Here is a 54,807-nt window from a genome sequence, read left to right as displayed (position 1 = left end):
CGGTTACGAACATGCTGGAGCGGCTGAACCAGGAGATCAAGCGGCGCACCCTGGTCGTTCGCATCTTCCCCAACCCGCGGAGCTGTCTGCGGCTGGTTCGGGCATTGGCGGTGGAGATCCACGAGAACTGGCTCGAGGCGACCCGCTACCTCAACATGGATCATCTGCGCGAGCACAAGAAGGAGAGCCTGAGGGCCTTGGCCGCCTGAGCACCGTCATGTGTCCGCCGCTCCGCTAAACACGGGGGCTGCGCGGCGGACACGCCGACGTCACCGCAATGCCACGCCATTTTGCAGAACTTGACGCACACAACTCGAAGCATTCGAAGAGGGCGGTGGATCGCAGCTGCCAGTTGGACACAAAGGTCGCCGAATGCAGGGCGGCTCCTGGCATAGGGACTTCAGTCTGTAGGCCTATCGACCAAGGACCCGCACGGCCAAACTTTGGTCCGAGGCTGCTATCGCAAAAGCCCGAAATGCGAGAGTTTCAGGAACTGAGTTCCGAGGAGCCCCGTTGCGATGCCGACTGTTACAGGAGGCCGCCATGGACCCGAGCATTCACCAGGCACGTTGGCTGCTTTTTCCGTTATTTGGCCTGTGCTTCGGGGTCGCGGCCATTGGATTTATTGTTGGCTGACGGTGGAAGTCGGCGCTACCGCGGAGAGACGCAACCACGGGAAGGCAAAAGACTTGCGCAGTAAATAGTCCCTTCCTGCGCTAGCGAGACCCACCAGTTACCATCGTGGGACTGGTGGGTCTTGACGTTCCGGACGCAAACCATTGTTTTAAGCATCACACGAATTCGAACAGGAGGCAGTACGACAGAGCCGTATGATTAAGGGGAGTTCCGACATGCGACTGGCAAGTTCATTGATGACGACCCGGAAACGAAGGACCGGATCTTCACGAGGACGTCATGTCGGCATTTCTGTAGTCGTCTTGACCTTCATTCTCGTCGTGAGCCCCTATCGCGTCGTGGTCGATGGATCATCGCAGCCGCTCGGCCCGCAGGCTGCCTGGGCCAAAGATGGCGGGAACGGCAATGGCGGGAACGGGAACGGGAATGGGAACGGCAATTCGGGCAATTCGGGTGGAAACTCCGGCAATTCGAACTCGAACGCTGGTGCCGGCACGGGCAAAGCAAAGTCGCAGGACGACAATCTCCCTGATCCCGCCCCTGCGGTAAACCCCGATAGCAAGCCAAAACTCTTTGTCAACGCATCCACAGGAGACCGGGTCGAGGTGAGCGGCCCGAGCATTGGCGTGGTGCATTCGAACGGACTCAGTGAGCGCATCGACAGCGACCAATATGAAATGCGGGATGCCGAGGGCCGCATCATCATTCGGCGCCTGGCGACGCGTTCCGATCGGGACAGGTTGCTTGGAATGATCAACTGAGGGCCAGTTCACATGGCCGCGCAGTGCGGCAATTTCGGCTCAAGCATGATCGCGAACAGGCGGATGGCGGCGCTCAGTCGCGTCGCGCAAGGTCATGGCGGCTTCGGTCCTGTTGCTGACGTTGAGCTTGGCCAGGATTCGCGTCATGTGGTGCTTTATCGTCTTTTCATGCAGGTTCAGCCGAAGCCCGATCCGCTTGTTGCTCAGTCCCGCGGCAACCAGCGTCAGGATCTCCCTTTCGCGGCTGGTGAGGTCGGCAAGTCCGTCAGCTTTCGCCGGCTCTTTTGATTGAGCCGAGAGATCGGCCAACAGGCGCGCCGACAATTGTGGACAGACATATCGTTCGCCCGACGCTACCGTGCGCAGGATCGCAGCCAACGTCCTCGACCCGACCCCCTTCAGAACATAGCCCCTTGCCCCGCTCTGCAACGCGGTCATCACGTGCTGGTTTTCTTCCGAAACGGTCAGCATCACAATTTTCAGTGCCGGATGCCGCTCAAGGGCCGGTCCGATCACGCCAAGGCCACCTCCAGGAACCGAGATGTCCATCAGCAGAATGTCGGGCCGCTGGTCTTCGATTATCCGCAGGGCATCGTCTCTGCTGCTTCCTTCACCGACGATCTCGAACCCGCCGATCTGATCGAGCGTGCGCACAACGCCTTCCCTGAACAGCGGGTGGTCGTCGACGATGGCGAGCTTGATGGCTACTGTCATGTCTGCCCCATTTCAACGATGTTGAGGGCCATTCTTACGACTGTGCCACTCTGTGAGGAAGTCACGGTAAACTGGCCCCCGAGGCTTTCCACCCGCTCGCGCAGCCCAACGAGTCCCAGCCTCTCGGGACGCACGATTTGCGGGTCAAAGCCAGCGCCGGCGTCGGCCACTTCGATACAAACGCGCTCGCCGTCGAAATGTTTCTCGACCGACTGACCTTCACCTCCGGCATGACGGAATCCATTGTTCAGCGCCTCCTGGACGAAGCGGAAGATGCAAATCTTGGCCGCCGGCGACAACGGCGCATGGCCGCCGGTCATCGATAATCTCACTTTGACGCCGGTTCGTTCTTCGTGCGCCTGTACGGCTAGCTGGAGAATTTCACCCAGTTCGGCATGCTCGATATGCGGCAGGACAAGGCCCTTGCTGATGCTCCTGATCTCGCGCATGGCATCGTCCAGATGTGCTTTGATGGCCAGCAATTCCTGTGCGCGCTTCGATTGCGGCGTAGCGGGATCGGCAATGACGGGGCTGTCGATCCCCAGCGCCGCGAGAGCAACCAATTGCGCGGGGCCATCGTGCAAGTCCGCACCGATGCGCCTGAGATAGCGTTCGTTAAGTGCGGTGGCACGCTGCGAGGCACGCTGCACCCGCAGCCTCAACAGTCTGTTTTGCGCAAGCAGATCGGAAAGCTCGGCAATGCGCTGCTTCAACGAGCGGCTCTGCGAACTGATCATGCGGCTGCCACGGAACACGATTGCCGACAGCCCGAGAAAGAAGGCCGCTGTGACGGCGGCAACGTCCAGCCAGGTTCGAATGAGCGCCTGATGCAGGTTTCTTTCAAAATCAGTGGCGACCTCGTAGAATTCCGAAACGGCCACCACTTCCCCCGACCATGGCTGCAGCACCGGATTGTAGATCTCGAGGAGATGCAAGCCGCTGGCTCTTTCGGCCTCGCTGTCCGGATCGTCGAGCTTGTCGAACTCCGAGACCATTTGGCCTGCGAATGCCGCCCGGAGATTGTCGCTGGGTTCGAAGCGCTTGCCGATCAATGTCTTGTCGGTCGAATACAGGATGGTTCCGTCGCGACGCCAGAGCTTGAAGGATTCGAGCCTTGTGCCGAGTGCCCCTTGTCCCAGCGTTTCATCGAGCGCATGGGCGACGCTCTCGTCGAGCACTTCGCTCTTGCGCATATCCGGAAGCAGCGGCGCGATAACGCTGTCCACGTAAAGAGCCGTCGCGGAAGCCGAATTCTGCGTGACCACGGTTTCTATATGGTTCGTGACGGAAATCCCCACCACCACCATGGCTGACAGGGAAAATAGACCGCCCGCGAGCAGGAACTGCGTTGCCAGCGACAGCGCATTCCAACGGTCAACAAGGCTTGTCAGCCTGTGTGGCTTGGTGTTCCGAATGGCCCGCTCGGCAGCACGCCGCACCAGTGGCGCGATTCTGGAGAGCCGGCTAATCCGTTGTCGAACGTCGCTGAAAGACGCCATCCTAGGTGTGTAACCGATCAATCGCGATGGAACTAGGGCCTGATGAGAGGGCGAACAGCGTATCCGGCGCTTTTTTGGGCAAACCGTCTCATTGCGTCGTTCGGTAAAGCTCGGACGCGGCCTGCTTCAGTGCCGCCCGTCCATCCGGCCTCAGATACATCATGTGCCCGCCCTCCAGCACCTCGGTGCGAATGGGCTTTGCGTCGGCAAGCAAAGGAATTTGACCAAGCAGGTAGCGCGAGCCCATGTACGGCGTTACCAGGTCGCTGTAGCCGTTGACGATCAGCACGCCGAGGCTGGGGTTTAGCACGCGCGCCTGTTGAAGGTCGTCCATGACACCCGCATAGCCCTGACGCGTCGCGCTCGTCCCATAGTCCCAATTGCCGCTGACTTCACGGTTGAGAAGCCGATAGCTGATATCCGTGCGGAAGTTCAATTCATCACGCACATAGCCGACGAAAGCGGAGGTGAGCGCCGGCACGCTTCGGTCGAGCACCGGATCGGGACCCTCGACTCCCAGGCTCTCTGGCGCCACGTCCGCTGTCGCGATGTTGCCGTCATAGGCGCTGAGAACATTGCCCTTTGCCCGTGCAAACTCCTTGGCGAACAGCCCTATGGGAATGCGTGCAAAGTGCCGCTGGACGAGATCGAGCGGCAGACCGGTGATTGCGGCGACACGCTGGCTCGCCAGGCGTCCACCCTGCTCCAGCCCACCGGCCAGCGCGGCCAGATAATCGCCGAGCGCATAGCGTTCGACTTCCGCCAGCCGCTCCTGCAGGGCCGGGCCGGAAACGCCTTCGCTGTGTAGGCGCACTGCCGCCAGCGACGGCAGTTCCAGCGCCCAGTGGAGCGGCTGGAACTCGTCCGGGCGCACCAGCGTGAATTCGAGCGCCGGCGAAATCAGCACGACGCCACTCGGGCTGATGCCGATGTCTTCCTGAAGCTTCCTGGCGAGCAATGCTGCTCGAAAGCCGCCATAGCTTTCGCCAGCCAGGAAGACAGGCGATGCCGTACGGTTCGTCTGCGCCAGATAGAGCCGGATAAACGCGCCTATCGACGCGGCGTCCTGGCTGACGCCCCAGAAGCTGTGTGCTTCCGTGCCGGGCGCTTCACGGCTGTAACCGGTTCCAACAGGGTCCACAAAGACCAAGTCGGTCATGTCGAGCCAAGTGTCGGGGTTGTCGAACAGCCTCTGCGGCGGCGGCAGGAAACTTCCATCGGCCGCCGTCGCCAGGACCCGCGGACCGAGCGCGCCGAGATGAAGATAAGCGGAAGCTGCTCCCGGACCGCCATTGAACACGAAGGTGATCGGGCGCCGCGGATCCGGTCCCGTTTCTTTCCCGGAATGCAGTGCATAGGCGACGTAGAAAATCTCGGCGGTGATATCGCCTTTGCCGGACGGCAATGACAGCGTGCCGGCCTTGGCCTCGTAATCGAGCGTGCGTCCGGCAATGACGATCGAATGATCGGAAGTCTGCGGCGGTGGCAAGAGCGAGAGAACCCCGCCTGTAGGCGGCGGCCGCTGGGCCGTCTCCGCGTGACCCACCCCAACTCCGGCAACCAACAGCAGAAGAGCGAGGGCGATTTCTTGCAGCTTGATAGGCATGACGTCTCCGGAGCAATTGGCTGGAAACTAGCACACCGTCGGCCGAACCAAAGTCACAGCACCGTGCGCCAGTACATCTGACAAGAAGGGGTCGGATTTGGAAATCCGATGCCCAGGCGGAAGATAGGGCGCGAGGGTCACGGCGGCAGCCTCAACCTCTTGCAGCAGATGCATGCGGCGGAATGACGTACCAAACGACTTCGTGAATTTTCTGCCGGTTGACTCGATTGGCCCACTTCCTAGGTTGGCATTCGGGCTCCCGTGCAATCCGAAGTTGGCATGACATCTTTCCACACCCGAAAGCTTGCCCTTCTCCTTCTATCGGCAAGCGCCGCCATCCTGTCTTCCTGCGTCATGCCCGACGACACGTCGAGCACTGCAAAGGAGGACGCCACGGCGGCGGCAGCCCGCAGGGAGATGGTCGGCCTTAGCGAGGCGGACGTTCGAATGTGCGCCGGCTTTCCGACCGCCACTGCCGATGTCGGCAAATCCGGCCAGATCTGGACCTATCAGCGCGTCGTTCAACGCGGCAATCTCAACATTGTCGTTCCGACCGTGGCCATTGGCCCCGTCCCGGCGCTGGGAGGTTCCGTCAACGTCGCCCCCGGCGGCTATTGCAACACGCAAATTCGAATGGTTGACGGTCATGTTGCCGAGGTTGCCTACGCCGGCGACAACAACCTGCCGAACAACCGCGATGCGCTCTGTGTCAGCACGGTAGACGCCTGTGTCGCCTACGCCCGTCAGTATCATCCAGGCAGGACAATGGGCAGATAGCGGGATGAGTGGCATTGCCGCTGGTCTGAACGCCTGAGATTTCTGGTTTGCCGGCTAGTGACTATCCTCGATCCCGATCGAGCATCACCGATTTGACCTGACATTCCCCGCTCTCAACCGCGGACCCGACCCCATCGCGAATAGTGGAGAAATAGCGGTCGGTTCCGACCTGCCCGCCCTTGAGGGCAATTTCCAGCCCATCGATCGCCTTAATGCTTGAATGCGCCACACAAAGTGGCGAGCCCGGCGATGCCGGCAGCGGCATTCGCACCGTCAGCGCGTCGACGCCCATCTGGCCAAGTGCATGGCTCGACGTGTCGCCGCCGGCGATGACCACGCGCAGTAGCTTCTCTTGAAGCGTCAGTTCGCGGAGAACCTCGCCAAGGCCGCGGCCGAGCTTATGGCGGGCGCCTTCCCGGAGATCGATTTCTGCACCGCGGTCGGCCGCAGGTCCGAGCGCGGTGTAGAGGATGACGCTGCGCCCGGCCCGTAGGCTGGAGCGGCCGGTTGCCACCGCGCGCGCAATCGCGTCGTTCGAAGCCTCAGAAACCAGTTCGACCGGGTCGAGCTCGATCCCGTCGAAGCCGTCGGCCAGAGCATGACGGATCTGTCGTTCCGTCGTCGGCGAGCAACTCCCCGAGACCACGGCGATCCTGTCGGCAGCGCCCGGCGGCGAAAAGGCGGATTTGGTATCCACGATCCGGTTCGATGCCCATTCGACCAGCAAGGCATATTCGATGCCTGAAGAGCCGACGACGAAATAACCGCCCGGCTTGCGAGCGCGCCAAATCTCCTTGCCGGCAAGTGCTTGGGTTTCCAGGCTATCGACATCGACAAGCACGATACCTGAGCCATTCTCCACAAGCCGGTCGAATGCTTTCGACCGCGACGCGGACTGCAGCGTCGCCAGGTCGACCAGGCCGGAGGCGAGGCTGGTCTGGCGCGACAGATGGATCAGCAGGTCGGATTCGTCCATCGGCGTGGTCGGATGGCGGCTCATCACGGGATGGCGGTCGATGCGGAAATATTTTTCGCGATAGGCCGCGAACAGATGACCGAAGGCGGTGTAGCGCTTCAGCTGCGGCGCGCCGACCACCAGCGGCACGCCGTCTTGCCGGAAAACCGAGCGGCCGATTTCGATCGCCCGGCCGATGCTGCCGATTGCCGGGCTGGAATCGAAGGTCGAGCAGACCTTGTAGTGGCAGATCTCGGCGTTGACGGTCTTCAGCCAGGCGAAGGCATTCCGCAGATGCGTGTCCATCCACTGCGGCGTCTCGCTGCGGCTGGTGCCGGCCAGCCCGAGGGCGCGGCAATGCGCAAATTGTGAAAGCAGCGCCTCGTCCGGCTGGCGCATGAACAGGACGGTCGGCACGCCGCCGAGCTCGAGCGCCTCCATAACGTCGGTCGAGCCGGTCAGGTCGTCGCCATAGTAACTCAGAAGCAGGTTTTGCATGGCGTCAGGCCGCCTCGCCGCCGCCGAACTTCTCGATCGACCGCGCCAGCTCGACATGGCTCAAGGCATAATCCGCCAACGGAATGTCTTGGACCGCCGCCTGCCAGGCCTGCTGCACGGCGCGCACGCCGGCGCCCGGCCCGTCCGGGTGGCTGACGATGCCACCGCCGCAGAGATAGAGAAGATCGACCGTCCGGCCGGTTCGCTGGAAGGTTTCAGGCGCCTGCCCGCCCCACTGGCCGGAGCCGGCGACCGGCAATGCGCAATCGGCCGGCGAAAAGATCGGCGTGGTCACCGCCTTGAAGGATTCGACGAAGGACCAGTCGGGTTCCCAGTATTTCGAGGCGATGCCGTTGATCTGGAACTGGTCGACGCCGAGCAACCGCCAGAACTGCTGCCAGACCTTGAAATCCATGCCGAGGCCGGGATGGCGGGTGAGAATGTCCCAGCCATTGCGGTGGGCATGGAGCACCAGGCTGGAGCGCTTTCGGAGGTAAGCCATGCCACCAAAGCCGATCGAATTGATGTTGACCACCGCGCAATTGCCGCCGGCCTTTGCCACCAGATCGTGGTTTCGCATCATCTCGTCGGGATCGGCATGTGAAATGCCGAAGGCATACATGACCTTCTTACCGGTCTTCTGCTCGTGGTCGAGGATCAGCGGCATGATTGCCCTCACTCGCTCCGACAGCGGTGAATAGGCCGGGCTCATCAGCTTCTCGTCGTCCTTGATGAAGTCGACGCCGGCGGCAATCAGCTCTTGCACCATTGCGGCCGTCTCGTACGGGCGGAGTCCCAGCGCCGGCTTGACGATGGTCCCGATGATCGGACGATCCGCGACACCGGTCAGCCTGCGGCTGCCCGTGACGCCGAATTGCGGGCCCGGATGCGCGCCCCGGTACTCCTCGGGTAGCTTCATGTCGACGACACGGATGCCGGACAGGCCCTTGATCGAAAAGGCGCCGCCGATGGCGATGGTCATCAGCGCCGACAGGTCGGTGCCGATGGCGTCCAGCGGAAAGGCGATATCGATGTCGGCGCGCTTGACCGGGCCGTTGCGTGCTTCGGGGCTTGCTCCGGAACCGGTTTCGGGAAGGGACGGCCGGTCCGCGTCCGGCAGATGCCGTATCGCCAGGACTCGCGCTGCGACCCTAGCCTTGAGCTCTTCCGTCTCGCCGGCCAGCGCGACGAAGGTCCCGGTCGACTGGTCGCTTGCAATCTTGGCCGCCAGCGCCTCGATATTGCCGGGCGTTTCGATGCGATAGGTAAGAACAATCATATTCGCGCGGCCTGCCGGGGAGGTTTCGAAAAAGGTTCCTTGGCCCTCGAAATCTGGTATAATGAGTACATAAGCATTGCAAGCCCTATCCGGCTTGGCGGTAAGGGCGAGTCGGCAACAGGCGTTCCGGAATTCACGGCGGAAATGCTAGGTATAGGCCGGTCAAAGGAGTGATTCGCGACGATGAACCGTTCGGAGCCGATCGTCCGGCGCAAGCTTTCCGACGAAGTATTCTTGAGACTGAAGCGCCTGATCACCGGCGGCGAATTGCTGCCGGGTGACGACATGCCGTCGGAGCGCGAATTGATGGAGCGTTTCGAGGTCGGCAGGCCGGCGATCCGCGAGGCGATGCAGGCGTTGAGCAATATGGGGCTGGTCGCGATCTCGCATGGTGAGCGTGCCAAGGTGCTGCAGCTCACCGCCAAGTCGATCATCAAGCAGGTCGACGGCGCAGCCAAGATCATCCTGTCGTCATCGAAGGACACGCTCGAGCACCTCAAGAACGCGCGCATCTTCTTCGAGCGCGGCATGGTCAAGGAAGCTGCAGAAAAGGCCACAGCCGAGGACGTGCAGCGGCTGCGGGAAACGGTCGCCGAGCAGCGCAGCCATCGTGGCAACTCGGAAGCCTTCATATCCGCCGACATGAAATTCCACACACAGATCGCGGCAATATCCGGTAACCCGATCTATGTCGCTGTCAGCGAGGCAATGCTAGGCTGGCTAAAGGAATACCACACCGAAATGCTGATCTGGACCGGCAAGGAAAAGTTCACGCTGACCGAGCATGAAGAGATCGTCGGACGCATCGAAGCCAAGGATGCGGATGGCGCCGAGAAGGCGATGATCAAGCACCTCGAACGCTCGCGCGCGCTCTACGTGATGAATTCCGGCAGCTGAAAATCAAGTGCAGGTCCCGACCGGCGTCGCGGTCGGACCTTGTTCTCGGCCTACTGGCTGACCACAGATCAGCCTGAGCCCGGACCGACGCAGTTTTATGTTGCCGTCTGAATCCGGTGTATGTGCCGCGTTGTTTTCATTCAGCGATTTCAGCATTTGCATCTTCCCAGCCGTGGATTTCCGCCGCCCGCTTTCGTCAGCAGGCCCGCATAGGCCCGTCTTGGAGGCGCCTGGCTTCTTCTTGAATTGGCAATTCTTGCAAAGACTATGCTAGATTTGCCAATCGGCGAGAACGACACCGGGAGAACCGCAATGGCTGACAGGAGCCTCCACGTCGTGATCTGGCTGCCGTCGAATTTCTATTCGGCCGTCGTCTCGACGCTCGTGGAAATGTTTCAGCTTGTGAATGACGTCTGCCGTTCACAGGTTCTCTCCTGTGAGTTCGTTTCAAGGGGCGCGCCGTCGGCATCAACCACAGGAATTTTCTTCCCGACGAAGGCTCAACCATCCCGGAAAATGGATGTCCTGATTCTCATTGCGATGCCGGGTGTCGAGATTCCGGAGCTTCTGCGCTCGCTCGACGAGGAGAGTGAACATTCAAAACCGCTGATCGCGCTCGCGCAACAGCAGGACGCAATCATCGCAGCACATTGCGGCGCGTGTTATCTGCTCGCCAATTCGGGATTATTGGACGGTAAACGCGCAACGATATCCTGGTGGCTGAAAGCCGAGGCAAGCCGCCGGTTTCCGCAAGTGCGATGGGACGCTTCCCGCCTGCTCATTCGCCAGGACCGCCTTTACACATGCGGAGGCGGGTTTTCCGGACTCGAACTCGCCAGGGCTTTGCTGATCGATCTGGGCTTCTCGAAGGAGGAGCGGATCATTCGAAAACTTCTGGTTCTTCCTCCGCCGCGCAAATTCCAGAGTCCCTACGAATTTTCCCTCGACGAAATTTCGAACGAGGCCAGCCCATTCGAGAACAAGCTGCGCGAGCTCTCGAAAGACAAGATGTCGGAAATCGATCTGAAATTTCTCGCAACTGAATTGGGCATGTCTTCGCGAACCCTGTCTCGCAGATTTTTCGACGAACTCCAGACAACGCCGGGAAAATGGATCCAGGAACGGCGGCTGGAGTTGGCAAAATCCATGCTTGAGGAAACGAAACTGAGTGTTTCAGAAATTTGCTATCGCGTCGGATATCAGGACGTCGCCTCGTTCAGCCGTCTTTTTTCCAAGACAACTGGAATGGCACCAGGCGAGTTTCGAAAGCAAATCCGGTGACAAGTCGGCAACGGAAGTGCTGCGGCTACGGGCAACCGCCGCGGAAGTGCGGCTATCCATGAGCCTCGGCAAATGACTTCAGCCGATCCGGACGATTGCATAGGGTGTCATCACAAGATGGTCCCGGACCGACGTATCTCGCGGAATCTTGCGCGATATTCGTCCATCCCAGATCTTCAGAGGACCCCGATCGGAGCCGAGCCCGGAAACATCGACTGGAACGTCGTCCGAGGTAAGGTTCGCCAGCCAGACGATGATCTTGCCTGTCTGGGAGCGGCCGGCCAGTGCCAGCACCCGCGTCTCATCGGTCGTTGTCGCCGCCACATGCGCATGGCCGGCCAGATCGCAAAGTCCTTTCACCGCGTGGAAAATCGGCCGGGGTGCACCTTCTTCGACAGGTTCGCCCGACGAGGCCAGTACGCCGAACGGTCCGGTGAAGCTGCAGAGCGTGAGCATTTCGAGCCCGGCCGGCGCAACGCGCGCGGCATAGCCGATCGTCCACGCGGCCCCGAACAGCCCGGCATGGCGAGGGTCGCGGTCGGCCATGGCAATGCGCTGATTGTCGGGATTGGCCTTGGTCGCGCCGCCATAAGGGTTCTGGCGCATGGCAATGGTCGACGGCCCGATCCGATAAGGTATTGTTCCGAAGATCGTTCGTACTGACGCCGTGATGAAAGGCAGTGCCCCCAGCGATTGCATGACGCTGAGATCGTCGGCGGCGTGCACGATCGGGCAGGTGCAATGCGTGACGAAATCGAGCGGGTCAGCCGGCACACGCTTGCGATTGAGTTCGGTGAAATAACTGAACATGCCGCCACCGAGGCTGGTGTCGGGAAAGGCGCGCCGCGCCGCGGCATAGACGTCTTCGAGCGGTGGGCATTGCGGCCATGCGCTGCCCGGCGGCGTCGACTGCCGGTCGACCGAGGGCGAGACGGCAATGGCCGAAAGCTTGAGCCCGGCCTGGCGCACCATGTCGGCGACGCCTGAAAGCTCGGCGTCGAGATCGCCGTCGCCGGCAATGACACATTCGAGCGTTGTCCGGACCGGATAGGCGGCGGCGAGCTGGGCGTAAGCCCGCAAGGCGTCGAGCCCATGGCCACGCGTCGGGTCGTAATGGAACATCAATTGCTGCGGACCAAGCTCGGACAGCATCGGCAGCTTGCCCAGCGCCGCCTCGACCTCATCCGGATAGACGATCACGCCGATATCCGGCAGCGCCGGTCCGGCTTTGCCGAGCGTGACGCGAATTGGTTCGACGGTTGCCGCAGCCGCCGGCAGTTTCCCGCGACCCTCTATCCGCAAGCTGATGGTCTGGCGGAAGGTCTTGCCGGCGGGCAGCACATAGGGCCATGGCAGCGCGAGCGGCCGGACATAGGTCTTGTAGGAGGCATCCGACCAGTTGCGCTGGTCCTCCATCTCGAAAGTATCGCCTTGCATACGGCATTCGGCGGTGACGCCCGGCCGGACCTCATGGGTGATCGCCCGCAGATCCTTGAAAGGCTGCCAGGCATCGATCAGCTCTGGAAGCCGCGTCGCGACCACGCTGCCATCGGTATGCTCGACTGTGACCGGGCTGCCGGCCAGGCCGGCAATCGGATGCAGGATGCAGAAGCCGCAGCGATTGGTCTCGAAATCGTTGTCGGGAAGAGCGCTCACGTCGAAGATCAGCTGGCCATCAGCCGAGCCCTTGATGGTCGCACGGAAGTCGAGCCGGCTTCCCTCTGGTCCGAAACAACCTGCCGAATAGCTGACGAAGAAAGCGTCATCGCCCTGGTCGATGATTAAATCGGTGAGCGTCGGCTCGTAGGTGCCCCAGTCGCGATCCCTGACGATGTAGGCGATGGCACGCAGAACTTCGGTGTCGCCGTGGCGGATGCTGCGCAGATTGCCGTTGACGAAGTCCGCCGTCAGCGCGCCGGCGCGCAGCCTGACCGGTTCGGCTTCAACGGCACGTGTGCCGTAGAGGAGGAAGGCGTCGGCTGTCATTTCAGCAAGGCGTCGAGTTGCACCGGCTCCCGGCTTGCGGCGCCGGCATAGGCTGCCTCGACCAGCGCTAATGTCTTGAGGTTGTCCGCGCCCGAGGTCGCGGGCTCGGTTCCGTTGGTCAGGCAATCGACCCAGTGCTTTTGAATGGCGACGACGCTTTCCTGGATGTTGTGCCACGGCCGTGATGCCCAGGCCAGCAGCGGTGGCGAGACGTCGCTCACGGCTGTCCCGCTCCTGCCGGTGACGGTGAGCCGGTAGCCCTGCGCCAGCCGGATCGTGCCGTCGCTGCCGTCGATCTCGATCAGCGTCTCCGGAAACGGCTCGGTAGCGAGCTTGCTCGCGTAGCTGCAGTCGACCACGGAAGTGGCGCCGCTCGTGTGGTCCATCAGCATCGTCGCAACGTCCTCGCCGGCAATGCCGGGATTGATGCGCGCCGTTCGCGCAGTGACGGTCGAGACGTCGCCCAGCAGGAAGCGGGCGATGTCGAGGATGTGGATACCCAGATCCTCGATGATGAAGCGCTTTCCCGTCGCCAGATAAGGCTGGCCAGAAAACACGTCATAGGCAGAGCGGAACGAGATCCGTCCGAAAAAGGGGGGGCCGATTTCGCCGCTGTCGAGCACGGTACGCACCGCCTGGATCGGCGACTGCCAGCGAAAATTCTCATGCACCATCAGCGGCACGCCGGCGTCAGCACAGGCCTTTACCATCGCCTTGGCGTCGGCAAGCGTCGGCGCAAACGGTTTTTGGCAGATTGCCGGAACGCCGTGCTGCGCCGCCATCTCCACGAGCATTCTGTGGCTTGGTGCGGTGGTGGCGATGTCGACGAAATCCAGCCTTTCGCCGGCAAACAGCGCTGCCGCGTCGGTATAGCGCCGCGCGACCCCGAACTGGTCGCCGACGATCCGCAGCCGGTCCGGATCACGGTCGCAGATGGCGGCGATCGAGGCGCCCTCTATGTCGCGCCAGGCATGCAACTGGTTGACGGCAAAGAAGCCGCAGCCGATCAGCGCTCCACGCAGTTCCGCCATGTCAGCCGGCCTTTGCCATCTGCATCAGCGTGACACGGCTCTGCAGCCGGCGCTGTGCCTGGTCGACGACGACGGCGACGATGATGACGAGGCCCTTGATCACCATCTGCCAGAACGAGCTCACTCCCATCATCACCAGCCCGTCCGAAAGGATGCCGATGACGAAGGCGCCGACAATGGTACCGCCGATGGTACCGCGACCGCCCGACATCGAGGTGCCGCCGAGCACCGCCGCGGCAATGGCGTTCAGCTCGAAGCTCTCGCCGGTCGCCGGATGCGACGCCATCAGCTCGGACGAGATGATCAGCCCGACGATCGCCGCGCAGAAGCCGGAGAACATGTAGACGAACATCTTCACCATATTGACGCGGACGCCCGAAATCCGCGCCGCCCGTTCGTTGCCGCCGACCGCGAAGATGTGGCGGCCGAGCGGGGTGTATTTGGCGAGATAGGCCGCCCCTAGCGCAACGACGAGCAGAATCCAGAGCGCGACCGGCAGGCCGAGCAACCGGCCGGCGCCGAGAAAGCCGAATCCGGTGGTGCCGAGCTCCGGCTTGCCGACGAGATTGGGGAAAGTACGGCCGTCCGACGACAGCAGCGCCAGGCCGCGTGCGACATAGAGCACGCCGAGCGTGGCAATGAAAGGCGCAACGTTAAGCCTGGTGATCAGCAAGCCGTTGACGGCGCCGATCAATATGCCGACGGCAAGCGTGATCAGCGCGATCTCGAAGACGTTGAAATAGATGGTGTAGCCGACCTGCAGGTCGATGCCGTTGAGCACGAGGTAGCCGGCCACCATGCCGCACAGGCCGACGATCGAGCCGACCGACAGGTCGATGCCGCCGGTGATGATGACGAAGGTCATGCCCATTGCGAGGAATGCGTTCAGCGCCACGTGCTTCGACATCAGGATAAGATTGGCGGCCGATAGGAAATTGGGGGCGGCTATCGAGAAGAATAACAGCACGGCGATCAGCGCGATGAACGTCCTCGCCTTCATCAGCGTCAGCAGGACCGAGCCGCCCGACATGGAGTTGACCGCCGCCTTGGCTGGGATGTCAGTCATGCGCCTTGCTCTCCGTGCGGGACCGGTCCGTGGCCGAAGGCCGAGGCAGCGACGAGCGCGGCCTCCGTCGCCTCTGCGCGATCGAACATGCCGGTCAATTTTCCATTGCTCATCACTGCGATACGGTCGGACAACGCCATCACTTCGTCGAGATCGGAGGTGGCAAACAGAATCCCCAGGCCGTCGCGCGACAGCTTGCGCATGGTGCGGAACACGTCGGCCTTGGCGCCGACGTCGATGCCGCGGCTGGGCTCGTCCATCAACAGCACCTTCGGGCCGGTGAGCAGCGCCTTGCCGATCACCACCTTCTGCTGGTTGCCGCCTGACAGCGACGAGACTTCCTGCGCCGGATCGGCGACCTTGATGGCCAGTTCGCGCACCGTCTGGGTCACCGCCTGTCGTTCGGCGGCACCACGAATGTGGAACAGGCGCACGAACCGCGACAGGCTGGCCAGCGTCAGATTGCTGGCGACGGAGAGGATCGACACCAGCCCTTCGCGCTGGCGGTCTTCGGGGATCAGCGCCAGGCCGCGCCGGATGCGCCGCGTCGTGTCGCGCTCGTGCACTTTTTTGCCGGCAATGAATATCGCGCCCGTCGAATGGCCGTGGCGGCCCATGATGCAGTCGAACAGCTCGCTGCGTCCGGCGCCCATCAGGCCATAGATGCCGAGGATTTCGCCGGTGCGTAGCGATAGCGAGACGTGATCGACCGCAAGCCCGCCGGTGACGCGCGGCAGGCAGATGTCCTCGGCGCGGAATATTTCCTCGCCCGGCACATGGCCGTCGGCCTTGGCGAAGTCCTTGGCGTCCGAGCCGATCATCTGCCGCACGATCCACTGGGTGTCGACGTCTTTCATCTCCGCCTGGCCGGTGATGCGCCCGTCGCGCAGCACCGTGATGGTGTCGCCGATGCGGATCAGTTCCTCGAGCCGGTGCGAGATGTAGACGATTGCCACGCCGCGTGCCTTGAGGTCGGCAATCACCTTGAACAGGATCTCGACTTCCGCCGCGCTGAGCGCCGAGGTCGGTTCATCCATGATCAGGATGCGCGCATCGAGCGAAACCGCCTTGGCGATCTCGACCAGCTGCTGCTGGCCGATGCGCAGATCCTCGACCAGCATGTCGGGCCGGATGCCGGCTTCCAGGCGTTCAAGGAACTCCGCCGCGCGGCGCTCCTGCTCCTTGCGGTCGATCTTGCGGAAGCGGTTGGTGATCTCGCGGGTGGCGAAAATATTTTCGGCGACAGTCAGATTGCCGAACAGATTCAGCTCCTGGAAAACCATGCCGATGCCGCGGCTCACGGCATCACCGGAAGACGAGAATGAAACCTCCTCGCCGTCCAGAAGGATGCGCCCGAGCGTCGGTTGCTCGACGCCGGCGATGATCTTCATCAGCGTCGATTTGCCGGCTCCGTTTTCGCCGACCAGCACGTTGACCGCGCCTTTGCGCACCTCGAAATTCGCCCGCTTGACCGCGACGGTGCCGGAATAGACTTTCGAGACGTCCTCCAGCTTCAGGATGACATCTTGATCGCCGGTCATGGCTTCGGCCCGATCTTTGCCTCCGCCGGCGTCACCAGAGGCAGGTCCTGGCCACTGCCCGGCGTATAGGCGCCAAGTACCTCGACGCTGCGGCCCTCGAGTGCCTCGCGCGGCAGCTTGGAAAGCACGGTCTTGTCGGCATAGGCGTTGAAAGCCTTGCCGAACTGGGCGAAGTCGATCTGGTTGGTGAAATCGTTGAACTGGATGAAGTCGAGGCTGTCGCGCAGCGCGGTTCCGCGCATGGCGGGTCCGATCTGCACCCGCGCGTCCGCCTTGCCGTCGCCGTCGGCATCGATGTCCATCGTCGCCGCGCGTGACTGTGTATTGGCTGCCACGACCTTGCCCTCGAGCCGAACGGCGAAGGTCCATGGCGAATTCGCCTGCTTCTTCGGGTTGCCGTATTTGGCGCCGGCAGCGGCGGGATCGGTCTTGGCCAAGGTGTGAACGTCGGCAAACGGCCCGGCCTTCTGCTGCAGATAGGGTATGACTTTCGCCGCCCAGATGTCCTCGACCATCTTGTCGGGATTGAATGCGGAGCCAGTGCCGCCGTTTTCCGCTGACGGCGTCGGCAGGATCTTGCAGGCGGTCAGGCTGACTATAGCTGCAAGGAACGACGCGACAAAGATCGGCCGGGTCAGCTTGTTGAACATGTCGGCTCGTTCGGCATGGCGGTCAGGAGCATCCAGAGAAATGGAGGCAAGGACGAAATGGAAGCAAGAGACGAACCGGAGGCTCGTCCCTTGCTGCTTGATGTTACGCCGGCTCAGTTGGTGAGCGCGAACGTCTCCAGCTTGGCGGCATTGTCGCCATTGACCAGGACGCAATCCATCAGCTGCTTTTCCTCGGCCGGAGACTTCTTGTTCTTGATGAAGTCGTTGGCCTGCTCGACCGCCATCTGCGCCTGCGCGAAGGCCGGCTGCAGGACTGTCGCCTTGATGCCGCCGGAGGTGATCGAGTCGCGCACGTCGTTCGACCCGTCGAAGCCGACGACGATGACGTCCTTGCGGCCGGCAGCGGCAAGTGCCGCATAAGCGCCCATCGCCATCGTGTCGTTGCCGGAGATCACGCCCTTGATATCGGGATTGGCCTGGAGGATCGATTCCATCTTTGAATAGGCCTCGGTCTGGCTCCAATTGGCCGACTGCTGCGCCACCATCTTCAGGTCCGGATAGTCGTCGATGACGTCGTGGTAACCCTTGGAGCGGATGCCGGCATTGGTGTCGGATTCCTTGCCGACGAGCTCGACGAAATTACCCTTCTCGCCCATCAGCTTGACGAATTCCTGTGCGCCGAGCTGGGCGCCCTGATAATTGTTGGAGACGATCTGCGCGACGGCAACGCCGGTGGCATTGATCTCGCGATCGATCAGGAAGGAAGGAACGCCCGCGTCCTTGGCCTTCTGCACCGCGGCGACAGTCGCGTCGGCGCCGGCATTGTCGAGGATGATCGCCTTGGCGCCGCGGCCAATCGCCGTGTCGATCAATTCGGACTGCTTGTTGGCGTCGTCGTCATGGACGAGCACCAACGCCTCGTAACCGAGTTCCTTGGCCTTGGCCTCCGCGCCGACAGCTTCCGCCTTGAAGAACGGATTGTCATGCGAGGGCGTGATGATGGCGATCAAATCCGCCGCATAGGCGGGTGCGGCGGTGCCAAGCGCCAGCATGCCGGCAAAAGCCGCAAGCGTCATTCTGCGTGTCAGTTTCATGTATTCCTCCCGTTGAAAATCCGTGCCTTATCCCAAGGCTATATGCATTCGATTTCGTTAGCCGGCCGTAGGCGGCGGGTCGCGTCAGATTCACAAGCCCTTGGCCGGCTTCACCTCGACGGATCGCTCCCCCTATCCTCCACTCATCCAGCGCCTGATCCTGCTGCGAAGCTTGACGGTCCGATCCATCGAACAGCTAAGCCAACTGGTATAATGAGTCAATGACAATTTCAGGTGACATGTTCCGGAGAACGCGTCGCTGCCCTCAAGTGATGCGCTGAATGCTCGCGGCAATCTCCTCCGGCTCGAACACCCGCTTCCAGTCGTCGCGCATCAGCACCGGCTTGCCGAACTCTATCGCCTTGTTGCAGGCGTCGGAGAACACGCCTTTGGTCTCGCCGAAGATGACGGCGCCAAGCACGTTCATATGGCCAAGCAGGAAGTCGAGCGCCGCCTGCTTGTCGACCCCGCGCGCCACCACCTCGTCAACGGCCTCCTTCATGACGACGAGCAGCGAAGCGCATACCGTTTCCGAAAGGCCGGGCTCGAGCAGCGCCATCTGATCGACCGTGACGCGATGCGAGCGCATGACCGGCGCCCAGATGATTTTTGCGATCGCCTCACCCTTGGCGAAATCCTCCTCCGGTCCCTGCATCAAGGCGCTGACCATATGCTGCTTGGCCTTGACGCCGCCGAAATAGTCCTTCTTGGCCGCCATGTCGGTCTCGTCGTTGAAGATCGGCGGATGGCAGGGGTGGGTGACGAAATAGGTCAGGTCCGGCCGCTTCGGCAGGTGGCCGGCGAAAGGTGCTGCGGCGTCGAGCACGACGACCATGGTGCCTGACGCAAGCTTGCTCTCGATACTCGCCGCGACCTTGCCGATATGCGTGTCCGGAACCGCCAGGATCACCACATCGGCGCCATCAAGCGCCTCATCGGCGCTGACGGCATCGATGCCGAGGCCCGACTTAAGCCGCTCGCGGCCGGCGTCGCTGACCTCGACATGGCGTATCGTATAGGGAGATCCGCGAAAATTGGTCGACAGACGGTAACCCATTTTGCCGCCCGCACCAAACAGCGCAATCGTTGTCATGTGTCCGTTACTCCTGAATTCCAACGACGGCCCTGCCGATCGTCATCCCATTGACTAGTGTGCACATTGCCGCCGGTTGGCGGATTAGAGAACGCAGGGGAGCCGCCGCTCAAATGACGATGCCATGGACGATGTCTCGGGCGCCCGGATGTCCAGCACAGCGCAGCTACGCGGAGCATGCTACCTTAGGTACACATTATACCAGCATACCAAATTGGCAAGCGGCCATGGCACGGCTCTGACCGCTTGCTCGGCCGTCGTTTACCTCCTGTTCAACGGCAAGGAGCGATAATCGCGCTGAACCGCCGATCGGCGGGATGATTCGCAGCCGACAAAGGCCCATGCTCGAAACGTCACTCTACAACCCGGTCAAGGCCTTCCTCGAAGGCCTGGGATTTATAGTCAAGGGCGAGATCGGCGGCTGCGATCTGCTGGCGCTGAGTGCCGACTCTCCACCGATCGTCGTCATCTGCGAGCTGAAGCTGAAGTTCAATCTCGAGCTCATCCTCCAGGGCATCGACCGTATGGCGGCGAGCGACGAGGTCTGGCTAGCGGCATGCATGTCGGCCCGTGGCAAGGGCCGTGAGAGCGATGTGAGATACCGCAATCTCTGCCGTCGGCTCGGCTTTGGCCTGCTTGGCGTGCGACCGAACGGCGAGGTTCAGGTGCTGCTCAGCCCGACGGCATTGGCTCCGCGTCGCGATCCCCGGCGCCGCTCGAAGCTAATTGACGAACACCGGCGTCGGCAGGGCGATCCTGTCGCCGGCGGCGGCTCGCGTGCGCCGATCATGACCGCCTATCGCCAGCAGGCGCTGGCATGCGCCGCAGCCCTCGCCGACGGCCCAAAGCGGCCGCGTGACTTGAAGCCCAACCTGCCGAACGCGCCTAAGATCCTGCTGCACAATGTGTATCGCTGGTTCGCGCGCACCGATCGCGGGATCTACGAACTGACCGCTCAGGGCCGTGAGGCGTTGCAGCGCTGGCCGCAGCCCGATCGCAGCCACACCGCTGCCTGAGACAGGCAACGCCGGATTTCGCGCCCTGCTTTCCGCGACAATCACGGCTTTCGGCAAGACATCACCTCGGTCACGGAACCATATTTCGACACGATGGTTTTGTCGTCACCGAATTGATCGTCCGCTGAGCAAACGGAAGGAACGGCCATGCGCCTATCGACGACAATTGCCACACTTTCGGCACTGGCCCTTGCCTCGCCGGTCTATGCGCAATCCGTGGGACCAGAGCTTGCTCCTGTCCCGCCGACGGCCCCGCAAACCCTGCCGGAGCAAGCCACGCCCGAAGGGACCACTCCCGACCAGACTACACCTGACCAAGCCTTCTCCGCCCAGAATTTCACTGCAGTGACAATCGTGGCGATGGAGGATCTGCCTCCTGACATCAAGGCACAGGCGGAGGCCGTCGTCACCCAGACCAGCGCCGAGGATTTGCGCATCCTGCAAAGTTCGATCGACGCATCGCCGCAGGCGGCATCGGCGCTGGCGGCGAACGGGCTTAATTCCACGCAGGTCGTCGCAGCCAATATCGACGGCGACGGCACGCTGACGCTGATCATCCAGACGACGACGTGAGCGGCTGAAAGCGGACAAGCCGGCTCCGGCACGGAAACGAAGGCCGCCCGATCGCGGAGGACTGTCATGGCCGAGGCTGCAGTTCGCAACTTCACCATCAATTTCGGGCCACAACATCCCTCCGCTCACGGTGTCCTGCGGCTGGTGCTCGAACTCGACGGCGAGATCGTGGAACGCGCCGATCCCCACATCGGCCTGCTGCATCGCGGCACCGAAAAGCTCATCGAGTACAAGAACTACCTGCAGGCCTTGCCCTATTTCGACCGGCTCGACTACGTCGCGCCGATGAACCAGGAGCATGCATTCTGTCTCGCCGCCGAGAAGCTCCTCGAAATATCGGTTCCGAAACGCGGACAGCTCATCCGCGTGCTTTTCTGCGAAGTAGGCCGGCTGTTATCGCACCTCCTCAACGTCACCACGCAAGCCATGGACATCGGCGCGCTGACGCCGCCGCTCTGGGGTTTCGCCGAGCGCGAGAAGCTGATGGTCTTTTATGAGCGCGCGTCCGGCGCCCGCATGCACGCGAATTATTTCAGGGTCGGCGGCGTGCATCAGGATCTGCCGCCGGAACTCCTCGACGACATCTGGAAGTTCTGCGATCCGTTCCTCAAGGTCTGCGACAATCTCGAAGAGCTGTTGACCGAGAACCGCATTTTCAAGCAGCGCAATGTCGATGTCGGCGTGATCGGCCTCGACGATGCCTGGGCCTGGGGCTTTTCCGGCGTGATGGTGCGCGGATCGGGCGCGTCCTGGGACCTGCGCAAGGCGCAGCCATACGAATGCTATTCGGAGATGGATTTCGATATCCCGGTCGGCAAGCATGGCGACTGCTACGACCGCTATCTCGTCCGCATGGAGGAAATGCGCCAGTCGGTCCGGATCATGCGGCAATGTCTGGAAAAGTTGCGCTCACCCGAAGGCCAGGGACCGGTCGCGATCCCGAACCGCAAGATCACGCCGCCGCCGCGTGCCACGATGAAGCGCTCGATGGAAGCGACGATCCACCACTTCAAACTTTATACCGAAGGCATTCGCGTGCCGAGCGGCGAAGTCTATGCCGCCGTCGAGGCGCCGAAGGGTGAATTCGGCGTCTACCTCGTGTCGGACGGGGGCAACGTTCCCTACCGATGCAAGATCCGCGCACCTTCCTTCGCCCACCTGCAAGCGATGGATTTCCTGTCCCGAGGCCATATGATCGCCGATGTTGCCGCGATCATCGGCTCGCTCGACATCGTGTTCGGAGAAATCGATCGCTAGTTTAGCCAGGTCGCAGGATCTTCCCCGATCGCAGGATCATTCGTCGTTAGTAGCCGCGCAGGCAGGCCTGGACGGCGCTCGACCGCCGGTCAGACGAAGGCCCTCACCTGCGGCGGGCCAGCTCAAATTCTCACATCAAAGACGGACGCATGGCCGCGACAAGGCGCAGCCAAGCGTCGAGGAGTTTCACAATCTGCGCGGCCCGACGGGGCACGAGCCCTTCCAAGTTCGGAAGCGCTCTCCACGGCGCGGAAAGAACGCGTGTTCCGCCGTTCCTCGTACCGCCTCAATGCACGATCAAGCCCTTCATCCAGGCAACAAATCTGTTGCCGCGAACTATCCCGCGCACCCTGGCAGCGGCCCATCTCGCTTGCATCGTAGCGCCGACATGGCAATGGCAGACGATTTGGTGCAACTGCCGGTCGCTCAGTTCGAAGAAGCGCTTTGCCTCACCATAGGTATCATCGCTGAGACCCATGGCACGCAGAACCGGATCCTCGAAGGCGACAGTGAGCGGCGTCCCAGCGCCACGCGATCTGTCACGCGCTTCCCTGTTCATATATTCGGTGCCTGGAAGCGCCCCAAGGCATCGCGTCGGGTTTTGTTCGAGAAGTTCCGCCCAACGTTCAATCCGCTGGGTTCGAGTCATCGCCGGATACGCCGCGAAGGACTCAACTTCCGCGACGGCCTGCAGTTGGTCGAGTGTTTGATGTTTCATGGTCGGCTCCTGTCGACAGGTGAATTCGCCCACGCCTACATGATCAATTATCGCGCCATGGAGCGCTGACAAGGCCGGACCGTCGCAACATGAGGCGTACGGATCACCTGCCCGGTGAAGCGGCGCTCGAATTCCGACGCGCCCCCGCCTGTGTTCGATGTCGACCCGTTAACCGAACCCGTTTCCGGACAGGAACTTTTGCGGAAGCTTGCCGTTTGGCTTTGCGTCCGCTTCGGCGGCTGCAATATCAGTCTTGAAAGCAATTCCGTTGGACACGAAGCCTCAACGCGTCGAACAAGACGTCGAGCCTGTAAATGAAACCCGGGAGCAACCGGCCCCGGTTCGAGAATCTCGTGAGCGATCGGCAGAGCCCCGGCAGGAAAAACCCGACGGGAATGCCTCGCAACGAAAGGCCGGTCTGCTCGGCTTTCCCAGGCGCCATCCCTATGCGGCCGCAGCCATCGCGCTTGCGCTGTTGCTCGTCGCGGCAGGTATCGCGATCTGGTGGCTGAACGCTCGCCAGTACGAATCGACCGACGACGCCTTCATAGATGCGCGCACAGTGACGATCGGTGCGCAAATAGCCGGCCGCATTACCGAGCTGGCGGTTACCGACAATCAGCATGTACAGGCGGGCGATGTCCTCCTGCGTATCGACGACAGCGACTATCAGGCAAACCTGAAGCAGGCCGACGCCGGCGTCGCCGCGGCCGAGGCCGAAATCGTCAATGTCGCCGCCCAGATCGAGGCTCAAAACGCAAAGGTAAACGCTGCCCAGAGGCAGGTTGCACAGGCCAAGGCAGCGCTGGATTTCGCCAAGGCCGAGGATCAACGCAATCGCGAACTCCTGGCCAGGGGCACAGCAACGCAGCAGCAGGCGCAGCAGGCGGCATCGATGTTGCGTCAGGACCAGGCCGCGCTGGACAGCGCCGAGGCCAATGTCGCCTCCGCAAAAAGCCAGGTTTCGGTCTTGCAGGCACAGGCCAGGAGCGCCGAGGCGCAGCTCGAGCAGGCAAAGGCCAGCCAGGAGCAAGCCCGCACGACGCTGTCGCGCACGACTATCACAGCACCCGCAGCCGGGCGCGCAACGAGCATTTCCGCCGCTAAGGGCACCTACGCCCAACCCGGCCAGGTATTGATGATGTTCGTTCCCGACGAGGTCTGGGTGAAGGCCAATTTCAAGGAGACGCAGCTCGATCTGATGCGGCAGGGACAGCCGGTCGACATCGACATCGACGCCTACCCGGACAAGTCCTTCCATGGCCGCGTCGACAGCATTCAGGCCGGCAGCGGCACCGCCTTCAGCCTCCTGCCGGCCGAAAATGCCACCGGCAATTACGTCAAGGTGGTGCAGCGCGTGCCGGTCAAGATCGTCTTCGACAAGCCGCCGGATGTGCTTCTCGGGCCAGGCCTGTCGGTGGTGCCGACGGTCAAGGTGCGATGAACGGCGAAACCGCCAGAAATCAGGGCGAAAGCCGATCCGCCGCCGGGACACACAATCCGTGGCTCATCGCCGTCGTCGTCTCCATCGCCACTTTCATGCTGGTGCTGGACACCTCGATCGCCAATGTCGCCCTGCGCGACATCGCCGGCAGCCTGGCGGCCGGAATGGATGAAAGCACCTGGGTGATTACCACCTATCTCGTTGCCAACTCGGTGATCATTCCGGTCAGCGGCTGGCTGGCAAGCGTCATCGGCCGAAAGCGCTACTACATGCTCTGCGTCGCGACCTTCACCGTCGCGTCGCTGCTGTGCGGACTGGCGCCCAACCTGGAACTGCTCATCCTGTTCAGGGTCCTTCAGGGCCTCGGCGGCGGCGGCATGGCGCCAAGCGAGCAATCGATCCTTGCCGACACCTTTCCGCCTGAAAAGCGCTCGCAGGCCTTCGCGCTTTACGGCATTGCCGTCATCGTCGCACCGACGGTCGGGCCGACGATCGGCGGCTGGCTGACGGACCATTTCTCCTGGCACTGGATCTTCTTCATCAACGTGCCGTTCGGCATCCTGTCGCTGGCCTTGGTGCAATGGCTGTTGGTCGAACCGGACGTACTCGAACGCGAACGCAAGGAACGGCTGGAAGGCGGCCTGAAGATCGACGGGGTCGGGTTCGTCCTGGTGGCGATTGCCTTGGGGTGCCTGGAGATCTTTCTCGACCGGGGCCAGCGCTACGATTGGTTCGCCTCGGATTTCATCACCACTTTCGCAGTGATTTCCGCGATCGCGTTCCTGCTGCTTATTCCATGGGAACTCAGTCGCGGCGATCCGGTCGTCGACATGCGCCTGTTGTTCACGCGCCAGTTCGGCACAGCCTTCCTGGTCATGATGGCGGTCGGTGCTATCCTGTTCAGCACCACCCAGATCGTGCCGCAGCTGCAGCAGACGACATTTGCCTATACCGCGACGCTCTCGGGCCTTTCGATGATGCCGGGCGGCATCGCCATGCTGATCTTGATGCCGGTGTCCGGATTTGTAGGCACCATCGTGCAGCCCAAATACCTGATCATGATGGGCATGTCGGTGGTCGCAGTGGCCCTCTGGCATATGACCTCGCTCACCCCGGACGCCAGCTTCCGCTTCTTTGCCTTTGCACGTGTTTTCCTGATGGTCGGGCTGCCGTTCCTGTTCATTCCCATCTCGACCGCGGCCTATGTCGGCCTGCCCCCGCAGAAGACCAACCAGGCATCGGCGCTGATCAACGTTGCGCGCAATATCGGCGGCAGCATTGGCGTCTCGCTGTCCAACACCGTCATTGCGCAAAGCTCCCAGATCCATCAAGCGAATCTGGTCGGCCACACCGTGCAGTCGTCGCCCGCCTATCAGCAGGCGCTTCGGCAGGCGACCGAGCATTTCGTCGCCCAGGGTTCGCCGATGGTCGAGGCGAAGCAGCAGGCGATCGGCTGGCTCGGCCAGTTGATCGCCCGCCAAGCCACGCTGCTCGCCTATGTCGATGTCTTCCGCTACTGCGCGGTGGCAACCGCCCTGCTCGTTCCGCTTGCTCTACTGCTGCGATCAAGCAAGTCGGGCAGCAGACAGGCGAATCCGGAGATGGGCTGACCAGAAGGCGGGAACCAGCTGACCCATTGCGTTGTTCTGCGCCAAGAGGAGATGATCACGATGGCCACTATTCCCACACCCGAGCCAACCCCGACCCCGGTGCCGCCGCCTCCCATCCCCGATCCCAAGCCCGTGCGTGAGCCGGACCCCGACAGGCTCCCCGACGAGGACCCCATTCCCAATCCGGATGAAAACGATATTCCGCCGAAGCGGGCGTTCAACATCTAGCCTATTAGATTTCGAGCACAGCGTAGGGGCGGCCGGTCGGCTTGGCGACATGCATGGCAACGTTATAGACCGACGCCCCGCCCGGTGTGCGGCCCTCGTAGGCGCCGCGATGCGCATGGCCATGCACCACCGCGCTAACCTGGAACCGGTCTATTGTCTCGGCCAGGCGTGACGAACCGAGAAACGGGAAGATCTCCAGCGGCTCGCCTTCGACCGTCTCGACGACAGGCGCATAGTGCAGAACGACAAGCGTGCGTTTGGCGCGGACCTGCCTCATCGCGTTTTCAAGCCGCATCGCTTCGTTCACGCTTTCCGCCACCATCGACTTGATGGCCGGTTCGCCGAAGGAGCCGAGCATGCGCGATCCAAAACCGCCAACGAAACCCTTGACCCCGACGAACCCGACCTCGTGAATCTCCGTCGCCTCGCCGTCGAGCAGGTGAACGCCCGCCTGGCGCAGAATGTCGGTGACCTGCTCGACGGCGCCTGACTCATAGTCGTGATTGCCAAGTACGGCGACGACCGGGATCGTGCAGGCACGCAGTTCCTCGGCAAGGATTTCGGCCTCCCGAGGCTTGCCGAGATTGGTAAGGTCGCCCGTCAGCACGAGAACCTGGGCTGCACGCGACATCTCGCCGAAAAGATCGCGGTACGAGGCCTGGTCCTCCTTGCCGACATGCAGATCGCCAATGGCGGCGACTTTGAGTGCGCTGCCGTTTTCCGCCTTCGGCGAAGCAGTTTCGAGCTCGTCAGCCATTGCTATGTTCTCCTTCACCGCCGACGTCGGCAAAACCCCAGTCGTTGACGTCGATCTCATAGTCAGTTCGTGAAAGCATGCGCCCACGGCAGATTTTCATCCGGGAAGGTGGCAATTCGCGCTGCTTGGCCAGCCGGTCAAGCAGCTCGTCGAGCAGCCAGGCGGGCACGCGGCCCCGCTCCGTCGGATAGATCCATCGGAAGTTCAAGAGATGCATCAGCAGAACTTCCCAATGAACTTCCATGTAGGAAAGCAGCCTTTGCCAGTCGATCTGGTCGTGGGCCTTGAGGATGGTGTGCGAGATGTCGGCACCATCGTGGCGACCGCGGTCCTGGATGAAACTTTTGGACCAGATAAGCTCGGTGGGCCCGATGATCCGCACCTGGCTGCCCAGCAATTCGCCCTGACGGGCGTGCTCCAGCCACTGGTCGTCGACAGGCATTGTGCCGTTCATCGAGGCGAAAATGACGTCGAAAAAATGGGTGCCCTTGAACACTTTGCCGAGCCACCGGTCGTCCTCGACCACGACGGCGTAGCCGATCTGCTTAAAATGGGCGAGGATGCGCGGGCAGTCGCCGGCCTTGCAGAAAATGTCGAGATCCTTGGTCTGGCGGATGATCCCAGTATAGGCGCTTACGGCATAGGTGCCGGCGACGAGAAAGGGGATGCCGGTCGCGACAAGTTCGCGGATCGCTTCGATATAAAAGACCTCCGCTTCGGCATTGCGAAGCGTCGGGGCGGCTTTTGGATCGACCGACGGAACGGATGCCGGGATGGCGCTTTCCGGTGGGGGATTAATGATCATAGCAATGGCTCCTGGCCCGGCAGACCAGCAGCCGCCTGTATCTAATAGCCAAGCATGCCCGATGGTTCCCGCCGTTACGCGGCACTGCCGCTCTCGCCTGCTGCATCAGGCGGACACGCCGCCGTGGCAGGCCTTCGAAGCGGTCATGGTTGTCGGCTGCGGCGCGGCCCTAAAAGGATATGTGAGCGGTCATTTTTGGCGTCAAGATCGCAGCGCGGTCAGCCTCAAGCGCGTCGAGGCGGAGTAGGCCCGCTGTCATCCTCGGGTCCGGAGAGGATTGGCTTCAACATGGTTCCCGAGCTATCGGAGGCGCTGCGCACCCGGCGCAACAGCCACCTGAGCGCCCGCGGCCAGACCGACTCTGTTTGCCGGAAAGCTGCAGGCGGCGTGGCGAAAAGGCCATTCTCCATTTTGTAGTCCCTCACTGTCTCAGTCCAATCAGCGTTCTTCAACGAGCAAAGCTTGTGTTGGTTCCGCGTCGCCATCGGCGGGAGCACGGGCTGGACAGGCGAAGTCATCATTGGTGGGTTCGAGCGGGCTGGCCCTCTGCAGCGAAATCAGTGGCCTCGGCGATCAAGTCGCGGAATTCAGCCCACTAGCCGGCGGGATTCAGCTCGTATCCTGATGCGCCGGCTCTGGACAGGACCCGCGAAGGCTGAAATTGTGATCGTATTTCCAGTTGCAAATTTGGTTGGGCTCGGCGGGGATGGCGCTGGTTTCTGAAGACATTGCCAGCCATCCGGCACTGCGTCGCCATGTCCAGGCTCAGTCGCGGACGTTTCTCCAGACCTATGAAGCGAACCCGCGGCTGGCTTCCGTATTCGCCACGCAACAGCGTTGGCTGATGGCCCATATCGGCCTTGGCTTGTATTTCAATCGAGAGCCGGACGATCATCGCAAGGGACTTACGTCCGCACGGTTCATGGACGACATCTGCCGGCATTCGGTGGCCAGCCGCAACACCGCCGATGCCTTCCTGAAGGAGATGCTGCATTACGGTTTCATCCGGCATCTGCCGATTAAATATGGGCGCATCCGCCCCTTTGAGCCGGCCGCGGGCACTCTGGAGACGGTTGCCGGCTGGGTCATGGCTCATCTGAAAACGCTGGACAGCCTGGACGGTGGATTTCGACTGCCTGCATTCGTCGCACAACCGGATGTGCTCGCCAAACTGCAGCCACTGGTGGCCGACGGACTGCTTTCGTCGCATGCCGTGCGCGAGCCAAGACAGACTTTTTCCTTGTTCACCTGGCTCGACAATGGCGGCATCGTCATGGATTGGCTGATGTCCGGCGTCGACCCCGATCATGCCGATCTGGACCGAATCCCGACCGGTGTCGTCTCAATCGGGGATTTCGCGAACTGGCTCAAGCTTTCCCGGACCCACCTGTCACGCAAATTGCGCGATGCCGAGGAACTCGGTAGCGTCGGCTGGTTGGGCCAGCGCGGTCACTCGGTCATGTGGGTGTCGAGCGAGTTCTATCAGGAATACATGACCGCCCAGGCGGTCAAGCTCGCCATCATCGATGCAGCCTTCGACAATTGTGTTGTAACTTCCGAAACCAGTTGAACCGCGAGCCGACCGCCGTCGTGGCAGCCTTGGCGCCGCCGCGACGGAGGTCTGGCATTTCAATCGATGTCGAACGACACGCCCTGCGCAAGCGGCAGCGCCTTGGAATAATTCACCGTATTGGTGGCGCGCCGCATATAGGCCTTCCAGGCATCGGACCCCGACTCGCGGCCGCCGCCGGTCTCCTTCTCGCCACCGAAGGCACCGCCGATCTCGGCCCCTGACGTGCCTATATTGACGTTGGCGATGCCGCAGTCCGATCCGTCGACGCTAAGAAAGCGCTCGGATTCCTGCAGGTCGCGGGTAAAGATCGAGGATGACAGCCCCGCTCCCACCGCATTGTGTTCTTCAAGCACGGTGTCGAAGTCCGAATATTTCATCACATAGAGGATGGGCGCGAAGGTTTCCTCCGTCACCGGCGAAACCTGCCGCGGCATTTCGACCAGCGCCGGACGCACATAGTAGGCGTCGGGGTGACCGTTCTCGACCCGCATTCCGCCGGTTATCTTACCGCCATGCGAAGCCGCCTCCTCCAGCGCCTTCTGCATATTCTCGTAGGCAGCCTTGTCGATCAGAGGGCCAACCAGAGCGCTTGTCTCCAGCGGATTGCCGACCGAGACGCTCTCATAAGCCTTCTTCAGGCGCGGAACGAGCTGGTCATAGACGCTCTCATGCACGAACAGGCGCCTGAGCGTCGTGCAGCGCTGGCCGGCCGTGCCCATGGCGCCGAAGGCGATAGCGCGGAGCGCCATGTCCAGATCGGCCGTCGGGCAGACGATGCCGGCATTGTTGCCGCCGAGCTCCAGCACCGCACGGGCAAAGCGCTTCGCCAGCCGTGGGCCGACATCCCTGCCCATGCGCGTCGAGCCGGTGGCCGAGACCAGCGGCACCCTGGGATGATCGACCAGGATCTCGCCGACGGCGCGATCGCCGATCAGCACGGGCGCCAGTCCCTGCGGCGCGTCAGCACCGAAACGCTTTACCGCGCGTGCAAAAATCGCTTCGCAGGCGAGCGCCGTCAGCGGCGTCTTCTCCGACGGCTTCCACACCACCGCGTCGCCGCAGACCAGCGCAAGTGCTGCGTTCCACGACCACACCGCGACCGGGAAATTGAAGGCGGAAATGACGCCGACGACACCGAGCGGATGCCAGGTCTCCATCATGCGATGGCCGGGACGCTCGGTGGCGATGGTCAGGCCGTACAATTGCCGGGAAAGACCGACGGCGAAATCGCAGATGTCGATCATCTCCTGCACTTCGCCAAGACCTTCGGATGGGATCTTGCCGACTTCGATCGATACCAACCGGCCAAGCTCGGCCTTGTGTGTGCGCAATTCCTCGCCGAGCAGCCGTACCAGCTCGCCACGCTTGGGAGCTGGTACCTGCCGCCACGCCAGGAAAGCCTTGTGGGCATTGTCGATGGTCGTTGCCGCATCGGCCGGCGAGATGGTCTTCAGCGCGGCGATCTGCTCGCCGGTCACCGGGCTGCGCACGATAAGATCGCCGCCCGTAAGCGCGCGCTCGGCAACGCCCAGTTTCGCCAGAAGCCCGGCCGTTTCCTTCGCAATCGTCATTTTCATCCCTTTCAGATCCCGTCGCTCATATGGCGTCGGTCCAAGCCTTGCGCCATACCCGCTCCCTGCCGGTCGGCACACCAGGCGCTGTCATGGCGTGGCATTACGCGTTTCAGGGAAAAATCGCCACCCCGGCATGGTCCAAGCCGGCGTCCGACTGTTGAACCAGCCAGATAGAGCGAATCAGTGTGCCGTCTTGGCGGTTTCCCGCACGGCGCTTTCTTTCATCAGCCGGTCGATATGCATGCGGATATGCGCTGCCTCGGCGGCCGTATTGGCGAGCGCGATGGCGCGGTCGAAAGCGACACGCGCCTCCTCGCCGCGGCCAAGCTGCATCAGCAGTCCGCCCTTGAGGCCGAAGAAATGGAAATAGCCGGAAAGCCTTCCCTCCAGCGGCTCGATCATGGCGAGTGCGGCTTCCGGTCCACGCACCTTGGAGACCGCGACGGCGCGGTTGAGCGTCACCACCGGCGACGGCTGCATCTGCTCGAGCAGCCCGTAGAGCAGGTCGATCTCGTTCCAGTCCGTGTCCTCGGGCTTTTCCGCCCGCGCATGCAGTGCGGCGATCGCCGCTTGCACCTGGTAGGGACCGGGCTTGCGATGGCGCAACGCCTTGTCGACCAGCGCCAGGCCTTCATCGATCATCTTGCGGCTCCACAGGCTGCGGTCCTGGTCTTCGAGCAGCACGATCTCGCCGTTCTCGTCGAAGCGAGCCGGCGAGCGTGCATGCTGCAGCAGCAACAGCGCCGTCAGCCCCATGATCTCCGGCTCGGTCTGGAATAGCCTGAGCAGCAGCCGGGCCAGCCGGATTGCCTCTTCGCAAAGCGGCGCACGCGCCGAAGCCTCGCCGCTGTTGCTGGAATAGCCTTCGTTGAAGATCAAGTAGACCATGGCGGCGACGGCGGCGAGCCGTTCGGAGCGCTCGACCGCTCCCGGCGTCTCGAACGGCACCCCGGCGTCGGCGATACGCGCCTTGGCGCGCGTGATACGCTGCTCCATGGCGCTTTCACCGACGAGGAAGGCGCGGGCGATCTGCTTGACCGTCAGGCCGGAGACGATGCGTAACGCCACCGCGATCTGCTGTGTGGCCGGCAGGTCGGGATGGCAGCAGATAAACAGCAGCCGCAAAATATCGTCGCGGTAATGCGCCCCGTCCAGCCGCTCGGCGACGTCGCTCTCGGCATCCTCCAGATCGGAGATCTGGTCCTCCTCCGGCAGCGGCGCCTGCTTGGCCCGCTTGCGCACCGCATCGATGCCGCTGTTGCGGCCGACGAAAATCAGCCAAGCTGCCGGATCGCGCGGAGGACCGTTTTTCGGCCAGTTGTTCAGTGCCCTCAGGCAGGCGTCCTGGAATGCTTCCTCCGCCGCGTCGAGGTCGCGGAAGTAGCGCAGCAATGCCCCCATCACCTGCGGGCGAGCGGTGCTGATTGCCGTGCTGATCCAGGCGAGTTCGGTCATGCGGAAACCTTGGCGGGATTGAAGAGCGAGACCGGCCGGATTTCATAGGAGCCGCCGCTCGGGTTGACTTCGGAAAGCTCGCGCGCGAAGTCGACGGCCTCATCGAGGTCGGCGCATTCGAGCGTGTAGAAGCCGAGGAACTGTTCCTTGGTTTCGGCAAACGGGCCGTCGATGACGATCGATTCGCCCTTGACCTTCCTCAGCGTCGTCGCCGCGGTCGTCGGCAAGAGCCGCGCCACCGGGCCAAGCCGGCCTGCCTGGGCATATTTTTCCTGCACACCGATAAGCTTTTCCATGACTGCGTCGTCCTGCTCCTTGCTCCAGGAGCAGACGACGTCTTCCGAGGCATAGCAGAGGATCGCGTAGAGCATGGGTCGTCCTTTTCTCTATCAAAGGACGAAACACTAGGACCGATGCCGACATGGCGTCGACAAAAAAAATACGCCCCCGGTCTGGCGTCATTCCCTCGCCTTCAGCCATCTCAAGACCAAGGCCTCCTCGTCGTCGAGCGCGGCGATCGAGCGCTTGCCTTTGTTGGCATCCGCCATTTCGTCCAGCAGCCGTCCTTCGGACCAGGCGCGGAACACTTCCGGATGGATGTAGCATTGGCGACAAACCGCGCGCGTATTGCCGAGCCGCTCGGCAACCTTGTCGATGACATTGTTCATCACCCGCTTTTGCTGCGCCTGGCTTTCCGGACGTTCGGTTTGCGCAAACAGCGACGCCGCATGGATGGTGCCGCCCCAGGTTCTGAAGTGCTTGGAGCTGAACTCCGCTCCGGCTTTTTCCCTGATATAGCGGTTGACGTCGTCTGAGCGCACCGGACGCCTGTTACCGTCCTCGTCGAGATACTGGAACAACTTCTGCCCCGGCAGGTCCTGCGCTCCACGCACGACCTTGGCAATCCGGCGATCGACAAGCTTCAATCTCCATTCCTTGCCGGATTTGCCGATGAAAGCAAAACGCAGGCTCGAGCCCTTGATGTCGACATGGCGGTCGCGCAGCGTGGTCAGCCCAAAACTCTTGTTGTCACGGGCATAGGCGGCATTGCCGACACGGATCATCGTGTTGTCGAGCAGCCAGACGATAGCCGCAACGACGCGTTCCAGCGGCAGGCCGTGACGGCGCAAATCGACGTCGATCTGCCGCCGCAGTTCGGGCAGGCTTTCGGCGAAGGCGATCAGGCTCGAATATTTGACGCCGTCACGCTCCTCCGCCCAGTGCGGGTGATAGCGGTATTGTTTGCGGCCGCGCTGGTCCCGACCGGTCGCCTGGATGTGACCGTCGGCATCCGGCGAGATCCACACATCCGTCCAGGCCGGTGGAATGGCGAGCGCCTTGATGCGTGCCAGCGCCTCCCCGTCGACAATCCGCCCGTCGGGTCCTTTGTACGAGAACCCCTTGCCCGAACGCAGCCGGCGAATACCGGGTTCAGTGTCGGTGACATAGTTGAGCGAGGCCCGAACGGCCGAGGCTTGCGCGCCGTTCTCCAGCGCTCCGTTCTGCGGCACCCCGTTTTTTGGTGCAGCTTTCCTCACAGCCAATTGGCCAGACGACGACCCGGATTTGTCCAGCATGTCCTCTCCACGGAATTTCCGTAGATAAGCCGCTTGCCGGCTGCGGGTTCCAACGCCTCTTGATCTCTTGGTTCCAGAACAGCCTATCGACGTCGCCGTGCAACGAAGACGTGCGTCGTCACGCCTTTTCGAGCACGACCGGAATGACGTCGACCGCCTGCTCGCCGACCTGTCCACCAGTGGTTTTCAGCACGCCGACGATCGGCGCCACATCGGAGTAATCGCGGCCGTAGCCGACCGTGATATGGTCGTTGCTTGCCCGCATGCCATTGGTCGGATCGAATTCCTGCCAGCCGGCATCGCGCCCGCACCACACCTTGACCCAGGCGTGCATGGCGTCGGCGCCTTCGAGCCGCGGCTTCCCGCGCGGCGGGATGGTGCGCAGGAACCCGCTGACATAGCCCGCGGGAATACCGAGGCCGCGCAGGCCGGCGATCATGATGTGGGAAAAATCCTGGCAGACGCCGCGCTTCAGCCCGAAGGCGTCGCTGGCCCGCGTCTGCACGGTGGTCGCCTCGCCGTCATAGGTGAAATCGCGGTGAATGCGGTTGCACAGAGCCATGGCCGTGCCGACTGTCGAACTGCCGGCACTGCCTTTCGCATAGGCAGTGATTGCCGCGTCGATGCCGGCATGATCGCTGGCGGCCAGAAAGTGATGCGGCGAAGCCGGCGCCAGCGAGTGCACTGCGCCGAGTTCTTCCCTCAGCCGGCGTATGTCCGGCGATACGTCGAGCCCGGGTTCGGGCCGCGACACTGAAACACGCGCGCTCATCCTGATGTCGAGCGCATCATGCGCGTCACGAAAGGCGATCGAGGTGACACTGTTGCCGAAAAAGTCGGAAAAGTCGGAACGTTCGCTGGGCGCCGGCACAAAAGACAGTGAAGCGGCGATGACGCGCTGCACGCCAGGGATGGTCGGCGGCAGCACGCGCACTTGATGGCGGCCGCCGCCGGCCGCCGCATCATAGTCGTAACGCAGGTGAAGCCTGATGTCGTAGAGCATGCTGTCTCTACCCGAAATAGGCTTTGGCGAGGCTGTTGTAGAGCCCGCCGATTTCATTGGCGAGATCGCCGAGGGCCTTGGCCGTCATGTCCGAGGGCTCCTTGATGGCGATCGACGTGTTGAGCTGCAGGATTTCCTTGGCCGCCGGCGACATATGACCTTCAGCGCCGACAGCGGGCAGCAGCGCGATTTCGGCTTTCAGCCGTTCGAGCTGGAAAAGGATTGAGCGCGGGTTGAGCGGATCGAGCGCCAGAAGGTCGACCACCGTGCGCCGCCCCGCCTGCACCGGATATTGCCGACGGTGCGTCATGACGCTGTCGCCGATCTCCAGCATCATGTCGAGCGCGCCTTCCGGCGCCTGGGCTCCGGTCAGCCGGGCGAGCGTGCGGGCGATCTGGATGCCGCGTTCGAGCCTGCGGCCGATTTCCAGGAAACGCCAGCCGGCAAAGCGGTACATGTTCTCGTGCAGCAGGCCGGAAAACCCGGCCAGCTTGCGCAGGATGACCGTCATTGCCCTTGTCGCGTCGTCGCCCGGCGCCACTGTCGCGGCAAATTGATGGATGGTCTTCGACAGATCCTTCAATGCCAGCCAGCCATCGGGCGAGAAGCGGTCACGGATCTGCCCGGCGCTGTAAACGGCGCTGTCCAGCGTGCCGATGAGCCCCAATGGGATTGCCGTCTCGACGTCGATGCCGAACGGCGCGAGATAGTCGCTGATATCGGCGAGCAGCGGCATCTCGGGATCGGATGTCTCGGCCAGCCGCACATGGTAGGCGCGCAGGATGCGCACCGTGTCTTCCGACCGCTCGATATAGCGGCCGAGCCATGTCAGGTTCTCAGCCGCGCGGCTGGGCAGGCTGCCGGGCAAGGTTCGGGTGAAGCTGTCGTGCTCCTGCGGCAGCAGCGTCTCGCGCTCGACCGGCCTGTCGCTGACCACCCAGACATCCGCCGCCTGGCCGCCGCGCTGCATGGCGATGGCGGTCGGGTCGAGCGAGAAGCCGACACGGGCAAAGCCGCCCGGCATCACCGTCCAGCCTTCCGGCGTCCGCGCCAGATAGACGCGCAGGCTTGCCGGCCGCGGCTCCAGCCAGCCGCCGACATAGACAGGCGTGGTCGACAGCGTCACCGCTTCCTGGCCGACGAAGTCGCCGCCGTCCCGTTCGATCCTGGCGACGAGTTCGGCCCGTTCCTCGACCGACAGCGCTGACCCGAGCTTGGTCGAGCCGTCGTCCTCGAAGGCAAGCCGCGTCGACAGCGCCGGGCCGATCACCATGCTATCGATATTGGCGAGCACATGCTCACGCTCCGTCTCCTGCCCGCACCACCATGTCGCGACCGTCGGCAGCAGCAGTTCCTCATTGCGCAGGGCGCGCGAAATCTTCGGCAGGAAGGCGAGCAGCGCGCGCGTCTCCATCAGGCCGGAACCCAGTGCATTGACGGCCGAAACCGCCCCTTGCCGGACCGCTTCGACCAGCCCCGGCGTGCCGATCTGCGAGTCCGGCCGCAATTCAAGCGGATCGGCGAAGGCGGCGTCGAGCCGCCGCCACAAGACGCTCACCGGCATCAGCCCCGAAACCGTGCGCACCATCAGCCTGCCGCCCGAGACGGTCAGGTCCTCGCCCTCGAGCAGCATGATGCCGAGATAGCGGGCGATATAGGCATGTTCGTAATAGGTTTCGTTCAGCGGTCCCGGCGTCAGGATGGCGACACGGCCGCCGGCTTGCTTGGCCATGCCGATCAGCGCGTCGCGGAAGCGACGGAAGAAGCCGGCCAGGCGGTGCACATGCATCTCGCCGTAGATGTCGGACAGCGCCCTCGTAGTGGCGACGCGGTTCTCCAGCGCGAAGCCGGCGCCCGACGGCGCCTGTGTGCGGTCGCCAAGCACCCACCAGCGGCCGTCCGGGCCACGACCGAGCTCGAAGGCGCAGAAATGCAGGAAATGGCCGCTGGCCGGCCTGGTGCCGACGACCGGCCGCAAATATTCGGGGCTGGCCGCGATCAATCCGGCCGGTAGAATGCCTTTCTCGACCAGCCGGTTCGGACCGTAAATGTCGGCGATGGTCTCCTCGAACAGATCGGCGCGCTGGACCAGGCCGGCGCTGATACCAGCCCATTCCTGCTCCTCGATCAGCAGCGGCACATGCGCCAGCGGCCATTCCCGCTCGTTGGCGCCGGCCTTGTCGTAGACGCGGTAATAGACGCCGGCATCGCGCAGGTACTGGTCGGCGCGGGCGAAGCGCTGGGCAAGCTTTTCCGGACCCAGGTCCTCCAGCGCCTCGATGAAGTGCCGCCACGCCGGCCGCGGATTGCCCGACGCATCGACCATCTCGTCGACGACGCCTTCGATCGGCTGATAGTGCTCCAGCAGACTGTGGGTTTGCGGCTTGCTGCGCAGCCTTTTGTGATTCCCCTTCGCCATGGCTGATCAGAGTCTTTGCGGCCGCCGAAGGTCAAGGGTCATCGGGAAATCTTCAGAGGCTTCTTCGTTGCGCAGCACATAGCTGGACGGCGTATGGCCACGTGGTTCGAAGCGGGCGAGCCGCCGCGCCTCCGCTTCGTTGCCGTTGACCGGGAAGGTGTCGTAGCTGCGCCCGCCGGGATGTGCCACATGGTAGACGCAGCCGCCGACCGCGCGGCCCGACCAGCGGTCATAGATGTCGAAGACCAGCGGGGTGTTGACCGGTAGCGCCGGATGCAGGCCCGACGCCGGCTGCCAGGCCTTGAAGCGCACGCCGGCCACTGCGATCTCGCGGTTGTCGGTCACCTTCATCGGCACTACGCGGCCGTTGCAGACGACGGCGTGACGCTCCGGGTTGAGCCCATCGGTCTTCACCTGCAGCCTTTCGACGGAGGAATCGACAAAGCGTACGGTGCCGCCGATCGCGCCTTGCTCGCCCATCACGTGCCACGGCTCGAGCGCCTGCCTGAGCTCCAGCTTGACGCCGGCATGCTGGACCTCGCCGCAGAACGGGAAGCGGAATTCGAGCTGGGCGTCGAACCATTCCGGACGGAACGCAAAGCCGTTCAGCTTGAGGTCGTCCAGCACGTCGAGAAAATCCCCCCAGACATAATGCGGCAGCATGAAACGGTCGTGCAGCGAGGTGCCCCAGCGCACGAAGCGGCCGTCGAGCGGGTTCTTCCAGGCCCGGGCGATGATGGCGCGCACCAGCAATTGCTGCGCCAGGCTCATGCGCGCGTTGGGCGGCATCTCGAAGCCGCGGAATTCGACCAGCCCGAGCCGGCCGGTCGGCCCGTCCGGCGAAAACAATTTGTCGATGCAGATTTCCGAGCGATGCGTATTGCCCGTCACGTCGGTCAGAAGGTTGCGGAACAGCCGGTCGACCAGCCACGGCAGGGGTGCCGCGCCCTTGTCCGGATGTGGCACCTGCGCCATCGCGATTTCGAGTTCGTAGAGCGAATCGTGGCGTGCCTCGTCGAAGCGCGGCGCCTGGCTGGTCGGGCCGATGAACAGGCCGGAGAAAAGGTAGGACAGCGACGGATGTCGCTGCCATTGCAGCACCAGGCTCTTCAACAGGTCGGGGCGGCGCAGGAACGGACTGTCATTGGGCGTGGCGCCGCCGACGACGACGTGGTTGCCGCCGCCGGTGCCGGTGTGGCGGCCGTCGATCATGAACTTGTCGGCGCCAAGCCGCGTCTGCCGCGCCTCTTCGTAGATCGCCGTGGTCGTCGCCACGCAATCCTGCCAATTCGCGGCGGGGTGGATATTGACCTCGATGACGCCGGGATCGGGTGCGACACGGATGACATTGAGGCGCGGATCGTGCGGCGGGCCGTAGCCCTCGATGTGCACCGGCAGGCCGATCGCCCTTGCCGCCTTCTCCGCCGCCGCCACCAGTTCGAGATAGTCCTCCAGCGCCTCGACCGGCGGCATGAACACACAAAGCCGTCCGTCGCGCGGCTCGACCGAAAGGGCCGTGCGCACGGCGCCGCCGATCTCGGTAATCTCCTGTTCAACGCGGTCCTGCTGGCCAGTAACGGCCGTAAAGGAGACCGCCTGCTGGCGTCGCGCCATCTCGTCGGCGCCCTCCAGTTCGGCCGCAGCGGGCGACGAAGCAGAACCGGGCAAGATCGCCTCACGCGCCGGCAGTGGTCCGCGCGGCAGCGATGGATCGACCGGGACTATGTAGGGGAACTGCGCCGGCGGCACATAGGGCAGCGTGCCGAGCGGCAGGCGGTAGCCGACCGGCGAATCGCCGGGCACCAGGAACAGCCTGCCGCGCCGCGTCTTCCATTTCTCCGAGCGCCAGCGCGGTCCGGAAGCCTGGCTGTTCCAGCGCTGGACGGGCAGCACATAGCCCGACGGCTTGGTCAGCCCGCGTTCGAACACCCGCGCCATGCGGCTGCGCTCCTCCGGATCCTCCAGCTTCGAATTGGAAGGATCGACGTTGTCAGGCAGCTTGCCTTCCTTGAGCAGCCACTCGGCCGGATCCTCATAGGCTTCGCTGACCATGGTCTTGTCGATGCCGAGTTCGTCGGCGATCGCCGTCAGCAGGCCTTCGGCCTGCTTCGGTCCGACATCCGCCTCGCTCTTTTCATGCGCGATCAGCGACGGGTCGCTCCACACCGGCTCGCCGTCGGTGCGCCAGTAGAGCGAGAAGGTCCAGCGCGGCAGGCTTTCGCCGGGGTACCATTTGCCTTGCCCGTAATGCAGGAAGCCGCCCGGCGCGAAGCGTTCGCGCAGCCGGCGGATCAGCGCGTCGGCCTTTTCGCGTTTGGTCGGCCCGACGGCGGCGGTGTTCCACTCTGCAGCCTCGAAATCGTCGATCGAGACGAAGGTCGGCTCGCCGCCCATGGTCAGCCGCACGTCGCCGGCCTGGAGCGCAGCATCGACCTGGACCCCCAGCGCGTCCAGCGCCTGCCAGCTCTCGTCGGAGAACGGCTTGGTGATGCGCGGATGCTCGGCGATGCGGTCTACCCGCATGTCGAAGCCGAATTCGACATTGGCGAAGCTCGCCATGCCGGAGATCGGCGCGGCATTGCGGAAATGCGGCGTTGCCGCGAGCGGCACATGGCTTTCGCCGGTGAGCAGGCCGGAGGTCGGGTCGAAGCCGATCCAGCCGGCGCCCGGCAGATACACCTCGCACCAGGCATGGAGGTCGGTGAAATCGGTCGCCGTGCCGGGCGGCCCGTCGAGCGCAACGAGGTCGGGTTTGAGCTGGATCAGGTAGCCGGAGACGAAACGCGCGGCGATGCCGAGGTTCCTCAGTATCTGCACCAGGAGCCAGCTGGAATCGCGGCACGACCCCTTGCCGGCGGCCAGCGTTTCCTCGGGCGAGAAGACGCCGGTTTCCATGCGCACGATATAGGCGATCTCGCGCTGCAGCCGCGCATTGAGGTCGACGACAAAATTGACGGTGTTGGTCGGGTGGCGCGCGAGGGTTTTCAGGAATGCCTCCAACAGCGGCCCCGCCGGTTCCGGCGTTCGGTAGATGGTCAGATCGTCCCGGATCTCTTCGGGGTATTCGAACGGAAACGTCTCGGCCGACGGTTCGACGAAGAAATCGAACGGATTGTAGACCGTCATGTCGGCAACGAGATCGACCTCGATCTTCAACTCCGTCACCGGCTCGGGAAAGACGAAACGGGCAAGGAAATTGCCGTAGGGGTCCTGCTGCAAATTGACGAAGTGGTTTGCCGGCCCGACCTTCAGCGAATGGCTGAGCACTTTGGTGCGGGAATGCGGCGCAGGCTGCAACCTTATGACTTGCGGGCCCAAGACGACCGGCCGGTCGTATTTGTAGTGGGTCAGGTGATAGACGGCTGCCAGAATTGCCATGGTGCCCCTGAAGTCGGCGTTTCAAAAGGAGTTCGCTGAACCCTGACACGAATGCTGACCATTCTCCAAGCAGAGATGTTGCGCTGCACCTAAATTAAGCAGCTTTCACAGCTTCACGAAACGGAGCGCCGACCTGGGATTCCGTGGCGTGGCGGCAAGACGTTGCAACGGTGCAGAGCCGAAGGCCGGCGGGTCAGCACCGGGCGCTTCCCGCCGACATTGATGTCAGCAGCACGCGCGATGCTTGGTCGAAAAGAGCTGAAAAGAAAAACCCGCCTCGGTGAGCGGGTCGTCGGTGCGAATTAGCACCATAGCGAAATTAGTAGCATAGCTGCCGGCACAAAGCAAGAACAAAATGTGGCGCCGTTGGCGAAAATTGCCGATCTCCCGCCTTGCGAGGGGAGATGCCAAGCAGTGGCGCTGGAAGCGGAGGACACCTGCCAATGCTAAAAGAACGCCTGCAACCCGGTCTGCGCCCGCCCGAGGATCAGCGCATGCACGTCATGCGTGCCCTCATAGGTGTTGACGGTTTCCAGGTTCTGGGCGTGGCGCATGACGTGGTAGCCTATCTGGATGCCATTGCCGCCATGCATGTCGCGGGCCTGGCGGGCGATGTCGAGCGCCTTGCCGCAATTGTTGCGCTTGACGAGCGAGATCATCTCCGGCGCCATCTTGCCTTCATCCATCAGCCGCCCGACGCGCAGGCTGCCCTGCAGGCCGAGCGCGATCTCGGTCTGCATGTCGGCGAGCTTCTTCTGGAAAAGCTGCGTGCCGGCCAGCGGCTTGCCGAACTGCTTACGGTCGAGGCCATACTGGCGGGCGCGGTGCCAGCAATCCTCAGCCGCGCCCATGGCGCCCCAGGAAATTCCGTAGCGCGCCCGGTTGAGGCAGCCGAACGGTCCCTTGAGACCCGAGACGTTGGGCAGCAGCGCGTCCTCGCCGACCTCGACGCCCTCCATCACCACTTCGCCGGTGATCGAGGCTCGCAGCGACAGCTTGCCGCCGATCTTCGGCGCCGACAGCCCGTTCATGCCCTTTTCCAGGACAAAGCCGCGAATCTCGTTGTCATGCGCGGCCGATTTTGCCCAGACGACGAACACGTCGGCGATCGGCGCGTTGGAAATCCACATCTTCGAGCCGGAGATCCTGTAGCCGCTCGCGGTCTTCTCGGCCCGCGTCTTCATGCCGCCCGGGTCGGAACCGGCGTCAGGTTCGGTCAGGCCAAAGCAGCCGATCCATTCGCCCGACGCCAGCTTCGGCAGGTATTTCTTGCGCTGTTCTTCCGAGCCATAGGCGTGGATCGGATACATTACCAGCGACGACTGCACGCTCATCATCGAGCGATAGCCCGAGTCGATCCGCTCCACTTCCCGCGCGACCAGCCCGTAGGTGACGTAGTTGGCGCCGAGCCCGCCATATTCTTCCGGGATGGTGATGCCGAGCAGACCGGCCTCGCCCATTTCGCGAAAGATCCCGGCGTCGGTCTTCTCCTCGAGATAGGCTTCCTCGATCTTCGGAGCGAGCTTGTCGGCGGCAAACGCCGCGGCGCCATCGCGCACCATGCGCTCGTCCTCCGAAAGCTGGTCCTCGATCAGGAAAGGATCATCCCAGACGAATGCGTTCTTGTCGGCGGCCATGGCTCTCGGTCTCCCAAACTCATGCATGTCGCCCAAAGCTTGCCCGCGGGCCTGACCCGAGGGTGTTCGGCAGCTTGGAGATAACGACATGCATCGAAACAGAAATCTTGAAACGCGCGGCTTATCGGCTCCCGTCCTGAAAAAATCAAACGAAATAGCTTCGCCGATCCATGAGCATTGGTGATGGATGATCAATGTCGAGCGCCGCCGTCTGACCTGGCGGCGCAGCCCGGCTCGCGAAATTACTTCCGCTTCAACGCATCGGCCAAAGCGGCGCCGAACGCGCCCTGCTGCACCGGCCGCTCCGGCTGGCGTTGGGGCGCGGGCGCGCGCGGCACCGGCCTGCTGCCATTGTCGCGCGGCTTCGGTGCGCCAGCGTCGCCATCCTTGCGCATCGACAGACCGATGCGCTTGCGCTTGATATCGACGTCGACGACACGCACCTTGACCACGTCGCCGGCCTTGACCACCTCATGCGCGTCCTTGACGAAACGGTCGGCTAGTTGCGAGACGTGCACCAGTCCGTCCTGGTGCACGCCGATATCGACGAAGGCGCCGAAGGCGGCGACATTGGTGACAGTGCCTTCAAGCTGCATGCCGGGCTTCAGATCTTTGATGTCGTCGATGCCATCGGCAAAAGTCGCGGTCTTGAAGCCGGGGCGCGGGTCGCGGCCGGGCTTTTCCAGCTCCGCCAGGATGTCGCGCACCGTCGGCAGGCCGAAGCGCTCATCGACGAAGACGCGCGGATCGAGCGCCTTGAGTGCGGCGCTGTCGCCCATCAGCGAGCGGACGTCGCGCCCGCAGGCCGCAACAATCTTCTTGGCCACGCCATAGGCTTCCGGATGCACCGCTGACGCATCGAGCGGTTCGCTGCCGTTTGGAATGCGCAGGAAGCCGGCGCATTGCTCGAACGCGCGGGGTCCAAGGCGGGAGACCTTCAACAGTTCGCGACGGCTGGCGAACGGGCCGGAGGCATCGCGATGCGCAACGATCGCCTCGGCCAGCGATGCGCCGAGACCCGAAACCCGCCCCAGAAGCGGCGCTGAGGCCGTGTTGAGATCGACGCCGACGGCGTTGACCGCATCCTCGACCACCGCTTCCAGCGAGCGGCCGAGGCGGTACTGATCGACGTCGTGCTGGTACTGGCCGACGCCGATCGACTTCGGCTCGATCTTGACCAGTTCGGCGAGCGGATCCTGCAGGCGCCGCGCGATCGACACTGCCCCGCGCAGCGACACGTCAAGGCCGGGAAATTCCGCCGCCGCCGTTGCCGAGGCGGAATAGACCGAGGCGCCGGCTTCACTGACGATCACCTTGAGCGGCTTCGGCCCGGACCCGGCAGGCATGTCAGCCAGCATGTCGGCCACCAGCCTTTCGGTCTCGCGGCTGCCGGTGCCGTTGCCGATCGAAATCAGCTCGACCTTGTGCAGCCGGATGAGCTTGGCCAGTTCGGCCTGCGTGCCGCGGACATCGTTCTTCGGCGGGAACGGATAGACCGTTGTCGTCGCCAGCAGCTTGCCGGTGCCGTCCACCACCGCCACCTTGACGCCGGTGCGAATGCCCGGATCGAGCCCCATCGTCGGCCGCGAGCCGGCAGGCGCGGCAAGCAGCAAATCCTTGAGATTGCGGGCGAAGACATGGATGGCTTCTTCTTCGGCCCGCTCGCGCAGATCGCGCATCAGATCGAGCGTCAGGTGCAGCGACAGCTTTATGCGCCAGGTCCAGCCGGCGACCTCCATCAGCCAGCGGTCTCCCGGCAACTGGCGGCCGATGGCGTAGGCGTCGGCGATCATCCGCTCAACCGGTTTCACCGGAGAGGCGTCATCGGCATCGACTTCGACGTCGAGCGACAGAACCTCCTCGTTGCGGCCGCGCAGCATGGCCAGCGCGCGATGGCTCGGCACGTTGGCCCAGCGCTCGACATGGTCGAAATAGTCGGAGAATTTCGCGCCCGCCTCCTGCTTGCCGTCGACGACGCGCGACCGCAGGAAGGCGCGTTCCTTCATGTAGGTCCGCAATCTGCCGACCAGATCGGCATTCTCGGCGAACTGTTCGGACAGGATGTCGCGCGCACCCTCGAGCGCCGCCTTGGTATCGACCACGTCTTCGCTGATGTAGGCCAGCGCCAGCTCGGCGGGTACAGCCGTACGGTCGGCGAGAATAGCTTCCGCCAGAGGCCCGAGCCCGCGCTCGCGTGCGATCTCGGCCTTGGTCCGGCGCTTCGGCTTGTAAGGCAGATAGATGTCTTCGAGTTCGGCCTTGGTGCCGGCCGCAGCGATCTTTGCCTCGAGCTCGTCGGTCAGCTTGCCCTGCTCGCGGATCGAACCAAGGATGGTGTCGCGGCGCGCGTCGAGTTCGCGCAGGTAGGCCAGCCGCTCGGCAAGGTCGCGCAGCTGCGTGTCGTCGAGGCCGCCGGTGACCTCCTTGCGGTAGCGCGCCACGAACGGCACGGTCGCGCCGTCGTCGAGCAAGCCGATCGCCGCCGCAGCCTGTTCGGGCCGCGCGCCGATTTCGGCGGCTATGATGGTTGCGATGCGCTTGATGTCGGCTGCCATGTCGTACCTGTCGCTAGTCGAAACGAGCAGCGACCATAGGCGCAGAGCACTGCCGCGCCAACTGCGCCATTTTCAACCCGGCGAGAGGTCCACAGGAAAGGTCGGGCTGTCTGGATGGATCAGACCATCCGGCTCAGCGCCTCGAAGAAAGATATCATATCCAAATCGAGCGGATCGTCGACCGGTACCGGCTGCGACGACATCTTTGCGATTACCATTTCGGCCTTCGGATTGACGTAAAGCCACTGGCCGTGGATGCCGATGCCGCAGACGGCGCCGCTTGCCGCGCCCGTCTGGTACCATTTGTTGCGGTAGCGGCCACGCGGAAACAGGAACGCCATCGTGCCGCGCCGCCAGGCCTCGGCGTCACCGCCGGTTTCGGTCGTGTCGCGCACCCAGGCTTCCGGCACGACGCGGCGGCCATTGGCTGCGCCGCCTTGCCGCATCATCTCGCCGACGCGTGCAAGGTCGCGCGGCGTCACCGAAATGCCGCCGGCGGTGCGCGCCGTTCCTTCCGTGTCGACTGTCACCGAGGCATCGCCGACGGCGCCGAGCGGCTCCCATAATTTTTCGCGCATCAGATCGGCGAAACGCCGGCCAGACGCACGTTCGAGCAGGATGCCGAGCAGGTCGGAATTGGGCGAACGGTAGCGGAACGTCCGGCCATGCGGCTCGGCCAGACCCTGCAGCGTCATGAGGAAAGTGGCCAGGCTCTCGGTGCCCCCGCCCGGATTCCACAGCATGGCGCGGCGATAGCGGGCGAAGGCGCTTTCCGGATCGAGATAGGCCTCTTCGAAATCGAGGCTGACACTCATGTCGAGCACGTGCCGCACACGCGCATCGCCATAGGCCGAGCCGGCGGCTTCGGGCAGATAGCGGCTTACCGGTGCCTGCGGATCGAAAATCCCCTCGCCTTCCAATATGCCGGCAACAATGGCGGTCAGCGACTTGCTGATCGAAAAGACGAGGTGGCGCGCCCCAAACTCCATATGCGGCGCGGACCAGTCGCCGACGAATTTGCCGCGTTTCATGATCGTCAGCGCGTCGGTATCGGAGCGCCTGAGAAACGCCGCGACCGTCTCCGCCCCGCCTGCAAGAGCGACCTTTTCACCAAGTAACCCGCCGAAATCCTGGGCCGGCGCTTCGCTGCTGCCCGGCTTTGCCGCCACGGCAGCGCTCGGCACCAACTCGCCGACATTCTGGAACGACCACCGGCTGAACGGGCTTTCGCGCCAGTTGCCGAGCAGCACTTGCTTGCGGGCAAAGCCGTATCTGGTTTCGAACGCGGTCTTGCCGGTCATGGTGATCCTGCGGATTTCTTTGAGGTTCAGGCGAGCGCCGCGGCAATGGCATGCACGGCCTTCAGCGTCCCCACCGAATAGCCGATGTTGGTGAAATCCGGATAGCTCGAAAGCTTCACCACGACCATTTTCGTATCCCAGTCGATATGGATCAGCTGCCCGAACACGCCCCGGCACATCAGCGCGCGCGAGCGCGGGTCCTCGATCCAGAACTGGTTGCGGTAGCTGCCTTCCGGCAGGCTGGGACTGAAATCCGGCCCATGCCTGCCATTGCGTGTCGTCTCGATCCAGTCGGCCGGCACGATTTCGCCGCCATTGTCGAGGATCAGCTGGCCGAAGCGGCCATAGTCGCGCAGCGTGGCGTTGAAGCCACCGTCGGCGATGGCGTAGCCGGCGCTGTCGACGGTGAAGCAGGCGCTTTCATCCGCACCGAGCTTTTGCCAGAGTTCGTCCGAAACCAGCTGCGCCAGCCGTTTGCCGCTCACCCGTTCCATGATGAAGGCAAGCACGTCGGTCTCGATCGAGCGGTATTCGAAGGCGGCGCCGTGTGGCCGGATTTTCTCCTTGAGCCCCAGGATCAGTTCGAACATATGCGATGGCCAGCGGAAGGCCGGATCGCTGTCCGGTGGCACCGGCTTCCAGCCGGTGGCGACATCGACCTGGCCGATGTCGGAATAGGGGTCGGTGTATTCCTCGGAAAAGCGCACCCCGCTCGTCATGTCGAGCACATGCTGCACGCTGGCGCCTGCCCAGCCGGTCGCTTCCAGCTCCGGCAGATAGGTCGTCACCGGCAAAGCCGGATCGATCAGCCCGCGCCCGACCAGTATGCCGAACACCGAGGCGGTGACCGACTTCGCCATCGACTGCGAAAGATGCAGCGTGCGCTCGGTCATGCCGTTGAAGTAGCGCTCATAGGCGACCTTGCCGTCCTTGAGCACGAGAAACCCGTCGGTATAGGTCTCATCGAGCAGTCCGGCGAGTGTCGTCGGCTGACCCATGCTGTCGTTCACCGGCAGCGCGTCGAGATCGACCTCGGCGCGCTCGAAGCGATGCCGATGGCCATTGCCGCGCCAGACTTCGACGGTCGGCAGAAATTCGCGGATGTGCTGAAACGCCCAGCGGTTCCATGGCGGCCGGTCCCAGTCGAGCTTCGGCGGCACCATCCGCGGCGGCGAACCCTGCATGATCGGCGGCGCCGGTTCGCTGTTGCGATAAGATTTCATCCAATCCCCTTGTCGCAAAGAAGGGAGGCCGAAGCCTCCCTTCGATCGATCCCACGTCGAGCCTATTTGCGCAGATTGGTCCAGATCTTGTTGTAGATCTCGACCACTTCCGGTGGGCAAGGTGGCACGAATTCCGCAGTCGGCGCACCGGCCGGCGGATTGATTTCCGGCGCGCTGGCGAAGTCCGGCGGCAGGAATTTGTGGCTCCCGGTAATGCCGTTGTCGTAACCGGCGAATTCCGAAATCAGCGCGGCGTTTTCCGGAGCCATGACAAAGTCCTGGAACAGCTTGGCGTTTTCGAGGTTCTTGGCGCCCTTCAGCACGGCCACATTATCCATCCAGCCTTCGATGCCCTCCTTGGGATAGGCGTATTTGATCGCCGGGATTTTCTGGCGCGCACGATAGGTTGCGCCGTTCCACGCCTCCGTGACGATCACATCGCCCGAGGTGATCTTGGTGATGGTGTCGTAGCTGAAGGTCTTCCATGACGGCTTGGCGGCCATGAGAATGTCGTTGACCTTCTTCAGATTGGCCTTGTCGGCGCCGCAACGCGGCACACCGGCATAGCGCTCGGCCGCGTGCATCACGGTGTTGACATCGTCGAGCATGTTGATCTGGCCTTTCAACTCGTCCGGCGGGTCGAACAGGATTGCCAGCGTGTCGATGTCGCCCTTGTATTTGTCGGTGTTGACTTCGAACGCGGTGGTGCCGAACTGCCACGGCACGGTGTAGTGACGGCCTTTGTCCCAGTAGATGTCGACGAAGCGCGGGTCGAGGTTCTTGCCGTTCGGCATCGCATTGGGCTCGGTCTTTTCGAGCAGGCCCTCATCGATCATGATCTTCACGGTGTAGTCGGATGGGACGACGATGTCGTAGCCGGAATTGCCGGCGCGCACCTTCGACAGCATGGTCTCGTTGGAATCGTAGTCGTCCAGCGTCACCTTGACGTTGTATTGTTTTTCGAATTTCTCGATCAGCTTGGGGTTGGTGTAATCACCCCAATTGTAGATGTGCAGCTCACCATCGGCGAGTGCAGGTACTGCCCATAAAAGTGCTGCCGTCGAAACGGCAGCCATCAGTTTCCTAGACATCACAGTCTCCTTTGCCTTCCCATTGACTCACTTGGCGCGGCGGCGCGCGATCAGGAACGATATCGAGACGAACAGGATCGACACCAGCAGCAGGATGGTGGAGATGGCATTGATCTCCGGCGTCATCGGCCGCCTGATCTGGTTCCAGATGTAGAGGGGCAGCGTCGTCTGCCCGGGGCCGGCGACCAGCTGCGTGATGGTGAAATCGTCGAAGGAGACGATGAAGGCGAGCGCCCCACCCGACAGGATGCCGGGAACCAGCAATGGCAGCGTTATGCGCCGGAAAGCATGCCAGGGCGTGGCATAGAGATCGGCCGCGGCAGCTTCGAGCGTCAGATCCATGTCCTCGAGACGCGCCCGGATGGGCATATAGGCGAAAGGAATGCAAAAGACGGTGTGGGCGAGGATCAGATTGCCGATGCCGAAATTGAGCCCGAGAGTGCCCGCGATCAGCGCAAAGAACGAGAGCGTCGCCACCGCCGTGATGATCTCCGGAACCATCAGCGGCAGGTTGATGACCATGAAGGCGGCCGACAGCCCGCGCCACGGCTTGACCCGGGTCATGCCGATCGCCGCCAGCGTCGCGGCGATCGTCGAAATGATCGTGGCGGTGACAGAGATGATCAGCGTGTTCTTGGCGGCGTTGTGGAATTCCTGGTTGAGCAGCGCACTGCCATACCAACCGAGCCCGATGCCTTCCCAACGCGTGACCAGAGACCCGGTGTTCAGCGAGAAGATCATCAGGATCAGGATCGGCGCGTAGAGCACGCAGAGGCAGATGATGGCGATCGAGCGGAAGCCCGGTTGGTCCTTGATATCGGCGCTGCGGGGGTCAGCCATGCCTCATCTTCCCCGACGTGTTACGGACATAGAAGTAGAGCGCCACCAGCACCGCTGCCATCAGGATCAGCGCCTGCGCGCAGCCGAGCGGCCAGTTGCGCCCGGAGCCGAATTGCTGGGCGATGAGATCGCCGATCATCAGGTGGATACCGCCGCCGAGGATCAGCGGCGTCACATAGGCGCCGAGGGCCGGAATGAACACAAGCAGGCAGCCGGCGATGATGCCGGGCAGCGACAGCGGGATGATCACCCGCCATAGCACCTGCCGACGTGTCGCGTAGAGGTCGTAGGCGGCCTCGACCAGCCGGAAATCCAGCTTCTCCAGGCTGGAATAGAGCGGCAGCACCATGAACGGCAGGAACGAATAGAGCAGGCCGAGCTGGATGGCGAAGTTGGTGTAGAGCATGGTGATCGGTTTCTCGATCACCCCCAGAGCCATCAGTGCGTTGTTGATGAGGCCCTCGTCGCGGATGATGAACATGATGGCAAGAGTGCGCACCAGCAGGTTCGACCAGAACGGGATGGTGATCAGCAGCACCCACCAGTTGCGCTGCGCTGGCGGTCGCGTGGCCATGAAATAGGCTGTCGGAAAGCCGAGCAGCAGGCAGATAACCGTCGTCACCACGGCGAAGACGAACGAGCGCAGATAGATGATCAGGAAATCCGGCGTGAACTGCAGCGTGTCGTCGAAGATGTCGCGCTGGAACAGGAAGTTCAGATAGGCGTCGGTCGAGAATTGCCACTGCACGCCGCCATAGGGTGCTGCGGCAAGAAATGAATAGATGACGATGATGAGAAGCGGCAGCACGCCGAAAATGCCGATGATTATCAAAGCTGGCAACGAAAGCAGGCGGTGGCGCCTGGCGCTGGCCTTCTCCGCCTCTGCTTCGAACAATGCAGCTTGGGAAAACGCGCTCGCCATCAATCCCTCAGCACTTGCGCGGCGTCGCTGCCGATCGAGACGCCGACCTTGTCGCCCCGCTCGAAACCGCAGCCTGCGCTGCGCGTGTTCTGCTGGCGCACGGTGAAGGCTTCGCCGCTGTCCAGTTGGACATGAATATGCGTGTCGGTACCGAAATAGACGATGTTTTCGATGGTTCCGGAAAGGTCGCCCTTGCCGCTGGTCAGCTTGGCGTGTTCCGGCCTGACCACCACGGTAGCATTATCCTTCGGCTGGAAGCCTTCAGCCACGGTCGCGTCGATCGTTGCGCCGGATTTGAGGGTCGCGCGAGCCTTGCCGTTGCCGATGTCGGTGATGGCTGCGGTCAGGAAATTGGTTTCGCCGATGAAGTCGGCGACGAAGCGCTCGGCCGGCTTGTCATAGATGTCCCAGGGCGTGCCGACCTGCAGGATCTTGCCGGCCGACATCACCGCGATGCGGTCGGACATGGTCAGCGCCTCCTCCTGGTCGTGGGTGACGAAGATGAAGGTGATGCCGGTCTGGTGCTGCAGCCGTTTCAGTTCGATCTGCATTTCCTTGCGCAGCTTGTAGTCGAGTGCCGACAGCGGCTCGTCGAGCAACAGCACTTTCGGCTGCGGCGCCAGCGCGCGCGCCAGTGCGACACGCTGCTGCTGGCCGCCGGAGATCTGGCTGGTGCGGCGGGCACTCAGCGCCTCCATCTTGACCAGCTTCAGCATCTCGGCGACGCGCGCCTTGATTTCGGCTTTCGGCTTGCCCAGCATCTCCAGGCCGAAGCCGATATTCTCGGCCACCGTCATGTGCGGGAACAGCGCATAGGACTGGAAGACGGTGTTGACCGGCCGCTTGAACGGCGGCAGCGGCGCAATGTCGTGGCCGTGCAGCAGGATTTCGCCTTCGCTGGGGAAATCGAAGCCGGCGATCAGCCGCAGCAGCGTCGTCTTTCCGCAGCCCGACGGCCCCAGCAGCGTGAAGAACTCATTCTCGCGGATCGACACCGAAACCGTGTCGAGAGCGGCGACTTGTGCGTCACCGGTACCGAACACCTTGCGGACGCCGCGGACTTCGATTGCACTCTTACCCGGCTGATCCGGCACGCACTTCCCCATTTTCATGTCCGCTCTTGTTGGCGGATCCAGTTCCCATTCGATTGTCAGCATATGCCGGTCGGCTTGGCAACCATGCATCTGAATCTCGGTTCAGAACGCAAGCTCCGTGCCATCGTCAGCCCCATCATCAACCTGATGACTGATCTTGCCGCCGCAGATGGTAGTCACCGGATGCACCTTGTGTAACAAACCCGGTTCAGTTGTCTCGATATCGGCCGACAGCACCACCAGATCGGCCAGATAGCCGGTTTTCAGCCGGCCCTTGCGGTGCTCCATGAATTCGGCATAAGCGCCTTCGACTGTATAGCCCGCAAGCGCTTCCAACAGCGAGAAGCTCTGGTCGGGAACGCCGTCTGCCCAAGGTTTGCGCAACACCGCCGCCTGAATGCCCAGGATCGGGTCGACCCGCGACACCGGCCAGTCGGAAGCGAAGACGACATGCGCACCCGCCTGCTTCAGCGTCCGCCAGGCATAGCTCAGCGGCCATCTTTCGCGGCCGATGCGCGAAAGCGTCGGCTCCAGCGGGAAGTCCATGGCGCCGGGCGGGTGCGGCGGCTGCATCGAGGCGATGACGCCGAGTTCGGCAAAGCGCGGCACGTCGGCGGCAGTGGTCACCTCGATGTGCTCGACCCGGTGACGGCTGTCGCGCCTGCCGTTCTTCCGCCGCGCCGCCTCGTAACCGTCCAGAACCGCGCGCACAGCGCCGTCGCCTATCGAATGCACGGCGATCTGCAGGCCGCGCCGGTCGGCCTCCAGCGCCACCTCGGCGAAATGCTCTGGCGTGAACAGCGGCTCACCGCGCCAGCCCGGCCGGTCGGCATAGTCGTCGACCATGACCGCGGTCCAGCCTTCCAGCACGCCGTCGTAAAACATCTTGACCATGCCGGACGACAGCCATTCCGATCGGTAGGCGGAAGCCATTCTCGACGCTTTTTCCAGCCTGTCGAGCGTCATGAAGTTCTTGAAATGAAAAGGTATCTTGGTGCGGCAGAGCAGCCGGCCTTCCTGCTCCAACCCGGCAAGCAGTTCGAGCTGGTAGAGATTGCCGTCCATGTTCTGGATTGAGGTGATGCCGTGGCGGGCGCACCATTCCAGCCCGCGATGCATCAGGGCACGGTCGGCCGCGATTTCAGCGGCGGAAGGGTACGGCTCGGGCTCGCCGCCTGTCGCAAGGCCGAGCCGCACGCGGTTCTGCCCGGAAAGCTCGAGGATCGGCCCAAAGGCCTCGCCCTCACGCAATTCGCCGGCCGCGAGGCCGTCGGCGCCCATGACGATCTCGTTGCCGGGGCCGAGTTGCTTGCCGTGCAGGATGCCAGCCAGCTCAAGCGCCTTGGTGTTGGCCCACATTGTGTGGTGATCGGAAGCCGACATGGCGAACGGCCGGTCGGCGATGATGCGGTCGAGATGATGGCGGGTGACCGGCTCGTCCTTGGAAAGGATGGTATAGTCGACGCCGGCCCCAAGCAGCAATTTGGCGTTCGGCCGTGCCGCAGCGTAGGCGCGGATCGCGTCGCTCAGCGCATCGAAGCCATGCACGCCCTGAAGGTGCAGATTGTCCAGTTCGGCCGCGCCGCCGAAAAGGTGCATATGCGCTTCGATGAAGCCCGGCACCACCGAACCGCCTTGCGCATCGATGATCTTCGTGGCCGGCCCTTTCAGCGCCTCGATCGTCCGGCGATCGCCAACCGCCAGGATGTTGCCGTCCTTTATCGCCACGGCCTCGGCCGTCGGATTGCCTTCGTCCATGGTCAGCACACGGGCATTGGTGACGATCAGGTCGGCATTTGAACTCATGATTACCCGCGGTTCGGTTGCGCTGCCGGCAGGCTAGACGACCGGCTGCCGGGCCAGCAAGCCATGGCTGGTTGGCCCAGCGCCTTGTGAAAGGCAGTGCAGGACGGTTAGGGTTGCCGCGTCTCACCACGGAACAATTTCATGAAGACTGTTTTTTCGCCTTTCCATGCCGGCCATTCCGGCAATGTCGAATTGATCGCCGGCGCCATCGTGCCGGCTTTTGAAAAGCCTTCGCGCGCCGAGTTCATCAGGGCGCGGGTGGAGAGCGAGAAGCTCGGTCCGATCCTGCCGCCGGAAAGCCACGACCTCGCCGCCGCCAGGAAGGTGCATGCCAGCGACTACATCGATTTCCTACCGACCGTGTGGCCGCTCTGGGAAGCGTCGGGCCGCAGCGGTTCGGCCATTCCCTTCACCTGGCCGACGCGCGGCCTTCGCGGCGACGTGCGCCCGAAAGGCATCGATGCGCTGCTCGGCTTCTACTCCTTCGACGGTGGCGCGACGTTCGTCAAAGGCACATGGGATGCGATCAAGTCGTCCTATGACGTCGCGCTGACCGCCGCCGCGCTGGTCAAGGCCGGTGAGCCTTCCGCCTTCGCCCTCTGCCGCCCGCCGGGGCACCATGCAGGGGCGGCCTTCATGGGCGGCTATTGCTTCATCAACAACGCCGCCGTCGCCGCGCAATGGTTCCGCGACCATGGCGCCGGGCGCGTTTCGATCCTCGACGTCGATTATCACCACGGCAACGGCACCCAGGAGATATTCTATCGCCGCGGTGACGTTCAGGTGCTGAACCTGCATGGCGATCCGATGACCGAATATCCCTTCTTCCTCGGCCATGCCGACGAACGCGGCGAGGGCGACGGCGAAGGCTTCAACGACAATTACCCGATGCCCTTCGGCACCGGCTGGGACGTGTGGAACGCCTCACTCGAGGACGCTTGCACGAGGCTTTCGGCTTATGCTCCTGATGTCGTCGTGGTTTCACTCGGCGTCGACACCTTCGAGAAGGACCCGATCAGCCAGTTCAAGCTGAAGACCCCCGACTATCCCAGGATCGGCCGCCGCATCGCCAGGCTCGGCCTGCCGACGCTGTTCGTCATGGAAGGCGGCTACGCCGTCGAGGAGATCGGCATCAACGCCGTCGGCGTGCTGACCGGCTTCGAAGACCGCTAGAAGCAATTCCAGGAAACAGGGCGGTTCGTCGTTTCCGTGAAACGATGAACCGCTAGAACCGCCGGCGCCTGCAAATCATGTGGCCGCGCTCGGCGCCGCAACCGGCGGAGCCGGCCTGCGCGAGCGGCCGAGGTAATAGACCGCCGCCGCTGCGATGACGCCCGCTGCCAGGATGCCCGCCGCCAGCACCGGCCGGTACCAGAACCAGGCGATGGCCATCGTCGTCGCCCCGACCAGGATCGCCAGGAAGAACGCGATGATGCCGGTACCCATCCGCGCCATGCTGCCGAGCAAAGGAATGACGTCGAGGATGACGCCGATCGGCCCGAGCAGCAGGGCAAAGCCGATGGCCAGGAGCAGCACGCCGGCGGCGCGCAGCAGCCAGGTGATCAGCGTGTTCGCGCTGACCGCTTCGGCGAACATCTTTTCCGCCGGAACATTGCCGGTGTCGAC

45 protein-coding genes (1 of these 45 only partly in view) are annotated in these 54,807 nt (G+C 63.0%); 13 read left to right on the top strand and 32 right to left on the bottom strand.

The genetic code is table 11. From position 1 onward, the window contains the following. Together NKI29_RS16180 and NKI29_RS16175 are read left to right on the top strand one after the other, a co-directional pair. The coding region (locus NKI29_RS16180; RefSeq protein ID WP_352796678.1) for a transposase at nucleotides 1-209 on the top strand (209 nt) is incomplete at its 5' end. Nucleotides 210-851: 642 nt separating this feature from the next. Then, nucleotides 852-1,397 carry a hypothetical protein gene (locus tag NKI29_RS16175; protein ID WP_352796676.1) on the top strand — a complete coding sequence of 182 codons (546 nt, stop codon included), beginning with the start codon at nucleotides 852-854 and terminating at the stop codon, nucleotides 1,395-1,397. Between the two features lie 39 nt (nucleotides 1,398-1,436). Here the strand turns inward: NKI29_RS16175 and NKI29_RS16170 are convergent, their stop codons facing one another. The 3 genes from NKI29_RS16170 to NKI29_RS16160 all read right to left on the bottom strand — a co-directional run bounded on the left by NKI29_RS16170 (nucleotide 1,437) and on the right by NKI29_RS16160 (nucleotide 5,216). Then, nucleotides 1,437-2,111, bottom strand: coding sequence for a LuxR C-terminal-related transcriptional regulator (locus NKI29_RS16170; RefSeq protein ID WP_352448141.1), 675 nt, complete (start codon nucleotides 2,109-2,111; stop codon nucleotides 1,437-1,439). Continuing rightward, the gene (locus NKI29_RS16165) at nucleotides 2,108-3,550 is read right to left on the bottom strand and encodes a sensor histidine kinase (protein WP_352644183.1); all 1,443 of its coding nucleotides are present in this window, start codon (nucleotides 3,548-3,550) and stop codon (nucleotides 2,108-2,110) included. Before NKI29_RS16165 ends, NKI29_RS16170 begins: the two co-directional genes overlap by 4 nt. A gap of 148 nt (nucleotides 3,551-3,698) precedes the next feature. After that, complete coding sequence (locus NKI29_RS16160; RefSeq protein ID WP_352796673.1) at nucleotides 3,699-5,216, bottom strand: S10 family peptidase; 1,518 nt, start codon at nucleotides 5,214-5,216, stop codon at nucleotides 3,699-3,701. A 279-nt stretch (nucleotides 5,217-5,495) separates the two neighbouring features. Between NKI29_RS16160 and NKI29_RS16155 the strand changes: the two genes are divergently transcribed. Then, nucleotides 5,496-5,993 (top strand): hypothetical protein, encoded by a 498-nt coding sequence (locus NKI29_RS16155; RefSeq protein ID WP_352469597.1) that lies wholly within the window; start codon nucleotides 5,496-5,498, stop codon nucleotides 5,991-5,993. Between the two features lie 61 nt (nucleotides 5,994-6,054). Here NKI29_RS16155 and NKI29_RS16150 read toward each other — a convergent pair whose 3' ends face one another. Continuing rightward, on the bottom strand, nucleotides 6,055-7,446 hold the full coding sequence (locus NKI29_RS16150) for a four-carbon acid sugar kinase family protein (RefSeq protein ID WP_352644179.1): 1,392 nt from the start codon (nucleotides 7,444-7,446) through the stop codon (nucleotides 6,055-6,057). 4 nt (nucleotides 7,447-7,450) lie between these two features. Beyond that, a complete protein-coding gene (oiaX, locus tag NKI29_RS16145) occupies nucleotides 7,451-8,725 on the bottom strand; it encodes a 3-oxo-isoapionate-4-phosphate decarboxylase OiaX (RefSeq protein ID WP_352644177.1) in 1,275 nt (424 codons plus the stop codon). Between the two features lie 183 nt (nucleotides 8,726-8,908). Here oiaX and NKI29_RS16140 point away from each other — a divergent pair, with 183 nt between their 5' ends. Both NKI29_RS16140 and NKI29_RS16135 read left to right on the top strand, forming a co-directional pair. Then, complete coding sequence (locus NKI29_RS16140) at nucleotides 8,909-9,622, top strand: transcriptional regulator NanR (RefSeq protein ID WP_352644175.1); 714 nt, start codon at nucleotides 8,909-8,911, stop codon at nucleotides 9,620-9,622. A 312-nt stretch (nucleotides 9,623-9,934) separates the two neighbouring features. Then, complete coding sequence (locus NKI29_RS16135; RefSeq protein WP_352644173.1) at nucleotides 9,935-10,903, top strand: GlxA family transcriptional regulator; 969 nt, start codon at nucleotides 9,935-9,937, stop codon at nucleotides 10,901-10,903. 78 nt (nucleotides 10,904-10,981) lie between these two features. On the opposite strand, the gene apnL is transcribed toward NKI29_RS16135, so the two are convergent. From apnL to NKI29_RS16100, 7 genes are all read right to left on the bottom strand, one after another. Next, on the bottom strand, nucleotides 10,982-12,889 hold the full coding sequence (gene apnL / locus NKI29_RS16130) for a D-apionate lactonase (protein WP_352644171.1): 1,908 nt from the start codon (nucleotides 12,887-12,889) through the stop codon (nucleotides 10,982-10,984). Further along, nucleotides 12,886-13,920, bottom strand: a complete 1,035-nt coding sequence (locus tag NKI29_RS16125) for a Gfo/Idh/MocA family protein (RefSeq protein ID WP_023675479.1) — start codon at nucleotides 13,918-13,920, stop codon at nucleotides 12,886-12,888. The genes apnL and NKI29_RS16125 overlap by 4 nt, the downstream gene beginning before the upstream one ends. A 1-nt stretch (nucleotide 13,921) precedes the next feature. After that, entirely contained in the window at nucleotides 13,922-14,986 is a 1,065-nt protein-coding gene (locus tag NKI29_RS16120) for an ABC transporter permease (protein WP_023675478.1), read from the bottom strand. Continuing rightward, nucleotides 14,983-16,527 carry a sugar ABC transporter ATP-binding protein gene (locus NKI29_RS16115; RefSeq protein WP_023675477.1) on the bottom strand — a complete coding sequence of 515 codons (1,545 nt, stop codon included), beginning with the start codon at nucleotides 16,525-16,527 and terminating at the stop codon, nucleotides 14,983-14,985. Before NKI29_RS16115 ends, NKI29_RS16120 begins: the two co-directional genes overlap by 4 nt. Continuing rightward, complete coding sequence (locus NKI29_RS16110; protein WP_352796670.1) at nucleotides 16,524-17,177, bottom strand: DUF2291 family protein; 654 nt, start codon at nucleotides 17,175-17,177, stop codon at nucleotides 16,524-16,526. Before NKI29_RS16110 ends, NKI29_RS16115 begins: the two co-directional genes overlap by 4 nt. A 113-nt stretch (nucleotides 17,178-17,290) precedes the next feature. Further along, on the bottom strand, nucleotides 17,291-18,232 hold the full coding sequence (locus NKI29_RS16105; RefSeq protein WP_023675475.1) for a D-ribose ABC transporter substrate-binding protein: 942 nt from the start codon (nucleotides 18,230-18,232) through the stop codon (nucleotides 17,291-17,293). A 265-nt stretch (nucleotides 18,233-18,497) separates the two neighbouring features. Beyond that, nucleotides 18,498-19,325 (bottom strand): phosphogluconate dehydrogenase C-terminal domain-containing protein, encoded by an 828-nt coding sequence (locus tag NKI29_RS16100; protein WP_352568083.1) that lies wholly within the window; start codon nucleotides 19,323-19,325, stop codon nucleotides 18,498-18,500. Nucleotides 19,326-19,666: 341 nt separating this feature from the next. On the opposite strand from NKI29_RS16100, the gene NKI29_RS16095 reads away from it, so the two are divergent. The 3 genes from NKI29_RS16095 (at nucleotide 19,667) to NKI29_RS16085 (ending at nucleotide 22,171) form a co-directional block, all read left to right on the top strand. Beyond that, nucleotides 19,667-20,341 carry a DUF2161 domain-containing phosphodiesterase gene (locus NKI29_RS16095; protein WP_352620454.1) on the top strand — a complete coding sequence of 225 codons (675 nt, stop codon included), beginning with the start codon at nucleotides 19,667-19,669 and terminating at the stop codon, nucleotides 20,339-20,341. Nucleotides 20,342-20,488: 147 nt separating this feature from the next. Then, nucleotides 20,489-20,914 carry a hypothetical protein gene (locus NKI29_RS16090; protein ID WP_023675471.1) on the top strand — a complete coding sequence of 142 codons (426 nt, stop codon included), beginning with the start codon at nucleotides 20,489-20,491 and terminating at the stop codon, nucleotides 20,912-20,914. Between the two features lie 66 nt (nucleotides 20,915-20,980). Further along, entirely contained in the window at nucleotides 20,981-22,171 is a 1,191-nt protein-coding gene (locus tag NKI29_RS16085; RefSeq protein WP_352568086.1) for an NADH-quinone oxidoreductase subunit D, read from the top strand. A gap of 286 nt (nucleotides 22,172-22,457) precedes the next feature. Here NKI29_RS16085 and NKI29_RS16080 read toward each other — a convergent pair whose 3' ends face one another. Continuing rightward, nucleotides 22,458-22,889, bottom strand: a complete 432-nt coding sequence (locus tag NKI29_RS16080) for a hypothetical protein (RefSeq protein WP_023675469.1) — start codon at nucleotides 22,887-22,889, stop codon at nucleotides 22,458-22,460. Nucleotides 22,890-23,364: 475 nt separating this feature from the next. Here NKI29_RS16080 and NKI29_RS16075 point away from each other — a divergent pair, with 475 nt between their 5' ends. The 3 genes from NKI29_RS16075 to NKI29_RS16065 are packed head-to-tail and all read left to right on the top strand — an operon-like array spanning nucleotide 23,365 to nucleotide 26,171. Beyond that, the gene (locus NKI29_RS16075) at nucleotides 23,365-24,333 is read left to right on the top strand and encodes an HlyD family secretion protein (RefSeq protein ID WP_352568087.1); all 969 of its coding nucleotides are present in this window, start codon (nucleotides 23,365-23,367) and stop codon (nucleotides 24,331-24,333) included. After that, nucleotides 24,330-25,943: a DHA2 family efflux MFS transporter permease subunit gene (locus tag NKI29_RS16070; protein ID WP_352568088.1), complete on the top strand. Its 1,614-nt coding sequence runs from the start codon at nucleotides 24,330-24,332 to the stop codon at nucleotides 25,941-25,943. Before NKI29_RS16075 ends, NKI29_RS16070 begins: the two co-directional genes overlap by 4 nt. A 60-nt stretch (nucleotides 25,944-26,003) precedes the next feature. Further along, nucleotides 26,004-26,171: a hypothetical protein gene (locus tag NKI29_RS16065; protein WP_084640998.1), complete on the top strand. Its 168-nt coding sequence runs from the start codon at nucleotides 26,004-26,006 to the stop codon at nucleotides 26,169-26,171. Nucleotides 26,172-26,175: 4 nt separating this feature from the next. On the opposite strand, the gene NKI29_RS16060 is transcribed toward NKI29_RS16065, so the two are convergent. Both NKI29_RS16060 and NKI29_RS16055 read right to left on the bottom strand, forming a co-directional pair. Next, nucleotides 26,176-26,928, bottom strand: coding sequence for a metallophosphoesterase family protein (locus NKI29_RS16060; protein ID WP_023675466.1), 753 nt, complete (start codon nucleotides 26,926-26,928; stop codon nucleotides 26,176-26,178). Continuing rightward, nucleotides 26,921-27,733, bottom strand: coding sequence for a nucleotidyltransferase family protein (locus NKI29_RS16055; RefSeq protein ID WP_352448162.1), 813 nt, complete (start codon nucleotides 27,731-27,733; stop codon nucleotides 26,921-26,923). The genes NKI29_RS16060 and NKI29_RS16055 overlap by 8 nt, the downstream gene beginning before the upstream one ends. A 706-nt stretch (nucleotides 27,734-28,439) precedes the next feature. Here NKI29_RS16055 and NKI29_RS16050 point away from each other — a divergent pair. Then, complete coding sequence (locus NKI29_RS16050) at nucleotides 28,440-29,303, top strand: hypothetical protein (RefSeq protein ID WP_352568089.1); 864 nt, start codon at nucleotides 28,440-28,442, stop codon at nucleotides 29,301-29,303. A gap of 59 nt (nucleotides 29,304-29,362) precedes the next feature. Here the strand turns inward: NKI29_RS16050 and amaB are convergent, their stop codons facing one another. The 16 genes from amaB to NKI29_RS15970 form a co-directional block, all read right to left on the bottom strand. Next, on the bottom strand, nucleotides 29,363-30,877 hold the full coding sequence (gene amaB / locus NKI29_RS16045) for an L-piperidine-6-carboxylate dehydrogenase (protein ID WP_352568310.1): 1,515 nt from the start codon (nucleotides 30,875-30,877) through the stop codon (nucleotides 29,363-29,365). A 183-nt stretch (nucleotides 30,878-31,060) separates the two neighbouring features. Further along, a complete protein-coding gene (locus NKI29_RS16040) occupies nucleotides 31,061-32,335 on the bottom strand; it encodes an RNA polymerase sigma factor (RefSeq protein ID WP_352568090.1) in 1,275 nt (424 codons plus the stop codon). Beyond that, complete coding sequence (locus tag NKI29_RS16035; RefSeq protein WP_292663532.1) at nucleotides 32,332-32,706, bottom strand: YciI family protein; 375 nt, start codon at nucleotides 32,704-32,706, stop codon at nucleotides 32,332-32,334. The genes NKI29_RS16040 and NKI29_RS16035 overlap by 4 nt, the downstream gene beginning before the upstream one ends. Nucleotides 32,707-32,793: 87 nt before the next feature. After that, a complete protein-coding gene (locus tag NKI29_RS16030; RefSeq protein WP_352568091.1) occupies nucleotides 32,794-33,912 on the bottom strand; it encodes a DNA topoisomerase IB in 1,119 nt (372 codons plus the stop codon). A 118-nt stretch (nucleotides 33,913-34,030) separates the two neighbouring features. Then, nucleotides 34,031-34,915 carry a transglutaminase family protein gene (locus NKI29_RS16025; protein WP_352448166.1) on the bottom strand — a complete coding sequence of 295 codons (885 nt, stop codon included), beginning with the start codon at nucleotides 34,913-34,915 and terminating at the stop codon, nucleotides 34,031-34,033. Nucleotides 34,916-34,922: 7 nt separating this feature from the next. Then, nucleotides 34,923-37,334, bottom strand: a complete 2,412-nt coding sequence (locus NKI29_RS16020; protein ID WP_352454108.1) for a circularly permuted type 2 ATP-grasp protein — start codon at nucleotides 37,332-37,334, stop codon at nucleotides 34,923-34,925. 6 nt (nucleotides 37,335-37,340) lie between these two features. Further along, nucleotides 37,341-40,712 carry a transglutaminase family protein gene (locus NKI29_RS16015; RefSeq protein ID WP_352568092.1) on the bottom strand — a complete coding sequence of 1,124 codons (3,372 nt, stop codon included), beginning with the start codon at nucleotides 40,710-40,712 and terminating at the stop codon, nucleotides 37,341-37,343. A gap of 446 nt (nucleotides 40,713-41,158) precedes the next feature. Then, complete coding sequence (locus tag NKI29_RS16010; RefSeq protein WP_352454106.1) at nucleotides 41,159-42,349, bottom strand: acyl-CoA dehydrogenase; 1,191 nt, start codon at nucleotides 42,347-42,349, stop codon at nucleotides 41,159-41,161. A 242-nt stretch (nucleotides 42,350-42,591) separates the two neighbouring features. Beyond that, entirely contained in the window at nucleotides 42,592-44,904 is a 2,313-nt protein-coding gene (locus NKI29_RS16005; RefSeq protein WP_023675457.1) for a Tex family protein, read from the bottom strand. 119 nt (nucleotides 44,905-45,023) lie between these two features. After that, nucleotides 45,024-46,205, bottom strand: a complete 1,182-nt coding sequence (locus NKI29_RS16000; protein ID WP_352568093.1) for a serine hydrolase domain-containing protein — start codon at nucleotides 46,203-46,205, stop codon at nucleotides 45,024-45,026. Between the two features lie 26 nt (nucleotides 46,206-46,231). Next, entirely contained in the window at nucleotides 46,232-47,428 is a 1,197-nt protein-coding gene (locus NKI29_RS15995) for a serine hydrolase domain-containing protein (protein ID WP_352568094.1), read from the bottom strand. A gap of 62 nt (nucleotides 47,429-47,490) precedes the next feature. After that, nucleotides 47,491-48,519, bottom strand: a complete 1,029-nt coding sequence (locus tag NKI29_RS15990) for an extracellular solute-binding protein (RefSeq protein ID WP_352568095.1) — start codon at nucleotides 48,517-48,519, stop codon at nucleotides 47,491-47,493. Between the two features lie 27 nt (nucleotides 48,520-48,546). Then, complete coding sequence (locus NKI29_RS15985) at nucleotides 48,547-49,359, bottom strand: ABC transporter permease (RefSeq protein ID WP_023675453.1); 813 nt, start codon at nucleotides 49,357-49,359, stop codon at nucleotides 48,547-48,549. Beyond that, nucleotides 49,352-50,281, bottom strand: coding sequence for an ABC transporter permease (locus tag NKI29_RS15980; protein ID WP_023675452.1), 930 nt, complete (start codon nucleotides 50,279-50,281; stop codon nucleotides 49,352-49,354). The genes NKI29_RS15985 and NKI29_RS15980 overlap by 8 nt, the downstream gene beginning before the upstream one ends. Further along, nucleotides 50,281-51,375: an ABC transporter ATP-binding protein gene (locus NKI29_RS15975; protein ID WP_352787029.1), complete on the bottom strand. Its 1,095-nt coding sequence runs from the start codon at nucleotides 51,373-51,375 to the stop codon at nucleotides 50,281-50,283. The genes NKI29_RS15980 and NKI29_RS15975 overlap by 1 nt, the downstream gene beginning before the upstream one ends. A 102-nt stretch (nucleotides 51,376-51,477) precedes the next feature. Then, entirely contained in the window at nucleotides 51,478-53,181 is a 1,704-nt protein-coding gene (locus tag NKI29_RS15970) for an amidohydrolase (protein ID WP_352697446.1), read from the bottom strand. Between the two features lie 141 nt (nucleotides 53,182-53,322). Here NKI29_RS15970 and NKI29_RS15965 point away from each other — a divergent pair, with 141 nt between their 5' ends. Continuing rightward, nucleotides 53,323-54,354 (top strand): histone deacetylase family protein, encoded by a 1,032-nt coding sequence (locus NKI29_RS15965; RefSeq protein WP_352448177.1) that lies wholly within the window; start codon nucleotides 53,323-53,325, stop codon nucleotides 54,352-54,354. Between the two features lie 75 nt (nucleotides 54,355-54,429). On the opposite strand, the gene NKI29_RS15960 is transcribed toward NKI29_RS15965, so the two are convergent. Beyond that, nucleotides 54,430-54,807, bottom strand: the end of a protein-coding gene (locus NKI29_RS15960) for a TMEM43 family protein (protein WP_352620429.1). The gene runs 810 nt beyond the window's last position; the window shows 378 of its 1,188 coding nt (coding positions 811-1,188); the start codon falls outside the window, past its right edge; the stop codon is at nucleotides 54,430-54,432.

The sequence above is a fragment of the Mesorhizobium sp. M0678 genome (assembly GCF_040320505.1).
Lineage (GTDB): Bacteria > Pseudomonadota > Alphaproteobacteria > Rhizobiales > Rhizobiaceae > Mesorhizobium.
This window is presented reverse-complemented; position numbering and strand designations above follow the sequence as displayed.

What these genes read in the sequence shown, in the direction of transcription:
- NKI29_RS16175 (WP_352796676.1), top strand. Translation starts at nt 852, where the DNA reads ATGCGACTGGCAAGTTCATTGATGACGACCCGGAAACGAAGGACCGGA.
- NKI29_RS16170 (WP_352448141.1), bottom strand. Translation starts at nt 2,111, where the DNA reads ATGACAGTAGCCATCAAGCTCGCCATCGTCGACGACCACCCGCTGTTC.
- NKI29_RS16160 (WP_352796673.1), bottom strand. Translation starts at nt 5,216, where the DNA reads ATGCCTATCAAGCTGCAAGAAATCGCCCTCGCTCTTCTGCTGTTGGTT.
- NKI29_RS16155 (WP_352469597.1), top strand. Translation starts at nt 5,496, where the DNA reads ATGACATCTTTCCACACCCGAAAGCTTGCCCTTCTCCTTCTATCGGCA.
- NKI29_RS16150 (WP_352644179.1), bottom strand. Translation starts at nt 7,446, where the DNA reads ATGCAAAACCTGCTTCTGAGTTACTATGGCGACGACCTGACCGGCTCG.
- oiaX (WP_352644177.1), bottom strand. Translation starts at nt 8,725, where the DNA reads ATGATTGTTCTTACCTATCGCATCGAAACGCCCGGCAATATCGAGGCG.
- NKI29_RS16140 (WP_352644175.1), top strand. Translation starts at nt 8,909, where the DNA reads ATGAACCGTTCGGAGCCGATCGTCCGGCGCAAGCTTTCCGACGAAGTA.
- NKI29_RS16135 (WP_352644173.1), top strand. Translation starts at nt 9,935, where the DNA reads ATGGCTGACAGGAGCCTCCACGTCGTGATCTGGCTGCCGTCGAATTTC.
- apnL (WP_352644171.1), bottom strand. Translation starts at nt 12,889, where the DNA reads ATGACAGCCGACGCCTTCCTCCTCTACGGCACACGTGCCGTTGAAGCC.
- NKI29_RS16125 (WP_023675479.1), bottom strand. Translation starts at nt 13,920, where the DNA reads ATGGCGGAACTGCGTGGAGCGCTGATCGGCTGCGGCTTCTTTGCCGTC.
- NKI29_RS16120 (WP_023675478.1), bottom strand. Translation starts at nt 14,986, where the DNA reads ATGACTGACATCCCAGCCAAGGCGGCGGTCAACTCCATGTCGGGCGGC.
- NKI29_RS16115 (WP_023675477.1), bottom strand. Translation starts at nt 16,527, where the DNA reads ATGACCGGCGATCAAGATGTCATCCTGAAGCTGGAGGACGTCTCGAAA.
- NKI29_RS16110 (WP_352796670.1), bottom strand. Translation starts at nt 17,177, where the DNA reads ATGTTCAACAAGCTGACCCGGCCGATCTTTGTCGCGTCGTTCCTTGCA.
- NKI29_RS16105 (WP_023675475.1), bottom strand. Translation starts at nt 18,232, where the DNA reads ATGAAACTGACACGCAGAATGACGCTTGCGGCTTTTGCCGGCATGCTG.
- NKI29_RS16100 (WP_352568083.1), bottom strand. Translation starts at nt 19,325, where the DNA reads ATGACAACGATTGCGCTGTTTGGTGCGGGCGGCAAAATGGGTTACCGT.
- NKI29_RS16095 (WP_352620454.1), top strand. Translation starts at nt 19,667, where the DNA reads ATGCTCGAAACGTCACTCTACAACCCGGTCAAGGCCTTCCTCGAAGGC.
- NKI29_RS16090 (WP_023675471.1), top strand. Translation starts at nt 20,489, where the DNA reads ATGCGCCTATCGACGACAATTGCCACACTTTCGGCACTGGCCCTTGCC.
- NKI29_RS16085 (WP_352568086.1), top strand. Translation starts at nt 20,981, where the DNA reads ATGGCCGAGGCTGCAGTTCGCAACTTCACCATCAATTTCGGGCCACAA.
- NKI29_RS16080 (WP_023675469.1), bottom strand. Translation starts at nt 22,889, where the DNA reads ATGAAACATCAAACACTCGACCAACTGCAGGCCGTCGCGGAAGTTGAG.
- NKI29_RS16070 (WP_352568088.1), top strand. Translation starts at nt 24,330, where the DNA reads ATGAACGGCGAAACCGCCAGAAATCAGGGCGAAAGCCGATCCGCCGCC.
- NKI29_RS16065 (WP_084640998.1), top strand. Translation starts at nt 26,004, where the DNA reads ATGGCCACTATTCCCACACCCGAGCCAACCCCGACCCCGGTGCCGCCG.
- NKI29_RS16060 (WP_023675466.1), bottom strand. Translation starts at nt 26,928, where the DNA reads ATGGCTGACGAGCTCGAAACTGCTTCGCCGAAGGCGGAAAACGGCAGC.
- NKI29_RS16055 (WP_352448162.1), bottom strand. Translation starts at nt 27,733, where the DNA reads ATGATCATTAATCCCCCACCGGAAAGCGCCATCCCGGCATCCGTTCCG.
- NKI29_RS16050 (WP_352568089.1), top strand. Translation starts at nt 28,440, where the DNA reads ATGGCGCTGGTTTCTGAAGACATTGCCAGCCATCCGGCACTGCGTCGC.
- amaB (WP_352568310.1), bottom strand. Translation starts at nt 30,877, where the DNA reads ATGACGATTGCGAAGGAAACGGCCGGGCTTCTGGCGAAACTGGGCGTT.
- NKI29_RS16040 (WP_352568090.1), bottom strand. Translation starts at nt 32,335, where the DNA reads ATGACCGAACTCGCCTGGATCAGCACGGCAATCAGCACCGCTCGCCCG.
- NKI29_RS16035 (WP_292663532.1), bottom strand. Translation starts at nt 32,706, where the DNA reads ATGCTCTACGCGATCCTCTGCTATGCCTCGGAAGACGTCGTCTGCTCC.
- NKI29_RS16030 (WP_352568091.1), bottom strand. Translation starts at nt 33,912, where the DNA reads ATGCTGGACAAATCCGGGTCGTCGTCTGGCCAATTGGCTGTGAGGAAA.
- NKI29_RS16025 (WP_352448166.1), bottom strand. Translation starts at nt 34,915, where the DNA reads ATGCTCTACGACATCAGGCTTCACCTGCGTTACGACTATGATGCGGCG.
- NKI29_RS16020 (WP_352454108.1), bottom strand. Translation starts at nt 37,334, where the DNA reads ATGGCGAAGGGGAATCACAAAAGGCTGCGCAGCAAGCCGCAAACCCAC.
- NKI29_RS16015 (WP_352568092.1), bottom strand. Translation starts at nt 40,712, where the DNA reads ATGGCAATTCTGGCAGCCGTCTATCACCTGACCCACTACAAATACGAC.
- NKI29_RS16010 (WP_352454106.1), bottom strand. Translation starts at nt 42,349, where the DNA reads ATGGCCGCCGACAAGAACGCATTCGTCTGGGATGATCCTTTCCTGATC.
- NKI29_RS16005 (WP_023675457.1), bottom strand. Translation starts at nt 44,904, where the DNA reads ATGGCAGCCGACATCAAGCGCATCGCAACCATCATAGCCGCCGAAATC.
- NKI29_RS16000 (WP_352568093.1), bottom strand. Translation starts at nt 46,205, where the DNA reads ATGACCGGCAAGACCGCGTTCGAAACCAGATACGGCTTTGCCCGCAAG.
- NKI29_RS15995 (WP_352568094.1), bottom strand. Translation starts at nt 47,428, where the DNA reads ATGAAATCTTATCGCAACAGCGAACCGGCGCCGCCGATCATGCAGGGT.
- NKI29_RS15990 (WP_352568095.1), bottom strand. Translation starts at nt 48,519, where the DNA reads ATGTCTAGGAAACTGATGGCTGCCGTTTCGACGGCAGCACTTTTATGG.
- NKI29_RS15985 (WP_023675453.1), bottom strand. Translation starts at nt 49,359, where the DNA reads ATGGCTGACCCCCGCAGCGCCGATATCAAGGACCAACCGGGCTTCCGC.
- NKI29_RS15980 (WP_023675452.1), bottom strand. Translation starts at nt 50,281, where the DNA reads ATGGCGAGCGCGTTTTCCCAAGCTGCATTGTTCGAAGCAGAGGCGGAG.
- NKI29_RS15970 (WP_352697446.1), bottom strand. Translation starts at nt 53,181, where the DNA reads ATGAGTTCAAATGCCGACCTGATCGTCACCAATGCCCGTGTGCTGACC.
- NKI29_RS15965 (WP_352448177.1), top strand. Translation starts at nt 53,323, where the DNA reads ATGAAGACTGTTTTTTCGCCTTTCCATGCCGGCCATTCCGGCAATGTC.